The sequence below is a fragment of the Paraburkholderia jirisanensis genome, assembly GCF_054782355.1.
In genome coordinates this window covers 907191-964612 of the sequence record NZ_BAAGSQ010000026.1, presented here as the reverse complement: position 1 = coordinate 964612, position 57422 = coordinate 907191, and the positions used below count along the sequence as shown (strand labels likewise).

Genomic DNA, 57422 nt, shown 5'->3' with positions numbered 1-57422 from the left:
GTTGCACGCCGTTCGGCACCCAGTAGGCGTTCGCGTATTTGTCTCCCAGCGTGCCACGCTGCACGCCGACGCGCTTACCCTTCAGTTCCGCGGGCGTTGCGTCCTTGATCGGGCTGTTCTTCGATACCACCAGCCGGCGCGGCGTGTTGTAGTACTTATCCGTGAACAAAACCTTTTGCTTACGCTCAGCGGTAATCGCCACCGACGCGACGATCGCATCGATTTTCTCCGCTTGCAGCGCAGGAATCAGGCCATCCCAATTGATCTGCACCAGTGTGCAATTTGCGTGCATCTGTGTGCATAGCGCGTGGATCATGTCGATATCAAAGCCTACTGGCGTACCGTCGGGCTGGATCGACGAGAACGGCGGATAAGCGCCTTCATAGCCGATGCGAATGTCCTTCCACTCTTTTGCGTGGACATTGACGGCGCCTAGCGCAAAAGCCATCAGCAGCAGGAATTTTTTCATGCCTCGTTTCATGTCGGTGCTCTAAAAATATATTGTTGGAAATGACCGCTTGCTTAAATCGACCGATCGGTCCGTTCTTTTCGTGAGTAGTACACCTTACGGATGTAAGCGACGGTCTTACCAACCGTCGTCACATGCTTAGCTATCGCTCGTCATCCATTCGCGCAATGCAGGCACGGTCGCTTCGATGTGCTCCCGCACTGCCGCTTCGAGCAGCAATGGGTCACCTGTGCCGATCGCGCTGATGATGGTCATGTGGTCGTCGCGGGACGACATCTGCTTGTCGGCCAATTCGAGCCACAGCCGCATATGCGGTTCAACGACCGTATGCAGCCCGCCGATCTGCGAGACGAGGCGCCGACGCCCGCACAACTGGCAGAGGTACTCGTGAAAATTGCGGTGTGCGGTAACCCACTGCTGCATGTCCTGCTCGAGGCTCTCCATCACACCGATCAGGCGCGTCAGCTCCGCGACGTGTTCGTCCGTGATTCTTGGCATTGCCATACGGGCGGCGAGTCCTTCCAGCGCGCCGCGCATGCAGAACACCTCTTCCATTTCATCGGCATCGAGACCGCGCACCACCGCACCTCGATTGGGCCGAATTACCACCAGCCCTTCGCTGGCGAGCCGCCGAAACGCTTCGCGCACAGGCATACGGCTCGTATTGATTTCGGTGGCGATTTCTTCGGGAATCAGTCGGTCGCCGGCTTTATAGGTGCCCATACGGATCCGGTAGAGGACGTACGCATACGCCTCTTCTTCTGCGGTGGCGGGGAAACGGGTGTGCAGCGAGTGCGCGTGGCTTTCCATGATTTCAGAGCACAACGGCACGAGTTGAATGACGCGTGGGCAGCGATGCAAGGATGTGCGTGAGCGCGAGCTTGTGTCGCCTGGTGCCGATTCGAATCATGAAATTGATTTGTAAGAGTGGATATACGCATCTACGGATGCAATATACCTCGCCAAAAAGCTTGTCGAATAGTAGTAAACCCTGGAGCTGCGAAGACAGTTGACGGAATTGGACGCGAGCGGCCGGCACGCACCTATTCCAGTTTCGACGATTTGCTTGTAACGAACGATCGGTTTTTCGCCCGTAAGCTGACGGGTACGATGGGTCCGTGCCAACTACGATGGACTCGCAGCCCGTTATGTCTCGCGCTAAACCACTCAAAGATCGCCGCGCATTTCTACGCGTTACCGTCGGTGTAGCGGCAGCAGCCGCGACGCTTGCGAGCACAACGACCACGTTCGCGCAAACGGAAGCACAAAAAGGAGCGCAACCGGAGTCGCAAGGGGGAGCGCAAGCCGCAACGCGTGCATTGCGCATCGGCAATCAAAAAGGCTACCTGAATCTGCTGAAGGCGCGCGGCACGCTTGAAAAGCGTCTGGCGCCGCTTGGTGTATCGGTCAGCTGGACTGAGTTCTCTGCCGGACCCGTGCAGCTTGAGGCTCTGAACGTGGGTTCGATTGATTTTGGCGACGTCGGTGAAGCGCCGCCGATTTTTGCCCAGGCCGCCGGCGCGCCGCTCGCCTACATCGCCGCCACCGTGACGCGTCCGGAGTCCGAGGCCGTGCTCGTGCTACCTGGTTCGCCCATCCGTTCGGTATCGGATCTGAAAGGCAAAAAGATCGCGCTCAACAAAGGTAGCAACGTCCACTATTTCCTGGTTCAGTTGCTCCGTCAGCACGGCCTGCAATATGGCGACGTGCATCTCGTGTTCCTCGCCCCCGCAGATGCGCGGGCGGCTTTCGAGCGCGCATCGGTGGACGCGTGGGTCATCTGGGACCCGTTCTTCGCGGCGGCACAGCAGGCTCCAGGCGCACGCTCAATTGCGGATGCAAGCGGCGTGGTTGGTAACCGTGCTTACTATTTCTCGTCGCAAGCGTATGCACGGAACAATCCCGACGTGATCCGCATCGTGCTCGAGGAACTGAACAAGGTCGATCGCTGGGGAAGCCAGAACAAGGATCAGCTGGCGGGCGAGCTTGCGCAACTATGGGGTTTGCCGCCCGCCGTTGTCGCGCGTGCGGTGCACCGCCAAAGGTTCGGTACGGTGCCGGTTACGCGCGAGATCCTCGGCGAGCAGCAGCGGATCGCCGATACCTTCACCGAACTAGGCCTGATTCCACGGCCTATCGACGTACTGAAAGCAGCGCCACCCAATCTCGCCTGAAGCATTGGACGGCCACCGCCGCTAGATGGCCTACCTGAAGAAGCGGTTTTCAGGCCGCGGCAGCCCGAGATGTTCGCGCAGCGTGCTGCCCTCATACTCGCGCCTGAAAATACCGCGCCGCTGCAATTCCGGCACAACCTTATCGACGAAATCGTCGAGGCCAACCGGCAGATGCGGAAACATCACGTTAAAGCCATCCGAGCCCTCCTCGACGAGCCACTGCTCCATCTGGTCCGCGATCGTCGTCGGCGTGCCGACCATCTCGAGCCCGGAGTAGCCGCCGATGCGCTGCGCGAGCTGCCGGATCGTCAGTTGATCCCTGCGCGCCCAGTCGATCACCCGTTGGCGGGCGCTCTTGCTCGCATTGGTTTCAGGAATCTCGGGCAATGGGCCATCGGGATCGAAGCCTGACACATCGTGCCCGAGTGCAATCGACAATGAAGCGATGCCACTGTCGTAGTGAACCAGCGTGTCGAGAAAGGCACGCTTGTCACGCGCCTCGTCGAGCGAATCGCCAACCACCACAAACGCGCCGGGCAGAATCTTCAAATGATCGCGCGGCCGGCCAAGCTTGTCGAGCCGGCCTTTGACATCCGCGTAAAAACGCTTGCCGTCCTCTAGCGAAGACTGTGCTGTGAATACTGCATCGGCTGTTTCCGCAGCGATCTGGCGGCCGGCTTCGGACGACCCTGCCTGCACCACCACCGGCCAGCCCTGCACCGGACGTGCAACGTTCAACGGCCCGCGCACCGAGAAGTGCTCGCCCTTGTGGTCCAGCACATGCACCTTCTCCGGGTCCACGTACAGCCCGCTGGCGACGTCGCGCACAAACGCGTCGTCGGCCCAGCTATCCCACAGGCCAGTGACCACGTCGTAGAACTCCCGTGCGCGCCGGTACCGCTCGCCATGCTCGACATGTTCGTCGAGACCGAAGTTCAATGCGGCATCCGGATTCGCGGTCGTGACCAGGTTCCAGCCGGCGCGGCCGCCGCTCAGGTGATCGAGCGACGCAAATCGTCGTGCAACGTGATACGGCTCGTCGTAGGTAGTCGAAGAAGTGCCGACCAGGCCGATGCGTTCGGTCACCGCGGCGAGCGCCGCAAGCAGCGTGAAGGGTTCGAATGACGTGACGGTGTGGCTGCGCTTGAGCGCATTCACCGGCATGTTCAACACCGCGAGGTGATCCGCCATAAAGAAGGCATCGAAGCGGCCGCGCTCGAGCGTCTGAGCGAAACGCTTCAGATGCGCGAAATTGAAATTGGCATCGGGATAGGCACCGGGAACGCGCCACGCGCCGGTATGCAAACTGACCGGACGCATAAAGGCGCCGAGATGAAGCTGGCGTGAACGGGTCATAGTGTCGCGGCGCGCGAGCGCCGTCAGCGCAACGGAAGTGTCTAACCTTACGCCTCGCGCGCAAATCTCGCAGCGACCTTGCACAGTGGGGCGCGCGCAAACATCAGCCGGCTGCAACCCGACGGCAATTCAGTGGCAAATTAGCCGCAAGTCAGCTGCAATTCGTCTGCAACAACGTCGGCTCAATCGCATCTGCCAGCGTGTCGAAGGCCGGCGCGATCTCTTCGTCCGGCACGCACGCATAGCCGAGCAGCAACCCCGCCGAAGCACGCGATGCTTCAGCGTAGTACCCGGATAGCGGCCTCACTACGACGTTGCGCTCGAGCGCTGCCGCGGCAGCCACGCGGTCATCGACGTCGCCGGGCAACTGCATCACCAGATGCAGCCCCGCATCGCCGCCAACCGCAGCGAATTCATCGCCATAACGGCGCGCCGCCGCATCGAGCAATATTTGACGACGCTGTCCATAAAGCGTGCGCATCTTGCGGATATGCGAAGCGAAGTGTCCTTCCGCAATGAATTCCGCAAGCACCGCCTGCTGCAACAATTGTCCTTCGCGATAGAGCTCGGCGCTCGCGGTGGCAAAGCTTTCTGCAAGCGCGTCGGGCACCACGATATAACCCACCCGCAGCCCCGGAAACAAGGTCTTGCCGAAGCTGCCGACGTAGATCACCTGCCCCGCCGTATCGAGTCCCTGCAGCGAAGCGAGCGGCCGGCTGCCATAGCGAAATTCGCTGTCGTAGTCGTCCTCGATGATCCAGCACTGGTGCTGGCGCGCGTACTCGAGCAGCATGCGACGCCGCGCCAAGCTCATCACCATGCCTAGCGGGTATTGATGCGACGGTGTCACCAGCATCAGCTTCGGCGGCTGCGCGAGATCGGCGGCGCCCGGATTGATGCCTTCCTCGTCGACCGCGATCGGCCGCGCCTGCAGCCCGGAAACGTGCAGCACGCTGCGCACGCCCCAATAACAAGGGTCTTCGGTCCAGATCACATCACCGGGATCCGACAACAGGCGCACCGCAAGATCGATCGACTGATGAATGCCCGTTGTAATCACCACCTGTTGCGGCGTGCAGCGCACCGAACGCGATGCGCGCAGATAGTCGGCCAGCGTATGCCGCAGCAGCGCAGAGCCGCCGCCGGGCGCATACGTCAACAGGTCGTGCCGCGCCCGGCGCCAGTATTTGTTCTGCAGACGGCTCCAGACGCGCACCGGGAAACGCGTGACGTCGGGCACACCCGGCATGAACGCGCCCCACTGTCGCTTCGACACGCCAGCACTCGCCAGCAAGCGCTGCCCACGCGAAGATAACGCGCGCTGCAACGGCAAAGGCAGCGCATGGGCATGCGCCGAATCCTGCAACGCGTCGCGCGACTCCGCGGCGTGCCGCGCATTCTGCTTACGTTTGCCTTGTGCGTCACGCGGCGTTTCGTCGGCGGCTGCGTCGAAAGCACCGATGATTTCGTCAGGCGAGGTGTCCGCGACAAAGGTGCCGCGCCCGGTCGTCGACGATACGTACCCTTCCAGCACGAGCTGTTCATACACCTGCGTGACCGTATTGCGCGCCACGGCCAATTCCTCGGCCAGCAGCCGCGACGAAGGCAACCGCATACCCGCGGCAAGCTCGCGCGACAGGATCGCCTGCTGTAAAAGCCGGTGCAGTTGCCGGTACAACGGCTGGTTGCCGTGGCGGTCGAGCCGCTGCGCCAGCCAGTCGGACAACATGGTGGTCCGCACGATTGGCTCCTTCATTTTTACTAGAATGGCTCTCAGATCAAGAGCCAAAGCTGATTATAGTCACCTCATTCGAATCGCACGCACACGTCGCCAACACGTGAGCGGCCCACCCAACCGATGACGAAGGACTGAAGATGACAGCCATCAGCAATGCCAGCCTGCAGCAACGCAAGAACGCCGCGACGCCGCGCGGTGTAGGCGTAATGTGCGATTTCTATGCAGAGCGCGCGTTGAACGCCGAGTTGTGGGATGTCGAGGGGCGTCGCTTTATCGATTTCGCAGCCGGCATCGCGGTAACGAACACGGGCCACCGTCATCCGAAGATCGTCGCGGCTATCCGCGAACAACTGGACCACTTCACGCATACCGCGTATCAGATCGTGCCATACGCGTCGTATGTCGAGCTTGCAGAAAAGATCAACGCGCGAGCGCCGGGCCAGCACGCGAAAAAGACTGCGTTGTTCACGACTGGCGCCGAAGCTGTCGAAAACGCGGTCAAGATCGCGCGTGCGGCAACGGGTCGGCCTGGCGTGATCGCGTTCACCGGCGGTTTTCACGGCCGCACGATGATGGGCATGGCGCTGACCGGTAAAGTGGCGCCATACAAGGTCGGCTTTGGCCCGTTCCCGTCGGACGTGTTCCACGCACCGTTCCCGAACCCGTTGCACGGCGTGACGAGCGAGGATTCGATCAAGGCGCTCGAGCACCTGTTCAAAGCCGACATCGACCCGCAACGCGTCGCCGCGATCATCTTCGAGCCGGTACAAGGCGAAGGCGGCTTCTATCCGGCGCCTGCGGACTTCGTGCTCGGTTTGCGCGCGCTGTGCGATACGCACGGCATCCTGCTGATCGCCGATGAAGTGCAAACCGGTTTTGCACGCACCGGCAAGCTGTTCGCGATGGAACACTACGACGTCGTGCCGGATCTGATGACGATCGCCAAGAGCCTCGCGGGCGGCATGCCGCTGTCCGGCGTGGTGGGCCGCGCAGAGGTGATGGACGCAGCGGCACCGGGCGGACTGGGCGGCACGTATGCGGGCAATCCACTGGCAGTCGCCGCCGCCCACGCGGTGCTCGACATCATCGACAGCGAAGCGCTGTGCGATCGCGCGGCTGCACTTGGCGAACAGCTGAAGGCAAAGCTCGCCGGCCTGCGCACTGTCGTTCCGCAAATCGCCGATATCCGCGGCCCTGGCGCGATGATCGCCGTCGAGTTCGGCAAGCCGGGATCAGCGCACGAACCGGATGCGGCGTTCACGAAACGCGTGCAGGAGCGTGCACTGCAGCGCGGGTTGCTGCTGCTCGCATGCGGAGTCTATTCGAACGTGATCCGCTTCCTGTTCCCGCTGACGATCGAACAGAAGGTGTTCGATGAGGCACTCGCGATTCTCGAGGACGTGCTGAAGGAAACCGCCGCCACGGCGGCCTGATCATCGCGAGCAAGCCCAGGCAAGCCTGGGCAAGAGCCCGATCAACCCGCACAACACACCGACACCATGACGACAATCCAGCTGAAAGATCCTTCGCTGCTGCAAACGAAGTGTTATATCGCCGGCGAGTGGCAAGACGCCGACAGCAAACAGACGTTCGACGTCACCGACCCGGCAACCGGCAACGTGATCGCGAGCGTGCCGAAGATGGGCGAAGCCGAAACGCGCCGCGCGATCGACGCGGCGAATCGCGCGTGGCCCGCATGGCGCAAGAAGACCGGCAAGGAACGTGGCGCGATTTTGCGCAAATGGTACGACCTGATGATCGCCAACATCGACGATCTCGCACTGATCCTGACCACGGAACAAGGCAAACCGCTCGCCGAGGCGAAGGGCGAGATCCAGTACGCCGCATCGTTTATCGAGTGGTTCGGCGAAGAAGCCAAACGCACGTATGGCGACGTGATTCCGACCGTTGCCAACGACCGCCGCATCATCGTGACGAAGGAGCCGATCGGTGTTTGCGCGGCCATCACGCCGTGGAATTTCCCGGCTGCAATGATTACGCGCAAGGTCGGCCCGGCGCTCGCCGCCGGTTGCCCGATGATCGTGCGGCCAGCCGACGCCACGCCACTTTCGGCAATTGCGCTCGCCGTGCTCGCTGAACGCGCGGGTGTGCCGAAGGGCGTGTTCAGCGTCGTGACGGGCGGCTCACGCGCGATCGGGGCTGAAATGACCAGCAATCCGTTGGTACGCAAACTGTCGTTCACCGGTTCGACGCCGGTGGGCAGCATGCTGATGGCGCAATGTGCGCCGACCATCAAGAAGCTGTCGCTCGAATTGGGCGGCAACGCACCGTTCATCGTGTTCGACGATGCGGATATCGACGAAGCCGTGGCCGGTGCGATCGCGTCGAAGTATCGTAACTCCGGGCAAACCTGCGTGTGCACCAACCGTTTTTACGTGCACGAGCGTGTCTACGACGAGTTTGCGGCGAAGTTGACCAGCGCTGTCAAACAACTGCAGGTCGGGCGCGGCACCACGGAAGGCGTGACGCAAGGTCCGCTGATCAACGAAGCAGCCGTGTTGAAGGTGGAAAGCCACATTCAGGACGCGCTCGACAAAGGCGCACGCGTGCTGACCGGCGGCAAGCGCCACGCGCTTGGCCACAGCTTTTTCGAACCGACCGTGCTGGCCGATGCCAAGCCATCGATGCTGCTGGCTCGCGATGAAACGTTCGGGCCGCTCGCACCGATCTTCCGCTTCAGTTCGGATGAGGAAGTGATTGCGCTTGCGAACGACACCGAGTTCGGGCTCGCCGCGTACTTCTATAGCCGCGATATCGGCCGCGTGTGGCGCGTGGCGGAAGCGCTCGAGTATGGAATGGTGGGAATCAACACCGGGCTCATTTCCAACGAAGTCGCGCCGTTCGGCGGGGTCAAGCAATCCGGCGTGGGACGCGAAGGCTCGCACTACGGGATCGACGAATATATGGTGGTGAAGTACATGTGTGTCGGGGGGATTTGAGGTAACAACACAGTGCGATTCCCGTGATCTCACGGGAATCGCCGGGTGCTCCCCTACTTCCCCCCCAACCTCTCCCCCAACGAATAGCGCCTCATACACCGCTCCATCGCATCGAGAAACGCCTGCTCCGCGGTATTCATCTTTCGCTCGCGGTGCCACAGCAGGAAAACGTCGACATCGACCAGTCCTTCATCCGGCGGCAAACGCCACAGCCGCTGCTGCGCGATATCGTCACGCACGATATGCTCGGGCAAACAGCCGATCCCATACCCGGCGAAAATCAACCGCCGCACCTCTTCGAGACTCGGTGACGACGCTACGATCCTGCCGGTGAATCCCTTCTGGTCGCGGAACACCGTCAAGGGCGACAAGCTGTCGCCGATCTGATCGCTGGTGAACGACACGAAGTTCTCCGCCAGCAAATCGTCCATCGCCAGTTGCGACTTGCCGAAGAGCCGATGATGCCGCCCGCAGAAAATCGCATAACGCTGCCGCAGAAAGCAGCGCATATCGAGCTTCTCGTACGGCGTGCGGCATAGGCCGAGCCCGGCCGTGGCTGTCTTCTGCAGCAGCGACGAGATGATGTCCGACGAGCGCATCACTTCAATCTGCAACTCGATGCGTGGATACGCGCGATGAAAGTCCGCGAGAAACTCGTCATAGACCGGCGACTCGATGCGGCTGATCGTCAGCAAGCGGATCGTGCCGGAGATATCGTCGGCGCGGTCGTCGAGATCGGTTTCGAGCCGCGAGATATCGCCATAGATATCGCTCGCGATCCGATACACCACCTCACCCGCTTCAGTTGGCGAGAAATACGGGCCGCGCCGTTCGATCAGCTTGCGTTCCAGTGTTTCTTCGAGGCGCCGCAGCGCCTGGCTCACTGCCGGCTGCGTGACGTGCAGCCGTGCCGCCGCGCGACTCAAGCTGCGCTCCTGCATGATCACGAGGTAGGTGCGCAGCAGGTTCCAGTCGAGCCGGTCGTTCAGAAAGTTCGCGATATCCGCGCGCATCGTCAGCTCCATGCGGCAAGCAAATAGCCCAAAGATAGGCTGCGGCAAAAACCGAACTATAAGCCAGATTTATGCGTGAAATAATAACTTGAAATTTGACTAATGTTTTATGGCTGCGGATAAACGCTGCACGCGTCGCGCTTAGTGGCGCATCCGATTACAACCTGCACGCCCCCGATGTGAGGCCACCGCGCATTACCGCGCCGAACGTGCTTCAGGAGACAGCATGACGCAACCCGCCCGCCAACCCGCACGCGCCGCGACCGCCGCGTTCATCGGCACGATGATCGAGTGGTACGACTTCTATATCTACGCGACGGCTGCAGCGCTCGTCTTCGGTGAGCTGTACTTCCCGTCTAGCGATCGCTTTGTCAGCACGATGGCGTCGTTCGCGACCTTCGCGGTCGGCTTCTTTGCGCGGCCGCTAGGCGGCATTGTGTTCGGTCATCTCGGCGACCGCATTGGCCGCAAAAAAGCGCTGATGGCCACGCTGATGATGATGGGCGTCGCCACCGTATGCGTCGGCCTGCTGCCGTCGTATGCGAAAGTCGGTGTGCTTGCGCCGGTGCTGCTCGTGCTGCTGCGCGTCGTGCAGGGTATCGCGGTGGGCGGCGAATGGGGCGGCGCCGTGCTGATGGCGGGCGAACATGCGCCGCAGGGCAAGCGCACGTTCTTCGCTTCGTTTGCGCAGCTCGGCAGCCCTGCGGGATTGATCCTGTCGCTGATCGCGTTTCGTGCGGTCACGTCGATGGACAAGGCCGACTTTCTCGCTTATGGCTGGCGCCTGCCGTTTCTCGCCAGTGCGGTGTTACTGGTGATCGGCATCGTGATCCGTCTTGGCGTCAACGAGTCCCCGGAATTTACGCGCCTCAAGGAAGCGAAGCGTACCGTCAAGCTACCGGTGGCCGAAGTGCTGCGCTCCGCATCGGGTCTCGTGCTGCTGTGCATCGGTGCGAATACGATTGGGATTGCGGGCGTCTACTTCACGAACACTTTCATGATCGCGTACACGACGCAATACGTCGGCGTCACGCGCTCGCTGATTCTCGACTGCCTGTTCGCGGTCGCGATCATCCAGTTCCTGTGGCAGCCGCTTGCCGCATGGCTCGCGGAACGCGTCGGCAGCGCGCGCTTCCTGAAGTTGATGGCGCTTCTCGCGATGCTGTCGCCATACCCGATGTTCACGCTCGTGCAAGGCGGCACGGTCGTGCCGATGGTGATCGGCATCGCGATTGCGACCGTCTGCATGTCCGGCTTTTATTCGGTGATCGCCGGCTTCGTGAGCGGCGTGTTTCCGACGCGTGTGCGCTATTCAGGCATCTCGCTCGCATATCAGGTGTGCGGCGCGATCGCGGGCGGACTCACGCCGCTCATTGGGACATGGCTTGCTCATCGCTATACCGGTCAATGGTGGCCACTCGCGGCGTTTTATACGTGCCTCGCGGGCATTTCGTTGTTGTGCATCGTCGCGCTCGATGCGCGGCGCGCAGCAAGCAGCGAAGCGACCGAAACCGAAGCCGACGCGCTAGGTGCGAACTAAACCGAAACCGCACGACACTCCCGGAATCGCTATGAAAGACCTGTTGTTGCAAATCGACGGCACCCGCCTGTGGCAAAGCCTGATGGACATGGCGCAAATCGGCGCAACGCCACGCGGCGGTGTACGCCGCCTTGCACTCAGTGAAGAAGATCGACGCGGCCGCGATCTGTTCGCGCAATGGTGCCGCGCGGCGAACCTGAGCGTGAGCATCGATCAGGTCGGCAATCTGTTCGCGCGGCGCGCCGGCACAGATCCGCACGCCGCACCGGTGTTGATCGGCAGCCACCTCGACACCCAGCCGGAAGGCGGCCGCTTCGACGGCGTCTACGGCGTGCTGGCCGCATTGGAACTCGTACGCGCGCTGAACGACGCGGACATCGCGACCGAAAAGCCGATCGAGATCGTGTCGTGGACCAACGAAGAAGGCGCGCGCTTCACGCCGGCCATGCTCGGCTCAGCAGTGTTCACAGGCGAAATTCCGCTTGCCGATGCACTGGCCAAACTCGACGCGCAAAACATCACGCTTGCCGATGCGCTCACCGCCACCGGCTATCGCGGCACTCGCGCGATCGGCACACCGGTGGATGCTTATTTCGAAGCGCATATCGAACAGGGCCCGATACTCGAAGCGAATCGCACGACGATCGGCGTAGTCACAGGCGGTCAGGCGATCCGCTGGCTCGACGTCACGGTAACGGGCATGGCCGCGCATGCCGGCACGACGCCGATGCCGTACCGCAAGGACGCGCTGTTCGCCGCCGCGCAGATTGCGCTGGAACTCGAGCAAATCGCTGCGCGCTACGCACCGCGTGGCCTCGCGACGATTGGCCAGATCGGTATTCCGAACGCATCGCGCAACACGATCGCGGCGCATGTGTCGTTCACAGTCGACCTACGTCACCACGACGACAATGAAGTGGACAAGATGACTCAAGACCTGCGCGATGCCTGCGCACGCATCGCCGCCGAACGCGGCGTGCAGGCGAGTATCGACACTTATTGGCACAATCCGGCCACGCCGTTCGACCGCGACTGTGTCGCGTTGGTGCAGCATGCCGCGGATGCGCTTGGCTACACCAACGAGCGCATCGTCAGCGGTGCGGGCCACGATGCGATCCTGCTCGCGCGCCGCTGCCCGACTGCGATGGTGTTCATTCCCTGCGTCGGCGGCCTGTCGCACAACGAAGCCGAAGACGCGTTGCCCGACGACGTCACGCAAGGCGCGAACGTGCTGCTCAATGCGGTGCTCGCGCGCGCCGGCGTCGCGCCCACCGCGAGCGCGCAGCAAGCGGTCGCCCGGAGCGAACTTACAGAATGATCGGCAAGGAGCCACGATGAAAACCTACTTCCATCCCGAACAACTGCTGCATCACCCGCGCAGCTATCTGTCGCGTGGCCAGATGCGCGCGCCGCAAGAAATACCCGAACGCGCCGCGCGCCTCGTTGCGGCCGCGCACTCGCTCGACTTCGACGTGCGCGAGCCGGCCGACCGCGGCACCGCGCCGCTCGCCGCTGTACACGATATGGGCTACCTGCGCTTTCTCGAAGAAGCGCACAGCGACTGGCAGAAAATGCCCGACGACTGGGGCGATGAAGTGATGTCGAACGTCTACGTGCGCGACCCCAATCCACTGCGCGGCGTGCTTGCGCAGGCAGCGCGCTATCTGGCCGACGGCAGCTGTCCGGTCGGCGCGAACACATGGCGCTCGGCATACTGGTCTGCGCAATGCGCGTTGGCGGCCGCTGCCGACATCAACGACGGCGCGCGCGAAACGTGGGCCTTGTGCCGTCCGCCAGGTCACCACGCGCGCCGCGACGCAGCTGGCGGCTTCTGCTATCTGAACAACGCAGCAATCGCCGCGCAAGCGCTGCGCACCCGCTTTGACCGCGTCGCCATTCTCGACACCGACATGCACCACGGCCAAGGCGTTCAGGAGATTTTTTACGGGCGCGACGATGTGCTTTACGTCTCCATTCACGGCGATCCGACGAATTTCTATCCGGTGGTAGCGGGATATGAAGAAGAGACCGGTGCCGGTGCGGGCCAAGGCTTCAATGTGAATTTACCGATGCCGCATGGATCGTCGGAACAGGTGTTCTTCGCGCGCCTCGATGCGGCATTGCGTGTGCTCAGGCGTTTTCAGCCCGATGCACTGGTGCTCGCGCTCGGCTTCGACATCTATAAGGACGATCCGCAATCGAAGGTGGCCGTCACCACCGAGGGCTTCGCCAAACTCGGCGAGACAGTCGGTGCCCTGCAATTGCCATCGGTCATCGTGCAGGAAGGCGGCTATCACATCGAAACGCTGGATCTGAATGCACGTGCGTTCTTCAACGGTTTCGGCAGCCAGCGCAACAACGCATAAAGACACGTCGCGTCACCGCGTTTTGCACAAACCCCACGCGGTCGATCTTGCCCACGCCTTGCCCATAGGAGCGCAACAAGATCAAGTAAAATGATGATTGGTGGTGCGTGTCATCGATCATCAGTGAGACGGAGCGACATTGCGCAGTTCACGGTTGTGAGGCATTGTTTCCAGCCTCGCAACATAGCTGTTCCGTACTTCGGGGTTGGCTGCCCCGTGCACGATTCTTATACTGCGCGAAGTTCCGGCCGTGATGCGGCAGCATGTCTGGCAATGCCTGCTCGCAGCGTCCGCCCTATCCCAACCAGAGGCTCAGAAATGACTGTCAATCCCCTGACGCTTGGCATCGACCATGTCGGACTTACCGTGCGCGACCTGCAGCAAACGCGCGATTTCTTCGTTTCCTGCCTCGGATGGAAGCAGATTGGCGAACGCCCCGAGTATCCGGCGGCATTCGTGTCCGACGGGCATGTGATGCTGACGCTATGGGAAGTGAAAAATCACGACAGCCGTGTCGAATTCGACCGCAAGACCAATGTGGGCCTGCATCATCTGGCCTTGAAGGTGGGCAGCGAAGCAGCGTTCGACGAACTCTTCACACGTGTGTCGAAATGGCCGGGCGTGAAGGTGGAGTTTGCGCCGGAACAACTGGGCAAGGGCCCGAAGCGCCATACGATGATCTATGAACCGGGCGGCATCCGTCTCGAGTTCGATTACGACACGAGCGCGGCACAGAAGTAGTCTTTATCGCGCGCAACACCGAGAGTGGGAAGCGGCGCGCGGCGCACTAGCCCGCGCCGCCGCGCTGGAACATCAGCTACCGAAGTAGATGTTGCAGAAGCTCACCGGGCCCACACACGCATCCTTCGGTTGTGTGCTGCCGGCGCCGCGATGCAGGAACCCGAACCGATGGTGTGCCGGCGCACCCGCGCCTGTTGAACCGTCAGCCACGCCCCCCACGGCGTTAGTCGATGCGCCACTGCCCTGCGGCGCGACACGGGTTGCTGCAACCGGTGCAGCTTCGGGAGCGTCGGCCTGTGCGAACGAGACCGCGGGAATCGCAAGCGAAGCTGCAATCACGACTGCGCCGAGAAGGGATTTCATGATGACCTCCAGAGATCGTTACCTGCTGCGAACCCCCGTCCGCAGTTCATGGAAATCATTCTAGGCAGTGGTATCGTGAAGATTAAGCACTCTGCACACACAAGTCTTTTGACCACTCTTTCAGCCGCATAAGCCGCTCGACAGCGCGGCCGAGGTTTTCTTGCTATGCTCCGCAGGCTATACGGAGCGGTGCCGCGAACGTCACGGCGCCAGTTGCGGCAATGCCTGAAGCATGCCGCGTCAATCAAGCGGAGAACACGGAAATGGCAAAAGCCTATTGGGTCAGCGCCTATCGCAAGATATTCAAGCCTGACCAGCTTGCCGAATATTCGAAGCTCGCCACGCCTGCCATTCTTGACGGTGGTGGCAAGATTCTGTCGCGCGGCCCAGCCAAGGCAGCATACGACGACGGTATTGCGGAGCGCACCGTGCTGGTCGAATTCGACAGCCTCGAACAGGCCATCGCAACCTTCAACAGCCCGGCCTATGCGGCAGCGCACAAGGTGTTGGGCGACGCGGTCGAACGCGACTTCAGAATCATCGAAGGCGTCTGATGATATGTACGGCCGGCGCTGCGCACTTGCATGCACGCAGCGCCGGCCTGCGGAACGTGCCGCGGCAGCGGCTCAGAATTCCTGCACGGTCGGGCGCAGCACGATTTCATTGATATCGACGTCGCGCGGCTGCTCGATCGCATAGACGATTGCGCGCGCCACTGAATCGGCCGGAATCGCCTGCTGATAAAACTGCTTTACGCCTGCCGCACTTTCCTTATGCGAACTGCCGAACTGCAGTTCCGATTCGACTGCGCCAGGCAGAATGATCGTCGTGCGGATCGCGCCGCCTACTTCGTGGCGCAGCCCTTCCGAAATGGCGCGCACAGCAAACTTGGTGCCGCTATAAACGGTGCCGCCCGGGCTGAATACCTTGATCCCCGCCACCGACGAAATATTGATGAAGTGACCGCTCTGCTGCTTCGTGAAATGCGGCAGCGCCGCGGCAATGCCATACAGCACGCCCTTGATGTTCACGTCGATCATCGCGTCCCATTCGTCGACCTTCAGTTCGACCATCGGTGCGATCGGCATGATGCCTGCATTGTTGACCAGCACGTCGATGCGGCCGAACTTGCTGACTGCCAGATCGACCAGCGCGCTGACGTCCGCACGCCGCGTCACATCGGTCGCGAGGTATTCGACTTTCGCATCGGTTTTACGTAGCTCCTGAGCAATTGTTTCCAGCCGCTCGGTGCGGCGTGCGCCGAGCACCAGCCGCGCGCCCCGCGCGGCCAGATGGCGCGCGGCCGACTCGCCCAGCCCCGCGCTCGCGCCGGTGACGACGACCACCTTGCCTTCGACTCCGTTGTTCATCACAGATCTCCCGTTCCCGAATTGAACCGTGGTTTGCAGTGCATGCGAACTATAGGAGCGCGGACGGACCGCTTGAATGACGTGCCGTGAACAACAATTGTTCCATGATGGAAAAACCCGGCAGTCGCCGTGCCATCGTAGATGACGCTATGTATCAAGTGTTGTTAGCCCTGCTCTGTTTTTCTCGCGGGCCAATCTCCGTAATCTGCTCCCAACAGCAGAACAGGAGAACCATCATGGACATGTCAGCCCCTTTGGCCATTCCCGCTGAGCCCAGCCCGCGCATCGACTTGCAAGCGCATCCCGGCTACCGGCGCGTGTTTCAACCCGGTGCCCTCACGGTCGGCCTGATCTTGCCGCTCGAAACGCACCCGCATACGCCGCATCCGACCATGGAAGGCCACCTGCAGATGGCGCAGCGCGCCGAGCAGGCCGGCGTCGCCGCACTGTGGGTGCGCGACATTCCATTCTTCGATCCGCGCTATGGCGATTCGGGACAGATCTTCGAGCCGCTGATCTATATTGCGCAGCTCGCCGCCGCGACACGGCAACTCACGCTCGGCACCACCGGCATCGTCCTGCCGACGCGCGAACCGCTGCTGCTCGCCAAGCAGATCAACACGCTGGACCGGCTGACCAGCGCTCGCGTCGTGATCGGCATGTCGTCGGGTGACCGGCCCGCCGAGTACCCGGCGTTCGGCATCGACTTCGACAGCCGCGGCGAGCGTTTCCGCGATGCGTTCAATGTGTATCGCAACGCCAGCGAAGTGAATTTTCCGCGCGTCGCGTCGGCCCGCTTCGGCGAACTGGACGGCTCGCTGAACCTGCTGCCCAAGCCGCTGTTCGGTCGTGTGCCGACCATCGCGGTCGGTCGCTCGCAGCAGACGCTCGACTGGATCGCGACTCATATGGACGGCTATCTCGGCTTCGTCCCGACGCCCGAAGCATTGTCGACGTTTGCGCGCGAATGGAACGACACCGACCAGCGCGCGCAGCAAAAACAGCAGCAGAACGCCGTGCAGCCGCGCTTCAATCCGCTCGCATTCGGCGGATTTCTGTATCTGCACCCACGGCCTGACTATCCGTTCAAGCGCATTCAGGGCGGCTTTGCGATCGGTAGCCGCGCACTGCGCGCGTTTCTCGAGCAGGCGCGCGAAGCGGGCGTATCGCACGTGGCGTTGAATCCGCGCGTTACGCCACGCGACTACGCGGAAATTCTCGACGAACTGCAGCGCGACGTGCTGCCGTATTTCCCGCCGAACGCATAGCGGCCGCGTCATGACCTCGTCGTGGCGCGGCACGCCCGGTGCAGCGTCAGTAAACAGTGTCTTGACCGCGTACCGGCTTTTTCATACCAGCGCCGGCAAATAGAGTTGCGCTTTCGCTGACAGGCTTTTCGGCGTGAACAACTGTGGCCACATCGGTTGCCGCGGCGGCGGCCGCATGCATTGCGCGCGCCGACCGAAGGCATGCCTGAATCAGAACCAAAGACATGAACCAGAAAGGCAATCCGATGGAAAACACCATAGAACAGGCCGCCAGCCGTCCGCGGCTCGATGCATGGGCCGGTGCGCTGATCCTTGCGGTCGGCATGGGCTTCGGCCGATTCGCGTTCACCGGCATGTACCCGTTAATGGTGCGGGACGGCGTGATCGACGTCGCCAGCGGCTCACTCGCGGCGTCAGCCAACTACGCGGGCTATCTGCTCGGCGCGATTCTCGCCGCCCGCTTCCAGCACGGCCATGCGGCACGGCTCGCAGCGCTGTCGATGATCGCGACCACCGTATGCCTCGCGGCGTTGTCGTTCCACCTGGCGCCAGCGCTAATCGTCGGGATCCGCTTCATCGCAGGCGCGGTCAGCGCAATTGCATTCGTCGCCGCGTCGGTGTGGCTGTTTCACGTGATCGGCGATCATCACGGCGCGCCGGTGCTGTATGCGGGGGTTGGCATCGGCATTGTCGCTTCGGCCGAGCTGGTCGCGATCGGTGCGTCGGCGGGCTTCAACAGCATGGCGCTATGGGCAATACTGGCCGCTGTGAGCCTGCTGCTGTCGGTCACCGCATGGCAGCGCGTGCGCGAAGCGCGCGAACACATCGACGCCGAAGAGCACGCACCACCGGCGGCGGCTAATGCCACGCGCAATGTGCTGGGCGCATACCGGCTGGTCGCTATCTACGGGCTCGCGGGCTTCGGCTATATCGTCACCGCGACCTACCTGCCGTTGCTGGTGAAAGAGGCGCTGCCGCAGCTGAACCCGGTACACATCTGGGCGGCTTTCGGCCTCGGCGCGGTGCCGTCATGTTTCCTGTGGCACTGGCTGCATCACAGGCTGGGCACGCGGATGTCGCTGGCCGTGAACCTGCTGATGCAGGCAATCGGCGTCGTGCTGCCGGCGCTCGATGCGTCCGCGCTGACCTTCGTCGCCAGCGCGCTGCTGGTGGGCGGCACCTTCGTCGGTACCGTGACGATCGCGATGCCGGCCGCGAGGCGCGTGGCGCGCACGGTGCGCTTCAACATCATGGCGACGATGACCGCCGCCTACGGCGTCGGCCAGATCGTCGGGCCACTGGTGTCCGGCGCGCTGTTCGCGCGCACGCACTCGTTCGATCTGCCGCTGGCCGCGGCCGGCGCGGGTCTGGCGGTCGCGGCGCTGCTGACCTTCAGGTAACGCTCAAACCTGCACGAGATTCGGAATCGGCACGTTCGGGTTCACATCGGCGCGGTAATCGACGCCCTCTACCTCGAAGCCGAACAGCCGCACGAACTCGTGCCGGTAGCCGCGAAAATCGGTCAGTTCGTTCAGGTTGTCGCTCGTCACCTGATTCCACAGTTCCAGCACGCGCGCCTGCACGGCCGCATCGAGTTCCTTGTAGTCGGCGCGCAGACGGCCTTCATCGTCGACGCGCGGCGTGAGGCTGTACAGGCTTTCCTTGTACAACCCATAAACCTGCTCGATACAGCCTTCGTGCGTGCCCTGCTCTTTCATGATCTTGAACAGCAGCGACAAATACAGCGACATCATCGGAATCGCCGCACTGGCCTGCGTGACCACCGCCTTCAACACCGACACGCGCGCATCGCCCTTCACCGCGCCGAGCTTCGCGCGGATCGACAGCACCTTGCGGTCGAGGTCTTTCTTCGCCGCGCCGATCGAGCCGTTCCAGTAGATATCGTGAGTGATCTGTTCGCCGAGGTACGTGAACGCGGTGGTTTGCGCGTTGTCCGCCAGCACGTCCGCTTCCAGCAGCGCGTCGATCCACATTTCCCAGTCTTCGCCGCCCATCACGGCAACGGTCTGGTCGATCTCATCCTGGCTTGCGGCCTCGAGCACCGACTCCTTGACGACCTGTTTGTCGGTATCGATGCCGCGCAGGCTGACCGACTTGCCGATCGGCTTCAGCACCGAGGTGAACACCTGCCCGCTTTGCGGATGAGTACGCTTCGGCGAAGCAAGGCTGTAGACGACCAGATCGATCTTGCCGAGATCGCGCCGGATCGTCTCGATGGTCTGGCGCTTCACCTCGTCCGAGAACGCGTCGCCATTGATGCTTTTCGCGTACAGCCCCTCGCCGGCTGCGAACTTCTCGAACGCGGCCGTGTTGTACCAGCCGGCGGTGCCGGGCTTCGTGTCGCTGCCGGCGCGCTCCAGAAACACGCCGAGCGTGTCGGCGCCGCAACCGAAGGCGGCCGTAATGCGTGCCGCGAGGCCGTAGCCGGTCGATGCGCCGATGACGAGCACCTTTTTGGGGCCGTCGGCGATGCGGCCGCTGCGGGCGACATAGTCGATCTGCTGCTTCACATTGGCTTCGCAGCCCGCCGGATGAGTCGTCACACAGATGAAACCACGCACACGCGGTTCGATGATCATGAAGTCCTCTATTTGAACTGCGGAGCCAGGCCGCCTTAAAAGTTCATGCATTTTAAGGGAGGCGGCCGGTGTCGAGCCAGATTTCGGCGGAGGGCGCGCCGCGCGGCTCGATTGAGGACCGTAATACGGGCCGCGCGGCGTACGGGCACCGGCTGCGACATCCGCGCCGCGCCAGCTCGGTGACGGGCGAGAAATCGGCGCAAAGTCAGCGTGAAACGGGCTTCACGCGAACGCCTCGAGCTGTGCGAGGCACGGCGCTTGTGCATCCTTCGCCGCCAGCTTCGGCACGCCGTCGATGCGCGGCCACGCGATGCCGACTTCCGGATCGTCCCAGCGCAGGCTGCGTTCATGCTCCGGATACCAGTAGTCGGTGGTCTTGTACAGAAAGTCCGCAAACGACGTCAACACCAGAAAACCATGCGCAAAGCCCGGCGGAATCCACATTTGCCGGCGGTTTTCGGCGCTCAGCAGCGCGCCGGTCCATTTGCCGAAATCCGGCGACTGGGCCCGCACGTCGACCGCGACATCGAACACCGCGCCAGCGGTTACCCGCACCAGTTTTCCCTGCGGATGCAGGATCTGATAGTGCATGCCGCGCAGCACGTGTTGCGCGGAGCGCGAATGGTTGTCCTGCACGAACTCGACGCCCGTCTGCACGTGCTGGGCGAAATCGCGCGCATTGAAGCTTTCGACGAAAAAGCCGCGTGCATCGCCGAACACCTGCGGCTCGACCAGTTTGACCTCGGGCAGCGCCGTTGCGGTTACCTTGATTCCCATACCACCTTGTCCGTCAAAAGATGCATCAGATAGCGACCGTAGTCGTTTTTCGCGAGCGGCGCGGCCAGCTTCAGCAGTTGCTCCGCGTCGATCCAGCCTTGCCGGTAGGCAATTTCCTCGGGACACGCGACCACCAGGCCCTGGCGCTTCTGCAGCGTCGCGATGAAGGTAGCCGCATCGATCAGCGAGTCGTGCGTGCCGGTGTCGAGCCACGCATAGCCGCGCCCCATGATTTCCACGTTCAGCTTGCCGGCGCGCAGATAGTGGGAATTGACGTCGGTAATCTCGTACTCGCCGCGCGCCGAAGGCTTGATACTGGCGGCGATGTCGCAGACGTCGCTGTCGTAGAAGTACAGGCCGGTCACCGCATACGACGAACGCGGTTGCGCCGGCTTCTCTTCAATCGATATGGCGCGCAGCTGCGGGTCGAATTCGACTACGCCGTAGCGCTGCGGATCGTTCACGTGGTAGGCGAACACCGTCGCGCAATCGGTTCGGGCGTTGGCGTGCCGCAACTGCAGCGCGAGGTCGTGACCATAAAAGATGTTGTCGCCGAGCACCAGCGCGCTCGCGGCGCCGCCGAGAAATTCGCGGCCGATCACGAAAGCCTGCGCAAGCCCATCCGGCGCCGGCTGCACTGCATAGTGCAGCGACATGCCCCAGCGCGCGCCGTCGCCCAGCATTGCCTCGAAACGCGGCGTGTCCTGCGGCGTCGAAATGATCAGCACCTCGCGAATGCCCGCCAGCATCAACGTCGACAGCGGGTAATAGATCATCGGCTTGTCGTACACCGGCAGCAGCTGCTTCGAGATGGCGTGCGTGATCGGATAAAGACGCGTACCCGACCCGCCCGCGAGAATGATGCCCTTGCGTTGCATTGGCTAGCTCTGCGTGTGAAGGTTGATGGGTTCAGTTGCGCAGCGCATCGCTGACGACTTGCGCGATCGCCGCGTCGGCCTCGCCTGCGAAATCGTCGTGCACGGTGGTGCTTTGCGCGAGCGAATGCGCATCGCCGTCCAGCAGGTGGCCGCTGCGCTCGCGCGTATCCACGTCCACCTGCATCGACAACCCGACTCGCAGCGGATGCGCGGCAAGATCGGCCGGCGTAATCGAGATCACTACCGGTACGCGCTGCACGACCTTGATCCAGTTGCCCGCTGCGTTCTGCGCCGGCAGCATCGAGAAGGCACTGCCGGTTGCCGCAGAAAAGCCCTCGACGCGCCCCCGATAGATCACCTGCGAACCGTAGATATCCGATATCACGCGCACCGGCTGGCCGATCCGCATGTGGCGGATCTGCCCTTCCTTGAAGTTCGCTTCGATCCACAGGTGCTGCAACTGGATCAGCGACATCAGCGGCACGCCCGGACCGACCTGCTGGCCGACCTGCACGGAACGCTGGCCGATGGTGCCGTCGAGCGGCGCGACGATGGTCGCGCGCCGCAGGTTGCGCATGGCCAGACGGAACTGCGCGGCCGCCTCGATCACCGCCGGGTTGCTTTCGAGCGGCTGGCCGCTGCCCAGCGTACGCGACGCGTCGAGCTGCGCCCGTGCGCTCGCGTAGGCTGCCTGCGCGTCGGCGAGCGAGGTGCGCGCGCGGGCCAGTTCTTCAGGCGCGACCACCTCGACCGACGCGTCGTCGCGTGCCGCCAGCGCGCGTTGTGCTTCGGCGAGTGCCGCCTGGCGCGCCTTTACCGCGGCCGCGTCGGCATTCGCCGAGATCCGCGCGTTCGCTACCTGGCGTACCGCCTGCACGAGACGTGCTTTCGCCTGCGCGAAAGCAACGGCCGCTTCGGTGTCGTCGAGCTTGACGAGCGCTTGGCCTGCGCGCACGCGCTGGGTATCCGATACCAGTACATCGGTTACGGTGCCCTGGGTTTGCGCGGCGATCTGCACGATGTTGCCGGCTACGTAGGCGTCGTCGGTGTCTTCGTTGAAGCGGCCGCCGAGATACCAGTGGGCAAGCGCCGCCAGCGCCGCGCACGCGACAAGGCCAAAGAACACCGCGAAGCGCAGCCGGCGTGTCGCGCGTCGCGCGGCTTGTCCAGCGTGGGCAGTCTGCGCAGCGGCAGCCTCGCGCTGGGCGACGATCGGATCATGCTGAAGATGGTTGTCGGAGTGCATTCAGTCAACGCGTGTCGGGTTCATCGATTCGGTGCGGGATGGCGCGGCTGCGTCGGGGGCGACGGTGCGGCTCGACCATGCAGGCGCGGTGGGCTCGCCGAGCGGGCTGACTTGCGGGTCGGCTTGTGCGGCAGCTTGTGGGCTGGCTTGCGAGTCGCCCTGTGGGGCAGCCAGTAGGTCGGCTTGCGAGTCGCCGTGCGGGTCGTTCTGAGGGCCGCCTTGCGGGCCGGTTCGCAACACGGTTTGCTGGCCGGTTTGCAGCGCGGCTTGCGAATCAGCTTGCGCGTTGGTTTGCAACACGGCTTGCAGGTTAGCTTTCGGCCCGTCCTGCCGCTCCGCGCCACCATCAAAGCCACCACCCAGCGCACCAATCAGCCCGACGCGCAGTGCGCGCCGCCGTTCCCGCAAATCCGCGAGGCGAATCCGTTCGTCGAACAGCGCAGCATGTACACGGTTTGCGTCGCGCCCGGTCATCAGGCCGCGCCGCTGCCGCTCGCCGGCAATCGCGCTCTTGCTGGTCTGCGCATCGAGCGCTTCGGTCTGGCGCGCGATCAGCACATCGACAGACTGCAGTGAGGCCAGCTGTTGCGCGACCTGCCCAAGTGCAGCATCGACGGTCTGGTTGTACAGCGCGATCGCCACATCGGTGCGGGCCGCGTTCTCGCCGAGCTTCGCCGTCAGCCGTGTGCGATCGAAAATCGGCAGCGACACCGCAGGGCCGATCGAGCCGGTCAACGCATCGTGCGACCACAGTCCGGCCGGTGTCAGCGCGGCCAGCCCGCCGAGCGCCATCAGGTTCACGTCCGGATAGAACTGCGCGCGCGCCGCATCGAGATTCGCGGAGGCCGCCTCGACCCGCATCCGCGCTGCGACGATATCGGGCCGGCGCCCCATCAGGCCAAGCGACAGCCGCGCGGGCAACGGCGCATCGGCCAGCGGCGCCAGATGCGGGCGCACCAGCGCGAGCCCCGCTTGCGGCCCGCGGCCCGACAGCACGCCGAGCTGCAGCTGCGCGAGCTGCACACGCTCGTCGTTGATCTGGATCTGCTCGCGCAGTTGCGCGCGCTTGAGCGCCGCGTCGTTTGCGTCATAGCCGTTATCGATGCCGCGCGCGGCGCGCTCGCGCTCGACTGTGTCGCTGCGGTCGTTCACCGCGAGCTTCTGGTTCAGCAGATCGCGCACCGTGTACGCCTGATCGAGGTCGCAATACAGCGTGACCAGTGCGACCGTCAGCGTGAGCCGCGCCTGCTGCGCGTCGACCTGCGCGGCATCGCGCCGCGACATCAGGCCGAGCGTCAGCGCCGCATTGTGGCCCCACAGATCGAGCTGATAGTTGAGCCCGACGAACAAGGCCGATGGCGACACCGTCGGCTGGGCGAACAGTTGCACCGGTACCGGGCTGCCGCCGACCGACACCTCGGCCAGTTGGTCCGACTGCGGCAGACGGGCTTTCTGCACGCTCGCACCGGCCGTCCCGGTCAGGCCCGTCAGCGACGCGAACTGCTGCAATTCCGCTTGCGCGATATCGATGCGAGCGCGGGCGGCCTGCAGATCAGGGTTGTCATGCAAGGCATCGGCAACCAGCGCGTCGAGTTGCGCGTCGCCGAAGCCAGCCACCCAGTCGGGCGCGGGCCACGTGCCGTTCGGCGCGCCCGGTGTCAGCTGCGCAAGCGCGTCGGCACCCGGCGCGCGCGCGGTGAGCTTCGGCGTGAAACCGGTCGGCACGCAACCGCCAAGCGCGACAGCCAGGGCCCCGGCGAGCACGGCAAGTGGAGCGGCCCGCGTGAGTTTGCGCGCGGCCGCCGCGAATGAATGCGCGCGCATCATGTGAGGTGTGCCCGTCGGGCGGCCAGTCGCGGCCGTGCGGTTTCGAGTGGACCGAGGCGGCACAGCAGGCCGTCGACAACCCCGCTCGCGATGTCGACCAGCCGCGCGAACTTGTCCTGCTCATGCAGCAGAATGTGCGCGATCTGCGATGTGATGTGCCGGTTGGTTGCGAGCGCAACGGGAAAGCGCAGCCCGTAGGTCAGGCTCAGATGAATTGCGTTGCGGGCGCTGTAGTAGCGCTGCGGCCAGGCTCCATCGGGTAAGCCGGCGCGGCCTCGCATACTGGTGCGCTGCACCGCGCGCGCGTCTTCGGCACCGCGTGACAGCTCCAGCGCCGGCACCAGATACAGTGGCACGCTACGCGCAAACGCGCGCAGCGAATATTCGGTATCGATATGGTCCGCAAACAGCCGCTCGTCGAAGCCGCCCAGCCGCGTAAAGGCAGCCCGCGACACAACGCATCCCCACGAGCTCAGAAACGCGCAGCGCTGCAACGGCGTATCGCTGCGCACTTTCAGGCGGCGCACGGCAATGCCGTCGGTAGTGACCTCGACCTTGTACGAGTGCGTCACTTCATCGAACACGCGCGGCCCCGCAAGAAACGCGCGCGTCCCCATCCGCTCGTATAGCGCACGCATCTGCGGAAAGTATTGCTCCGGCACCTTGCACTGCTGATCGAACAGCGCAACCGCATCGCAGCCGCGCGCGAACAGCGCGACCAGCCCAAAATTGAATGCTGCCGCGCAACCGTAGCGGTTGCCCTTGTGCAGCAGCACCACGTGTGCGCGCGGCTGATGTTGCGGCCCTTGCTCACCTTGCGCACCTTGCCCGTCTTGCGCAGCTTGCACGAACCGCGCGAGACGCGGGTCCGGATGGGTTGCGTTATCCACGATCGCCAGCACGTCGCAAGCGTCGGCCAGCGCGGCGACCCGCGCAAGCTCGGCATCGGAGGGCTCAAACAGTACGATCAGTGCGCCAAGTGTCGTCATCGCGATTCGCTCAATGGCCAAAGGAAGCTGCCACGCCCCGTTTCGGGCGTGCCAGCCAGATCAACGCGGCAAGTCCCGCACACGTCACGGCGGCCAGCGCGTAGACGTCGTTGGTGGCCATCATGTAGGCCTGCTGCTGGACTACGTCATGCAATTGGCCGAGTTGCTGGCCGCCTTGCGCACCGCTGCGCTGCAACGCCTGCAGATAGCGTTCGGTGTTCGCCGACGCATGCTCGACCGACGCCGACAACACACCGTAGTGGTACAGCGCGCGGCTGTCCCACAGCGTCACGCTAAGCGCGCTGCCAAATGCGGCGGCCAGCGTGCGCAGAAAATTCGACAGGCTCGACGCGGCCGCCAGCTTGTCGTCGGGCACACGCGACAGCGTCGCGGCCGTCAGCGGAATAAAGAAGCACGGCAGCCCGATACCGCGGATCAACCCAGGCGTGGCGATCTGCGCGAAGCTCATGGTCAGCGTGAAATGCGCGTTCCACCACATCACGCCGGCAAACACCAGAAAGCCGCCGCTCACCAGCACGCGCGTATCGACGCGATGCCCATAGAGCCCGACCAGCACCGCGAACACCAGCGCCAGCACGCCGATCGGCGCGGTCGCGAGCCCCGCATGGAACGCGTCGTAGCCCATCACCGCCTGCAGCCACAACGGGAACACCACGCCGACCAGCGAAAACACCACCATGCCGAGCGAGATGATCACCACGCACGACGAAAAAGTGCGGTCTTTGAACAGCGATAGCTCGATTACCGGCGCCTCCTCGCCGGCTTCCCAGATCAGCAGCGCGATCAGCGTCAGCGTCGCGACGGTCGCGAGCGTGACGATCAGCGGCGAGCCGAACCAGCCGCGGTCGTGGCCGAGATCGAGCATCGCCTGCAGCGAGCCGACGCCGATCACCAGCAGCAGGATGCCGGGCACGTCGATGCGCGCGCCGCTGCGTTCGCCGCGCTCGCGCGGCAGCAACGTCGCGCAGACGGCGAACGAGAACAGCCCGATCGGCAGGTTGATCAGAAAGATCCATGGCCACGACAACGCGTCGATCAGCCAGCCGCCGACCATCGGGCCGAAGATCGGCGCGAGCAGCACGGTCATCCCCCACAACGCCAGCGCAGCGGTGCGGCGCTCGGGCGGAAACGAGCGCAGCAGGATGGTTTGCGAAAGCGGCACCATCGGGCCCGAGCAAAGACCCTGCAGCGCACGGCATGCAACCAGCACGTAGAAGTTGGAGGCAAGGCCGCACAGCAGCGAGGTCAGCGTAAACAGCACCACGGCAGTGATGAACAGACGCGCCGCGCCGAAGCGCCGCGCGAGCCAGCCGGTCAGCGGCACCGCAATCGCCGCGGCAAGCGAGTACGAGCTGATCACCCAGGTGCCCTGATTGTTCGAGACGCCGAGGCTGCCCGAAATGGACGGCACCGCGATGTTGGCGACCGTCGAATCGAGCACTTCGATAAAGGTGGCCAGCGATAGCGCGAAAGTCAGCAACGCGAGGCGTGCGCCGCGCGGCAGCGCGGGTGATCGGGGCGCGTCGGGCGACTCGGATGAACCAGGCGCGGCCCACTGCTGCGAACCCGCCGCGCTCACGCGCTGGCCTCGGCAGCACGGGCAGGAGAGGCGTTGGACCGCACGCCAGCCCGCTGCGCCGGCACGAAGCCTTCGATAAAACGCGCCGCGCTCGCACAACCATCCGGCGCTGCCAGCAAAAGCGCCTTACGCTGCGCGCAACTCGCGGCGATGGCAGGATCGCCGAGTGCCCGAGCCAGCGCGCGCACCAGTTTGTCGCGGCTCACCGCGCCGTCGACGCGCACGCCGCAGCCGCTTGTCACCACCCGTTGCGCGTTGTCGAACTGGTCGTGCGCAAACGGCGTCAGCACTTGCGGCACGCCGGCCGCATAGGCGAGCGCCGCCGTGCCGATACCGCCGTGATGCACCAGCGCGCGGCAGCGCGGCAGCAAGCCCGCGAGCGGCACGTAGCGGCGCCGCAGCAGCCGGTTATCGTGAATACCTTGCGCACCGGGGCCAAGCAGAATACCGCGCAGGCCGGTGGCGGCGAGCGTGTCGTTCACCACCTTGAAGTATCGATCGGGGTCCACCAGCGTCGAGCCCGGTGTGAACACCACCGGCGGTTCGCCTGCCGTGATGAACGCATCGAGCTCCGCATCGCGCGGCGCATCGGCGACGTCGTTGAAGAGCGGAAAGCCGCTTAGCATGCGTGGCGCCGGCCAGTCCGGCTGTTCGGCAGCAAACCAGCCGGGAAACAGGCATAGCACGCCATCGGTCGAATGCAGCCAGCGGCCGACGATGCGCTTTGCGCGCGGCAACCCGAGCCCGGCCCGTACGGCATTGAGCTGCGGCCCGATCAGCTTGTCGAGCACGCGGCGCTCGATCAGCGTCAGCAACGCGGACTTCAGCGCGAGCGGCAGCCAGCGCGGCACGGTCAGCCGCGGATGGCTCGGCGGCGCATGAGCGGACAGCAGCGTCGACGGCGAAATCTGCACCGACACAAACGGCGTGCGATGCAGTTCCTGCATCAGCCGCGCGGAAAAAGCCCACAGCGTACCCACCAGCACCGTGTCTTCATCGGTGCGTGCATACAGCGTATCGAAATGCGGGCGCAGCACCGGCGCCACGACTTGCCACAGCGTGCGCAACGACGTACGCGGTCGCCATAGCGCCGGATTCGCCAACGCATCGGCGTATTCCTGCGCGGTACCCACCGGCACGAACGCGAAGCCCTGGCGCCGTGCCGCGTCGGCGAACTGCGGATGGCTGCAAAACGTCACACGGTGCCCGCGCGCAGCGAGCGCAGCGCCGATGCCGAGCATGGGGTGGACATCGCCGGCCGAGCCGATTGCGGTAATGATCATGTGCGACATGGCGTCCTCGTGCTTCCTGTTCTTGTCTCTTGCCGGTTGCGGTGCTTCGCCCGGGTTCCGATGCTGTGTGCGGCAGCGCGCGTCACGACAACGCAGACAACGCGCCGCCCAGCAGCGGCGACAGGCTCTCGCCGTCCTGCACCGCTTCCGGCGAACGCGCCGCCGCGCAGAAGAAACCGAGAATCGCGTTGCGCACGTGTTCCTGCTGCTGGCGTCCTTCGAGATCGAGGAAATGACCGGCTTGCGGAATCGTCATGAATTCGGCGCCCGGCACGTAGTCGCCGAGCTTGCGTACGTCGGCGGCGGTCGTGTACACGTCGAGCTCGCCGTTGATGAAGCGGAGCGAACAACCGATGCCGCGGAATTCGTTCAGGTACTGCTCCGAGCGGATCGCGAGAATCTGGTCGACGTGGAACGCAACCTGGTCCTGCTCGGCGCGCGGCAAACGCGTCAGGTACCGGTAGTTGTAGAGCTTCATGATGCGCGGCAGGAAGCAGCCGACCGTGTCGTTCAGCAACTGCGCGGCTTTCAGGTTCTCGCCGGCGGCGATATGGTCGCGTGCACGGGTCACATAGTCGGTCATCGCATCGTTCAGGAACGGCGAGAACGATGCGATCACCGCACGCTGCACGCTGGTTCTCGCACGCGACAGCGCCAGCATCGAAGCGACGCCGCCCCACGACACCGACACCAGAAACCGCGGCGCGAACACGCGCAGCAGATGCAGCAGGATCTCGACTTCGTCGTCTTTCGACAGGATGAAATCGACCGGATTGTGTGGCCGCGACTGGCCCGCGTACGGCAGGTCGAAGCACAGTGTGTTGTAGCGCTCGCTGAGGTAGCGGATGGTCTGGCCGAACGACGCGGTGGTCGCCAACGCGCCGTTCACGAGAATGACCGTCTCGAACCGGGGATCGAATATGTGGCGCTCGGTGTAGACCTTCAGTCCGTTTGGCAGCGCGACTATCTGCTTATCGACAGACACGGTGTTTCTCCTGCATCGGCAAGGGGGTAAGCAAAACTCGATTCGGCGCTCGCGTGAACGAGCGTCACCAAAGCCGCTACCACGGACTGACCCCCACCTGCGTTGCCGCAGATGCGCCCCGTAACGGCCATCCATCGCCGGAGACCGCCTCGATGGCGGCCGTTCGGATTCCGCTCTGCGGCGAAATGCCCAACTTTTTCCGGTGCCTTGAATACGCACGATGTCTCCAGCGATCGTCGCGCCACCTTTTTGCAAGTGCGCGCTTTAATCCTCGTGCGCTCGCAGTCTAGTCTTATTCAAGAACATTTTTCAATACATTTTTATAGGTTTACCTAATCATCCGCTATTGAATGGATTTTTTAACCAGTGGGCATTTTATGATTTCTTTCAGGAATATTTCTTTGCAGAAGATTGCGATATCCGTTGCGATTGTTGGCAAGCATCAGGACAATGCGTATCCAGGCAATGTTACGCCGCACCCAACGCCAGCCGGCAATACAAGGCCACTACAACGGAGCATGAAGGCTTATCCCGACAAACCATTTGAAGTTGGTCGAGAACATTCTTTTTGAATATTCCTGGCGCATAGCAATATGTCCGATATTACGCGCCAGATCAGCGATCATTAATTCACAAATATTCACATTCTCATTTTAATTTTTGTGAATCGATTATTTATTAGCTATGCCATTTTTACCGAATTGACTAACGCGCGACAATGTCGCGCTTCGGCCTTTTTGCGATCATGGCTTCGTCTTCATGCAGTGCGTCAGCCACCCATTCCTTCAGGAACTCTATCCACGTCTTGATCTTCGCATCCAGATACTGCCGCGATGCGTAGACCGCGTAGATGTTCAGACATTGCTGCAGATGGTGCTCGGGCAGCAGCCGCACCAGCGTGCCGTTACGAAACGCCGCGCGCACCGTCAGCGTCGGCAGCGCACCGATCCCCATCCCTTCGTGAAGCGCAATCGCCAGCGCATCCGGAACATTCACCTTGAAGCGCGTATGCGGTAGCTCTACCTCGCTCTCGCCGTCGGGTCCGACCAGCGTCCAGCGTTCGGCTGGAAAGATCGGCATCGCCACCTGCAGACACATGTGGTGCGCAAGATCGCCGACCGTCTCGGGAGTGCCATGCACCTCGAGGTACGCCGGCGCTGCGCACAGCACGCTGTGTACCGTGCCGAGCCGATGCGAGATGTAGTTCGAGTCGGGCAGCGTATCGGGCGTCGCGCGCAGCGCGACGTCGTAACCTTCCTCGAGCAGATCGGGCACGCCCTGCGACAGCGTCAGATCCACCGTCACCGCCGGGTAGCGCTCCTGGTAGGCCGCCACCGCGGGCACCACATAGTTCTGGCCGATGCTCGACATCGCATGCAGCCTGAGCGTGCCGACCGGCTTCGCGTGTGCATCCGAGGCCTCTGCTTCGGCTTCCGAAACAGACGAAAGAATCGCGTGACAGCGGTTCAGATAGCGCTCGCCGGCCTCGGTCAACGCGATGCGGCGAGTCGTGCGATTCAGCAGCCGGGTGCGCAAATGCGCCTCGAGCTCGGAGATCGAGCGCGACACATAGCCAGTGGTGGCATCGAGCTGATTGGCCGCAGCGGTGAAACTGCCGGACTCGGCTACCTCGACGAAGATCTTCATGTTGCGCAACGTATCCATACGCGTGACCTTTTTTCATCGTTTCTCGGAGCGGGGCGGTACAGCGCATCAGATGAACTTTCGATGCGCCACGCAATGTGCAGACGAAAGCCTGTGAGCCGCGCCGCCGCGTTGTTTCGCACGATACCGGCAGCGCCACCAGCGGCAGTTGGCGGTGTGCGGCAAAAGCGTTGTTACGCGATGTTAATCATGCTCCCTGCACTGCCGCGGCCTCGTCGGAGCGCGACATTTGTTCTCGCCGATCAATACTGTTTGTCCACCGCGGGTGTACGCAAACTGCCGTGAGCGGCCTAGATTTAGCACCAATCGGTGGCGCTGCCCCGATCGCTATCAACCACTCAATCGTCGAGAATTCGAGGTCATCATGAGCAATACGCAGAAAGTCGCAATCGTCACGGGCGCATCGCAAGGTATCGGTGCAGAACTCGTCAAGGCATTCCGTCAGCACGGCTATCGCGTCGTCGCGACCGCACGTTCGGTCAAGCCGTCCGACGATCCGGATCTGGTCACGGTGGCCGGCGACATCGGCGATCGTGAAGTCGCCAAGCGCGTGGTGGCGGCGGCAATCGAACGCTTCGGCCGGGTCGACACGCTCGTCAACAATGCGGGCATCTTTATCGCGAAGCCGTTCACGCAATACACCGCGGAAGACTACGCCGCCGTGCTCAACGTGAACGTCAACGGCTTTTTCCACGTGACGCAGCTTGCGATCGAGCAGATGGAAAAGAACCGCACCGGCCACGTCGTGCAAATCTCGACCACGCTGGTCGATCATGCTGTTTCCGGCGTGCCGTCGGTGCTCGCGTCGCTGACCAAGGGTGGTCTGAACGCGGCGACCCGCTCGCTCGCGATCGAATACGCGAAAACCGGCATTCGCGCGAATGCGGTCGCGCCCGGTATCATCAAATCGCCGATGCACGCGCCGGAAACCCATGCAGCGCTGGACGCATTGCATCCGGTCGGCCACATGGGCGAAATGAGCGACATCGTCAATGCGGTGCTGTATCTCGACTCGGCGCCGTTCGTGACGGGCGAAATCCTGCACGTCGACGGCGGCCAGAGCGCAGGCCACTAAGTCAGGTTCGCAGGCAACACGGGGCGCCCATCGCGATGCCCCGCGTGGCCCGCCATCACGGAGAACGCCATGCCTATTGTGACCATTCAGGTAACCCGCGAAGGAAACCAGCCCGGCACCAGCGCAGTGACGCCGGAAGAAAAGGCCCGCCTGATCAAGGGTGCAAGCGAATTGCTGCGCGACGTGCTGAACAAGCCGCTGGAAGCGACCTTCGTCGTGATTCAGGAAGTCGAAACGGAAAACTGGGGCTGGGGCGGTTTGCCGGTCAACGAGTATCGCAACAAGTTGAAAGCGGCGAAGCCGGGTTGAGCGCAAGCCATTCGTTATGCAGGATTGTCGCCCGCCATCAGTGCAGACCGGTGGCGGGCGTTGTCGTTGCGCGCCAGCGTATTCACATGCTGGCTGTGTGCGCGCAAGCACATCAATCGATGCAGACCGGCGTCGACGTGAGCGCATTGACTGCATTGAGCGTACTGACGGCATTGACCGCGTGCATCACATTGACCGCACGCGCAGGCTGGCCTGACCTGAAGAACTCTGTGCAGAAATTGACGAAGGTGCGCAAGCGCGCGGGCAGCAGTTCGCGGTGTGAATAGAACAGGCAGATCTCGACACCGCTATCGGCCGTCGAGCACTCGGGCAGCACGCGCACCAGTTGTCCGTTGGCCAGATCTTCGCTGACCATCGCATCGGGTAGCGCCGCGATGCCGGTGCCCGTCAGCGCAGCGGCGCGCAATAGCACTTCGTTACCGTCCATCGACGACATCGGCAGCACGCTGACGCGGCGCCCGCCCTCACGCAATTCGATGAAGCTCGTACCCTGCTGACGCGCTTTCGGATCAAGCAGCAGAAAGTGGCGCGCGAGATCCGCCGCCTGCTGCGGCATACCGTGCTTGTCGAGATAGGCGGGCGCCGCAACCAGCACGCGCGCACAGCGCGACAGCGTGCGCCGGATCACCGCCGATTGCTCGACCAGATGCGCAGGCAGAATCGCCATGTCGCACTGGCCGTCGTAGAAATTGAGCGCGCCGTCCTGCACCGACACCATCAGGTTAACGTTCGGCGCGACCGCGTGATAACTGGCCAGAAAGCGTGCAAAGGTCGCGCCGACCAGCATCGGATGCACGACGAGGCGCAGCTTGCCGCTGTCCACTTCACGCTCCAGCGAGATGCGGCGGTTCGCTTCGTCGAGCTCTTCGAGCAGCCGGCAACAGCTCTGGTAATAGCCTTGCGCGGCTTCGGTCAGCGTGACCGAGCGCGTCGTGCGATGCAGTACGCGCGTCTGGATATTGCCTTCGAGCTTCGCGATGGCCTTCGAAATCGAGCCGGTCGTCACGCCAAGCGACTCGGCCGCCTTGCTGAAACTGCGATGTCGCGCGGCCGCTACGAAAGCTCTCAACATGTAGAGCTGGTCCATCATGTACCTCGCCTGGCAACAGAAAACCTGGAGAACAAGGTTGGGTCAACTTGCCCGCACGGTCTGCTGCTTCACGATGCGCGAGAGGGCGTTGACTGAACGCGTAGTAGTAGCTTACGCAATCTGTCGCGACGTACAGGCGCTTTATGCAGATATGGGTATCTGCGTAATAGATAGGGGGGCGTAAGGTGGGATCGGAAGCGTTCGGCAGGACGAGGCACGCGGCAGCTTGTGTGACTTTTGCGAGCGCGCTTCAGGCCACGCCTGGCTGGCGCGCTTTCGCCCAACGGTCGAGCACCGCGCAACCGAGCAGCAGCGCGCCGGTTACGAAGAACACCCAGCGCATGCCGAAGTGCACGCCGATCGCACCGCCGATCAGCGGCCCGACCACCTGCCCCGCGTATTGCGCCGATTGCAGATAGCCGAGCATCTTGCCGGATTGCCCTTCGTGCACCGCGTGCCGCACCAGTTTCGCAATCGACGGCAGCAGGCCCGCCAGCGTCATGCCCATCAGCCCGCGCAGCACGGCCAGTTGCCACCACTGCGTGACGAATGCTTGCGGAATCATTACAACGGCCGTCGCGATCAGGCAACCGATGATCACGTTCCATCCGCCGATACGGTCTGCGAGCGCACCGAGGCGCGCGGCCATCAGCATGCTGCCGAACGCCGAGCACGCCATCACGACGCCCGCGATCGTCGCGAGCCGGTCGTGCGCCACATGCAGCTGCGCGATATACACGGTGATGATCGGCTCGATCGACATGTTCGACAGCAACACCATCATCGCGGTCACCAGCAACGCGGCAAGCGGTGCGAACGCGCGCACGCGCGGAGCCGACATGTCTCGCTTCGGCTGAGGCGCGCGCTTGACCGGCTTCGTGAAATCCTCGCGCACCAGCGTAATGGTCAACAACGCGGCAATCGCGATCATCGCGCCGCCCGCGAAAAACGCGCCACGAATGCCGATCAGGTTCGGCAGCAGCCCACCTATCAGCGGCCCGACCAGGTTGCCGGCCAGCACGCCGGTGGACAGCACGCCGAGCGCCCAGCCCGAGCGCTCGGGCGGCGCCTGCGTGCCGATCATCACAATCGATGCGGACGCATAGCCGCCAATCAGACCCGCAGCAAAGCGCAGTGCAACCAGTTCATACACGTTGTGCGCAAGGCCGATGGTCGACATCACCACCGCCATGCCGATCGCCGCGCGAATCAGCATCGGCTTGCGTCCATAGCGGTCGGCCAGCTGGCCCCACAGCGGCGCCGTCACCGCGGTGCCGAGAAAGGTCACGCCGAACGCGACGCCGGACCATTGCACGATTGCCGAGGTCGACGTGACGCCGAGCTGCTGCACATATAGCGGCAGAAACGGCAGCAGCATGCTGAGGCTGACCAGCGTCGTGAACGAGCCGAACACGCAGATGATCAGATTGCGGCGCCAGTATGGCGCGTTGCGCGCGGCATACGTGGGCGTGTCCTTCTCCGCTTCGCGGGAAGCGCCGGACGACGCGTTGGCATTGACGTTGGGTGTGACGGTGGCAGCAGGGTTTTTCATGGCAATTGAGCGAATGCTTAAAGCAACTCATTGCCGCCGAGTATAGGGCGCAACGCGTGCAAATTCGCACGCCGACTATTCGCTGTGAGGAAAAGCTCTGTTGATAGGCGTAGCGAAACCCGCGCGAGCTTTGCTGCAAGGCGCTGTCGCCACAGCAAGCGTCGCCGGTACGCGGTGTAACAACAGAAATTCTTCGCGATGCGTTTATCGGCCGCGCGAGCGATGCTTGCCCGGCGTGCGCCACACGGTTATTGAATGGCGCAACGTCCAGCTACATCGATGGCGCTTCAGGCTGCCATTGTCAGCGCACCGAATTCGGAACGCGCCACGTCGATAAAGGCCTGCATTGCACTCGACACATAGCTGTCGTGGCGGCGAATGAACAAGGTCTCGACATGCGCCACTTCCGGTGCGACCGTATGCAGCGTCACCTGCCCCTGCTCCGCTGCTTTCGCCACTACGCCACGCGGCAGCAAGGTCACGCCGATGCCCGCAGCCACACATGCGATGATCGCGTCGATCGAACCGAACTCGAGCGGCGTGGTGGCGAGCGCACCCATCTCGGCGAGCAACGCCTCGAGCCGCTGCCGATACGAACAGCCGAGCCGGAACACGATGATCTTCAGATCGGGCACATCCGTGAGCGTGTCGAGCGATGTGATGGAGCGCGGCGTAACCAGCACCAGTTCTTCATGGAAGATCGTTTCGCCATGCAGATCCGGATGATCGACCGGCCCCGCGACGAACGCGCCATCGAGCCGACAGCCGGCCACGTCGGTGGTCAAACTGCAGCTGGTGCCGGTGGTCAACGATAGCCGCACGCTCGGATAGCGGCGCGCAAAAGTACTGAGAATCGGCGACAAACGCAGCGCGGCCGTGGTTTCCAGCGTGCCGAGCGTGAGCGCGCCCTTCGGCGGGCCCTCGTCCTGTGCCGCCAGGCGCGCGTCGGCGACCAGCTTCGCGATGCGCGCGGCGTACGGCAGCATGCGCTGCCCGGCCGGCGTCATGCTGACGCCACGCACATGACGCTGAAACAGCGCCACGCCGACCTCGCGCTCGAGCGAACGAATGCGCGCAGTGACGTTCGACTGCACGGTGTGCAACTCCAGCGCAGCACGGTTCATGCTGCCGTGGCGGGCAACCGCTTCGAACACCTTGAGGTCGGCAACGTCCATATTTTCGCACCTGTCTGATGGGTCGAGCCTGCCACACCCGAGAAGGCTCGCAGATAGCAGATACTGCGCAAAAACACGGGAATCCAGCAGGTATGACGCGGAACCTACGCACATAGCGACGAACACAATCGCCCGTGCGAGACTGGGCTCAATGCTACACCAAAGCGAATTTCGCCATCGCACGATGCCGCCCATTCTTTCTTAAATGAACGGTATTTGCCTTTTTCCATGACGTAACAGCATGCGCATCGTGCACGAACCTGCCGATGCGTTGAATGGTGGTGAGTGCACTCATCGTGCAACGACCTCGCGTGATGGAATGGTCTGTCGCGCTGGTATTGCACTCGCGAATCGTCGATCGACACGACCGTGCCCGCCCGATCACGACGCGAACGCTTGCAGCCCGCGGCTCGCTTCGGCCAGTTCCTGCTCGAGGCGCGCCATCAGCTCCGCCGCCGGCAACTCGCGTGCAAGCGCCGCCGCCTGCCCCGCCCATTGCGCGCCATAGCCGAATTCGCCCTGCGCCTTCGCCGCCGCATGCAGCGCCTTGCCGGCATCGTAGGTAATCGGATAAAGCGGGGTCGGCGGCGCGTCCGCTTGCCGGCCGAGCATCGTGAAACGGTTCACCATGCTGCGCGCCGGCCGCCCTGAAATCGCCGCGGTCAACGTCGTGTGATACGCCGGGTCGCCGAGAATCGCGCGCCGGTAGCCGTCGTCGATTGCGGTCTCCAGGCACGGCACGAACGCCGTGCCCAGTTGCGCTGCCTGCGCACCCAGCGCCAACGCCGCGGCAATGCCCGCGCCGTCCATGATGCCGCCCGACGCGATCACCGGCAGGTCGAACTTGCGCGCCAGCAGACGCGTCAGCGCGAACGTGCCGATGCCTTCGTCGAAGGCCGCGGTATCGAACATGCCGCGATGCCCGCCCGCTTCGATACCTTGCGCGACGATTGCATCGACCCCAGCATCGGCCACGGTTTGCGCTTCCTGCAAACTGGTTGCAGATGCAAGCAACCGGATACCGGCTGCGCGCAGCGCGCCGATGACCGATTGCGGCGGCAAGCCAAAGTGGAAACTGACGACCGCCGGCTTCTCTTCGAGAAATACGTCGAGCATCGCCTTGTCTTCGACAAAGCTCGTGTAAATCTCAGTGATCTTGTCGGGCGGCGTGGCATTGAACTTTGCGAACTGTGGCCGCAGCCAGTCGAGCCACGTTTGCTCGACCGCTGCATCGGCTTGCGCCGGCGCATGGCAAAACACATTGATGTTGAACGGCGCCCCGGTCAGCGCGCGCGTGTCGCGGATCGCCTTGCGCGCGGCTTCCGCCTTCATCGCGCCAACGCCGAGCGAACCCAGCCCGCCTGCATTCGACACGGCAGCGGCCAGCGCCGGCGTGCTGACGCCCGCCATCGGCGCCTGGATGATCGGTTTGCTGATACCCAGCAGCTTCAGCAGCGGCTGGTTTGCGGAACGACTAGTCATATCATGTCCTCTTCAAAGCAGTTGGAGACCCGGCCTGAGCTGGGGGTGCAACTTTTCCACAATGAAATCGACGAAGGTCCGTACCCGCGAAGACAGGTGCCGGCCATGCGGATACAGCAGGATAAACGGGCGCGAGCAGCCGCCGAATTGCGGCAGCAGTTCGACCAGCCTGCCGCTCGCAAGATCCTCCTCCACCGTGAAACGATAAGTCTGGAATACACCTGCGCCATTGCGCGCAAGTGTCACGCCGGCCAGTACGTCACCCGACGAACCATAGCCGCCGCGCGTCACCACGTCGATTTCTGCGCCGTCTCTTTTGAACAGCCACGGTATGTTGCGGCCGTTGCTCGGCAACTCGAACTGGATACACTCGCGTTCCTCGAGATCGTCGGGTGTGGCCGGCGCGCCGGCTCTGCGTAGATAAGCAGGCGACGCCACCACCACCAGTTCCGCGTGTTCGAGTGTGCGCGCAATCAGCCCCGAATCGCGCGGCGCGCGGCCACGAATCGCCAGATCGAAGCCTTCGTCCGCGAAGTCGATATTGCGGTTGCTCAGATGCGCTTCAACCTTTACCTCCGGAAAACGCTCGCGATACTCCGCCATCAGCGGCAGCATCCGGTGATGACCATACGGCGTCGGCATGCTGATGCGCAAGATGCCGGCGGGTGTCGCCTGCTGGCCGGTCACTTCGCGTTCCGCGTCCACCAGCTGGCCGAGCGCGGAACGGCACTGCTCAAAATACTTGCGACCCAGATCGGTCAGGCGAATCTGCCGCGTCGTGCGCACGAACAGGCGTACGCCGAGGCGTTTCTCGAGACGGGCCACCGAACGGCTCACCGCGGCCGGCGTGACGCTCGCTGCAGCCGCCGCCAGCGTGAAGCTGCCGAGTTCGGCGGCAAAGCAGAAGAGCTCGATGCTGCCGAGCAGTAAGTCGTCGAATTGTCGCTGCATGTAGTTGCTCTTGGTGTGGCTCTGTTGGAGGGATTTCGTGCGAGGCACGGCGAAACGCGGCGCCGCATGCCGCGCTTCGCACCGTGCTTCGTCTTGCAAGCCGATCGCCACCGCACAGCTCGTCACGCAGCCGCCGCGCTGAGCGCACGCGGCCCGGCAGTCCGCCCGGCGCGCAGTGCGCCTAGCAGCGCATCGAGCGCGGCGCTCTGGTTGGCGGTACGCGACACGAGGTACGTATCGGCCGACGCGATGGTCTGCGTGCGCACGTCCATCGGCACGCGCTGCAGGTTCAGGATCGAGCGCGGACAGAGTGCGAAGCACGAGCCGGCAGCGACACACGTAAGAATGCCGTGATACGAAGCCTGTTCGCTCACGTGCCACGCCTGCTGCATCGGCCCACCTTCCAGCCAGTGCTCGAGTACGCAGCGATAGGTGCAGCCAGCCGGGAACACGGCGAGCGTCGCGACCTCCAGGTCCGCTGGCGTAGTGACCGGCGGATGGTTCGGCGGCAACACCAGCACCAGCTCTTCGGTGCACACGGGCGTAGCCTGCAGGCCTTTCGCGGCCAACGCCGGAGCGGCGCAAGAATGAGCGCCCGCGTCAGTGATCGCAACGAACGCGCAATCGAGCTTGTGCCGCGCCACCTCGTCGACCAGCGAAGCCGATGTGCCGATGGTGATTTCAAGCGCGACGTCAGGCCACTTGCCGTGATAGCCCGACAGCAGCGCGGGCAGGCGCGTGGCCGCGGTGCTTTCCATGCTGCCGATTCTGAGCCGGCCTGCGAGGCTTGCAGCGCTTGCCGGGCTCAGTGCATCGCGCGCTTGTGCCGCGAGCGTCAGGATGCGCGACGCGTAGTCGAACAACTGCTCGCCGTTTTGCGTCAACGTCATGTGCTTGCCGACGCGACTGAACAGCTGCACGTGCAGCTCCGTTTCCAGCTGTCTGATGCGGCTCGTGACATTCGACTGCGCGCGCGCGAGCCGCACAGAGGCACGCATGACGCTCTGTTCCGTTGCGACCGCGCAGAAAACTTCGAGTGACGAGAAATCCATACCACCCCGAGTGCAGTGCTCCTGCAAGTATGTGTGTATGGCCGATCATCTTTTTACGGGCACGGCGGGTCAACACGGCGCCAGGCAAAACACTCTTGAGTAGCGGGAACAGGTTGACAGCACGATGACAGGGCGGCGCTGGCTTCCTGTTGGAAAACAGGGGTTTGGCGTGAATGCGGTACGCGCATTGAACAATGTGCGCCGGCAGTGCGTCGCGGGTATTTCTGCTTTTACATCGTGTAATGCGTGCTCAGCACGTGGCGCGATCATGTGCATCAAACGAAAAACGCCGCGTGTTGCCACGCGGCGTTTCGTTACTCAAGCCAAGCCCGCAAACAGTCGTTACTTCGCAGTCGGCATCGCAAACTCTGCACCCTTCTCGATGCTTTCCGGCCAACGCTGCATGATCGACTTCTGCTTCGTATAGAAACGCACGCCTTCTTCACCATATGCATGCGTATCGCCGAACAGGCTGCGCTTCCAGCCGCCGAAGCCGTGCCATGCCATCGGCACCGGAATCGGCACGTTGATACCGACCATCCCCACTTCGATGCGGCGGCCGAACTCGCGCGCCACGTGGCCGTCGCGCGTGTAGCACGCGACGCCGTTGCCGAACTCGTGCGCATTGATCAGGTCGACCGCTTCGCTGAAGTCCTTCACGCGCACGCAGGCGAGCACCGGGCCGAAGATCTCTTCCTTGTAGATGCGCATTTCCGGCGTGACGTTGTCGAACAGCGTGCCGCCCGTGAAGAAACCGTCTTCATGCCCTGCCACCTTGTGGCCACGGCCGTCCACCACCAGCTTCGCACCTTCCTCGACACCGGTCGCGATGTAGCCTTCGATGCGCTCGAGCGCCTGGCGCGTCACGATCGGGCCCATCTCCGCATCGGGTTCCATGCCGTTCTTGATCACTAGCTTGCGGGCACGCTCGGCCAGAAGCGGAATGATCTTGTCGGCCACGTCGCCCACCAGCACCGCCACCGAGATCGCCATGCAGCGCTCGCCGGCCGAACCGTAGGCTGCGCCGATCAACCCGTCGACTGCCTGCTCGAGGTCGGCGTCCGGCATCACGACCATGTGGTTCTTCGCGCCGCCGAGTGCCTGCACGCGCTTGCCGTTTTTCGCACCGGTTTCGTAGATGTAGTTCGCAATCGGCGTCGAGCCGACGAAGCTGACCGCCTTTACGTCCGGATGTTCGAGCAGCGCATCGACCACCACCTTGTCACCCTGCACGACGTTGAACACGCCATCGGGCAAGCCCGCTTCCTTCAACAGCTTGGCCATGAACAGCGCCGCCGACGGATCGCGCTCGCTCGGCTTCAGGACGAACGAGTTGCCTGCCGCGATCGCGACCGGGAACATCCAGCACGGCACCATGCACGGGAAGTTGAACGGCGTAATGCCCGCCACTACGCCGAGCGGCTGGCGCACGGTCCAGTTGTCCATGTTGGTGGACACCTGCTCGGTGTAGTCGCCCTTCAGCAGTTGCGGAATGCCGCACGAGAATTCGATCACGTCGATGCCGCGCGCCACTTCGCCCTGCGCATCCGAAAACACCTTGCCGTGTTCCGCGGTGATGATCGCGGCCAGCTCGTTGCTATGCTTGTTCATCAGTTCGAGGAAGCGCAGCATCACGCGCGCCCGGCGGATCGGCGGCGTATCGCGCCATTTCGGGAAGGCGGCTTTGCCGCTCGCTACGGCCGCCGCGACGTCCGCCACCTCGCCCAGCTGCAACTTGCGCGGTTGCGCGCCCGTGGCCGGGTTGTAGATCGGCTGCGTGCGCGTGCCGCTGCTGCGCACCGCTTCGCCGTGAATGAAATGCGTAACGTCTGCTGTATCGCTATAGGCTTGCATGTTGTCTCACCCTCTATGTTGACCACCGTGACGCAAGTGTATGAAGCATCGCCGCCGCTGCAAAGGCGTTAAGATTGAACTTATTGTTTTCATACGTGAACAATCGGGCGATGGATACGCAAAAGATCGAAGGCTTGTGGACTCACCTGCACTGGCTCACCGTGCTGGCCGAACAGGGGTCATATACGGCGGCGGCGGCGCGCCTGAACGTCAGCAAGGCCGCCATGAGCCAGCGCATCGCCGAACTCGAGCGTGCGGCCGGCGTCGCGCTGGTGCAGCGCACCACGCGCAGCGTGCGTTTCACCGAGGCCGGGCAGCGCCTCGTCGACAGCACGCGCGCGCAATACGAGCAGATCGCGGCGAGCTTTTCGACGGTACGCGAGCTGGCCGGCGTCGCGCGCGGCCTGATTCGTGCGACGGCGCCGGTTGCGCTGGTGCGCCAGCAACTGGTGCCGCGCATGCCGGGCTTTCTGCGCGCACATCCCGAAGTGAAAGTGCAGCTGGAAGTGTCGGACCGGCTCAGCTCGATTGCGTCCGAAGGCTTCGACCTCGCGATCCGGCATAGCGCGCAGGTGCCGGAAACGCATGTTGCGTGGAAGCTGTGCGATACGCATTCGGTGCTGGTCGCCACCCGTGCCTATCTGAAGCGGCGCGGCCGGCCCGCGACGCCTGCCGATCTGGCCACACATGATTGCCTGTCGTATCCGCGCGCCAGCGGTTCGGGACTGTGGACCTTCGAGCGCAACGGCGTGCGCAAGACGCAGGATGCGCCGGTCAGCGTGTCGGTGAGCGGCTCGTTCGCGGCCAACAACAGCGAAGCGCTGCGCGATGCGGCACTCGACGATCTCGGCATTGCTCTGGTGCCCGATTTCACCGCGCAGGGCGCGGTTCGCACCGGCAAGCTGGAACTGGTGCTGCCCGACTGGCGCCCGGCCGGCACGTTCGCCGAGCAGTTGTACGTGGTGCGTCCTTATACGCCGCACGTGCCGCGCGCGGTTGCGCTGTTCATCGATTATCTGCGCGAGACCTTCGCGGACGGTTTTCCGCTCGAACGGCTGTAAGCGTCGTAAGCACCGTAAGCGCCGCGAAATAAAAGGCCGGGCTCGAAAAGCACGGCCCAGCACTTGTGAATAGACACGAAAAGTATCTTTACCGCCCTGTCCTTTGATGCGTCGTGAATGTTGCCGATACTCCACGACATCGCCCCGGCGATCTCAACACAGGTAGAGGTGGCGTATGAACAAGCGCATCTTCGCGGCACTGCTGCCGGTCTTCGCTGTGTCGGCTGCCCACGCGCAGAGTTCGGTCACGTTGTATGGGCTGCTCGACGCCGGCCTGATGTACACCAACAATGTGGCCAGAGGCACCGAGCACGGCTCGCTGGTTCAGGGAACCAGCGGCGAAATCAACGGCTCGCGCTTCGGTCTGCGCGGTACCGAAGATCTCGGCGGCGGACTGAAAGCGCAGTTCGTGCTCGAAAACGGCTTCAACATACAAAACGGCAAGCTCGGCCAGGACAACCGGCTATTCGGGCGGCAAGCGTATGTGGGGCTCAGCACCGATCAGTACGGTAGCGTCACGCTAGGCCGGCAATACGATTTCCTGACCGATTTCGTCGCGCCGCTAACCGGCGTGGGGGTCCCGTTCGGCGACACCGGCTTCACGCACGTGTTCGACAACGACAACTACGAACACTCGGTGCGCTTTAACAACTCGATCAAATACTCGAGCGCCAACTATGCCGGCCTCAGATTCGGCGGCTTGTACGCATTCTCGAACAACCAGGATTTCGCATTGAATCGCGCATACAGCGCTGGCGTGGCCTATGGCAATGGTCCGCTGAATGTCGCGGTTGCGTATCTGCAGGTCAATGGCTCGAACTCGACCAGCAATACGTCGGGCGCGCTCGATCCAGCCGAATCGCAATCGAACGGTACCGGCGGCTTCCTGCTCGGCACGGACGTGCAGCGCACCGTGGGCGCGGCAGTCAACTATGCGATCGGCCCCGCGCTAGTCGGCTTCACGTACTCGCACAGCCAGTTCCAGGGTACCGCGTCGTTCGGCTCGAACAACGGCACCGCGCGTTTCGACAACTACGAACTGAATGGCAAATACACGCTGACGCATGCATTGACGCTAGGTGCGTCCTATACATACACCGATGCGCACGTGACCAAGACCTCGACCTTCGGCTCCGATCCGAAATGGAATCAGGTGAACCTGCAGGCCGTGTATTCGCTGTCCAAACGCACTGATCTGTACGCCGAAGGCATGTATCAGCATGCAATCGGGCACGGTTACGTGGCGTTCGTCAACGGTTCGGGCGGCGCTTCGTCGAGCGCTAACCAGGTGGTCGCGACGGTCGGCATGCGTGCACGGTTCTGATGAGCGCGTGCCGCGCGGCTAGCACGATTTCATCGCGCTTTCTCCGAGCGCATTGACCCGCCGGCTTGCTGGCGGGTCTTTTTTGATGTGCCGTTGACAATTGAGGCTGACAAGTGACGCTGACAAGTAAGGCCGACAAGCGCCGATGGCGAGCACGCGTTCAGAACTTGTGCCGGAAGCCCAGTACGACGATTTCCTGATTGCTGGTGCCCGCATACCCATACGAGCCGATCGACGCCTGCGCCGGCTGCGCGCCGCCCAGCCCGTCGCCGGTCTGGCCGCTCGCGTGCTGCCACGCCGCGGTGAGATAAACATCGGTGCGTTTCGACAGACTATAGTCCGCGCCCACCGACGCCTGATGATAAGTCGCCGACGTATCGCCGCCTGCCTTCATGTACGTGTAGCCGGCGCCGAGCAGCAGCGCGGTGGTCAGCTGATAGTTCGCGAAGCCTTGCCCAGTGTTGTAATGCTGGTTCGAGCCGAACGAAGACGCGCCGTCGCGGCGATATTGCGAGTTGCTGTAGCCGAGGCCGAAGGTAAACAGCCCCGCCGCGTACTGCGCCGCAACGCGCGCGATGCCGAGCGAATGCGCGGTCTGGTAGCCAAGATTGATCGGGCCGTTGAAGGTGCCGTCCGCAGTGCTGTTCCAGCCGGCTGCCGGATCGCGCAGCCCCGCGGAAGCCGGGCTGTTGTTCGCATGGAAGTAGCCTGCCGCGACACTCACGGGCCCGCGCGCATACGCCAGCGCCGCGGAATACGACTGGCCGGAGCCGGTACTGCCCGCAATGCCGCCGAGCGAATACATCGCTTCGAGCTGCAAGCCCTGCCACACCGGCGACGTGTATTTGACCGCATTGCTGACGCGAAAGCTGTTGTCGTAGTTATCGACGTCGCCGGGCGTCGCAAACGAGCTGCCGAAGTAGTTGTCCGCGGTGATCACCTGCACGAGGTCGATCAGCGGATCGTACTGGCGGCCGATCGTGACGGTGCCGAGCTTGTCCTCGGTCAGCCCGACAAAGGCCTGGCGCCCGAACAGCCGGCCGCCCTGATTCAGGCGCCCGTTGGCCGGATCGAAGCCGTTCTCCAACTGGAACAGCGCCTTGAGGCCGCCGCCGAGATCCTCGGTGCCCTTGATACCCCAGCGCGTGCCGGACAGATCGCCCGCGCTGGTATTGCCGACCGACCACAGGTGGTTGTCGCCGTTGCCGGAGGCATGATTCACATAGGTAATCGAAGTATCGATCGTGCCGTACAGCGTGACGCTGGACTGCGCGTGCGCGGCAGGGATCACGCCGGCAAGCGTGGCCGTCGATACCAACGCCAGGGAAGCTCGCTTCATTGTGGTCGCTCCATTTCGGAAAACAGACAATGAACCTTCGATAGCGCACCGCACTTTCGCACGGCTTTGGGAGTACTGCATGATAAAACCAACTGCACGAAGACTGCAGACAAGACCGGCCCGCCGCGGTGGAGCGGGCTTCGCGAGGCGACGCACCACGCGTCAGAAGCGCGCACGGCGTTCGGAAAATTGCCGAACAATGACCCAATAGACACCCGCCCCTGTCCCATCCCGGACGGTTACACACGTCCAGAAGCCGGTACGCTGGAGATCAGCGTGGCGCCACAAGAGGTCTTGTGGCCGTCGAAAGCAACCGCACGTCCATCGATCTGGACATTCTCATCGCCTTCGATAATCACGCAATCCTTGTGGCCGGATTGCGAACAGGTGCATTTGTCGCCGACACAAGCAACTGCCCGGCCCAACACCGTGGACTGATCCCTGCCGGTTATCACGCGACCACCATGACTGGTTGCGTCGCCCACTCGAATAACGCCTCTCACCAACATTCTCCCGAAAGGAAATCACCAGACCCGTGGCTCGCGCGGAGGTTGGGCATGGACATACACCTTCAAATAACGCGGCATGAGCTTTGGTAGGCGTCTACACGGCGCATCGATCCCATCACGCCATCATCACGGCGAGCGATACCGGAAAGGGTTTGCACCTCGGTGCGTAACGTTGTTCGCCTTACTTGCTTCATCAGGCGGGCTCACCATCACGATGCTGGCTGTACCGTTGTCCATCAGGTTGACCGTCGCGCTGGCGCCGCCCTCCTCATAGTTCGCGATCGTCGCGAGACAGATCTGCACCAGTGCCGAACTGACGCCCGTGTTGCCTATCCGGCGGCCAATGTCGTAGCCCTCCTTGACCCCACCGATATCAATACCTTCGGCGTTACCGTGCAACGCCTGCGTAAGCGGGATCGCCCATTCGCGGTTTAACGTCGTGTCGTAAAACACTCGGGCTGGCTTCGCGCCAGTGGGCAACGTGTCCATGGCTTCCTTCCAGCCAGCCTGGAGCGCCTTGGCCTGCTCCGTTTGTTTGAGCTGTTTGCCATCGCCACCCGTCAGTTTGATGTCCACCGGACGATGCAGATAACCAAGTAATGGGGCTTCGTCGAATTCCTCGACCTGCCAGTTTGCCCAACGCACAGGCAGAAACGGACTCGGCTTGAAATTCCCCGGCCCCTTGTTGCTGACCTGCTTCCAGAGTTCAGGCAGTTTCGTTATCCACCAGTCGGTTTTGATCGTGGTGATCCCATGGAGTGCGCCGGCCGCCTTAACTGTTTCGTCCTGAAACTGATCGGTTTTCTGCCAATAGAAGTTCCACAGCTTGACGACGTCGTATTGGGTTTTGGTTTTGTCAATATCGCCCGGCACCGGCACGGCAAATGGACGCACGAACCTGTCCACGCGATCTGTGCGGGCCACCAGCAGTCCACCCATGCTGTCAGGTACCGGCGGGATGAATGCACCCGGCGGATCTTTGGGCATACCCGGAGTATTCAGTCCCCATCGGTATTGCATCCCGTCCTGCGTCACAATCAATGCAGCCGGAACATCGGGATGTTTGTCGAAGAAGTCAAAAAGCTCCGATATTGCCGGCGCCGCGCTATCGGTATTCTGATCATCCAGCCACAGGAATTCAGTGAAGCCGAGCCCGGCATTCTGTTGCGCGTCGGCGAGTTCGAAGGCAGCCCGGTATGGGCTGTCTTTGCCCTTTGGCGGCCCGAGAATGATTACCGGCACAGGCCAGTGGTCAACCGCTTCGCCTGCGGCGTACCGGAAGGCTGCGCCCGTCGCAATTTGTGAAAAAATCTTCCTTTCATCCGGAGTCCCTCCATATCGCTTCGGATCATCCGAGAGAATCGTCGAATAGTTATCGCCTTTGGCCTCGATCTGCTTCCATACCGTGTCCTGATGCCGGCCTGTCACCGCAAGCCCAACCGCGCGAATTTCCAACGCGTATTGTCGTCCGGTCGCGGAAAGCACGCGGGCTTTCTCCGGATTGAAACTGGTTACGACTGGCGCTTCGGCAGCAACCGCCGCGGGAACGGTGATCGAGCCACCTTGATCCTGTGACGCCCGCCATATCCAGTGGCCCGCGAATACCGCGGCCAGCACGCTGGCAATGATCAGCGAGCCATTACGAATCGCACTACCCATATGAGAGCCTCTAGGCTAGCACTCCGCCTGTCTTAATAAGAGCCAAGAACTTAAGCCTAGCAGCCGTCATGGCGGCCATCCCGTAACGGCAGCGCGCCAGTGAACACGTGCTGGAATTCAGAAAATCCATGCACGAAAACGCTCAACATGTTTTTAAGAAAGCGGGCAACTCGTTCTAATTTTTTAATCGTCGGATGAAAGCGACCTAAAAGTAGCAGACTGCAATGCCACTGTCAAATTCATGTAATGAAAATCGCAATTTAGGAATTTAATTCCCCTATCTCATATCTAATGGAAAATATTTCCACACTCACTTCATTTCGATAGCCGTAAGCTTTAGCCACATCACACCAGGCAGCAACCCATCACAGATCCAATTCAGCTTATTTCAACGCGCTTTCACGATTAAAAAACATCACTATCTGCTAAAGAAAATCCCCTTAAGTCTCATGCATACCGCCTAGAATAAAGCCGCGACTCTAATCATCGCAGCCACGTTCAACCACGGATGCCCCCAATCCAAAGTTGAACCGGCAAAAGACAGATCAAAACAACACTGGAGACAAAGCATGAGTGCGACTTCACTGGCCGCGCGTGCGCGCGGCCCGTTGCTGGCCGTCGTAGGCGTGATGGCGTTATTCGGATGCGGCAACAACCACGACAATGGATCCCCGGGCTCAAACCCAACCCCAGTCGCCGCAACCCAGGGAATTTACAAGGTCGTAATCAATTCAAGCAGCGATCCAAACGGCCCAAGTCAAAACCCCACATTCGAAGGCAAATCATTCGGCGCCGTCGGCCCCTACGAGAAAATACGCGGCATTGCATTCGGCCGTCTCAATCCCGCCGACCCTCACAACTCCGGCATCGTCGACATCAATCTCGCGCCGCGCGATTCAAACGGCATGGTCGAATACTCGATGGACTTCTACATCCTGCGACCCGTCGATCTCAGCAAAGGCAATCACAAGGTCTTCTACGAGATTGAAAACCGTGGCAGCAAAATGTTCGGCGCCTTCAACGAATCTTCCGGCGGCAACAATCCCACTACCGCCGCGGACGCCGGCAACGCATTCCTGATGAACCAGGGCTATACGCTGGTGTGGACCGGCTGGGACCCGGGCGTGGCGCCCACTGGTCAGCCCGTGCAGCTCGATTCGGCCGACAACCTGTTGCGTATCAGTCTGCCGATCGCGAAAAATGCCGACGGCTCATCGATCACCGGTCCCGATTACGAATACCTCGAAACCGACAACGCGACGACGACCTCGATGACGCTGCCGTATAACGCGAACAGCACGGACACCAGCCAGGCGACGCTCACCGTCAGGCAGCATCTGACCGACACGCCGCAACCGGTCGCTTCATCCGGATGGACCTTCACGGCGCCCAATACCATCGCGCTGCTGCCGGCCGGCACACCTTTCCAGCAGAGTGCGATCTACGAATTCCAGTACACCGCCAAAGACCCGTACGTAGGGGGCCTCGGCTTCGCGTCGATTCGCGACTTCGCGTCGTTCCTGCGCGCCGGGCAACCGGATACGCTCGGCACGCCCAACCCTCTGGCGGGCGACTCGCCTTCGCGCGTCGTCAGCTGGAGTCTGTCCCAGCCCGCCCGCACGATGAACGACTTCATCTGGCTAGGCTTCAATCAGGACCTCGCCGGCAACAAGGCGTTCGACGCTGTGTTCAACTGGGTAGGGGCCGGCGATGGCGTCGACATGAACGTACGTTTCGCGCATACCCAACCGACCGAGCGCAACCGGCAGGACCATCTCTATGCCGAGGCGAACTTCCCGTTCTCGTACTCGACGCTCACCGATCCGTTCACCGGCAAGACAGATGGACGCGACATGAAATGCACTGCAACCAATACCTGCCCGCTGATCATGAACATCGATTCGGCAAACGAGTACTGGGTCAAAGCGGGCTCCCTGCTGCACACCGACCTGCAAGGCAACGACATCCCCGACCCTGTGAACGTGCGCAACTATCTGCTGTCGGGCTTGCAACATGCCAGCGGTGCAGCGGCCAACTCGCTCGGCATCTGCCAGCAATTCGGCAACTCCACCGATCCGAATCCGGCGCTACGCGCGTTGTTCGAGGATCTCGATCAGTGGGTCGACGGTACTGCGCCGCCCGCCAGCGCGGTGCCGAGCCGCAGCAACAACACCGCCGTGCTCACCAGCACGGGGGCGTTCTCGCCGCTTGGCATCGGCACGATTGCGCAGAGCACGCTCAACTGGCCGACGATCCCCGGCGTGCTGTACACGGGGCTCGTGACCGTGCGCAACCGCTTCAATTTCGGGCCGCAGTTTTCGGCGGGCATCGTCAGCATCAATCCGCCGCAAGCCACCGGCCAGGTCTATCCGTCGTTCGTCTCAAGCGTGGATTCGGACGGCAACGAAGTGGCCGGCATCCGTCTGCCGCCCGTCGCGGCACCCGTCGCGACGACCACCGGATGGAACCTGCGTAGCGCAGCCTTCGGCGGCAATGACGGCTGTGAATCGACCGGCTCGCTGATTCCGTTTGCACCGACGGCCACTGCGCGCAATGCGATCGGCGATCCGCGTCCGTCGCTGGTCGAACGCTACGGTACGCATGCCGGTTACGTCGCGGCGGTCACGACAGCGGCCGAGGCACTCGAAGCGCAACGGCTGTTGTTGCCCGCCGATGTGCAGGCGTACATTACGAATGCCCAGGCGCCGGTTACGGTGATCAGCAATCCGGTGTATGGCTCGTACACGTTCTAACGCATACTCGCGCGCGCCACGCGGTCGACGCGTGGCGCCACACAGATGCAGCCCGCATGCGACAGCAAGCGCGCCGTCAGCTTAGCCATGCATATCGCCTAAGCAAACATAATTAGGCAAAACTTCCAGAGTTTCAAACAAACGTTCAACGTCACTTTCAGCGACACTCTGACACGTTGCCGCCACTGCGCCCTGCCTCGCTGCCGGGCGCATCAACGGTCGGCAATCTCTCGCGCGCCACCGCGCATCGCGCGGCACACAGGTCGGACCTGCCGGCCGCAGCGCAACCCCGCGCCGCATGCGCGATACGCGCGACAGAACAACCATAACCTCCTCTCTCCACGGAGTAGTCGATGTCCACCACTCTGATCCTGAACGGCCAGTCCACCACCCTGGACGCCGATCCCAACATGCCGCTGCTATGGGCAATCCGCGAAGTCGCCGGCCTGCACGGCACCAAGTTCGGCTGCGGCATGGCGCAATGCGGCGCCTGCACGGTGCACCTCGAAGGCCAACCGATCCGCTCGTGCATGATGCCGCTCTCAGCCGTAGCCGGCCGTCACATCACCACGATCGAAGGCCTGCAAAGCAAACAGGCACACGCAATTCAAGAGGCCTGGGTCAAGCTGCAAGTACCGCAGTGCGGCTACTGCCAGTCCGGGCAGGTGATGTCAGCCACCGCGCTGCTCACGCAAAATCCGTCGCCAAGCGACGCCGACATCGACACCGCAATGAGCGGCAACATCTGCCGCTGTGCGACCTATACGCGTATTCGCGCTGCGATCCATAGCGCCGCCGACACGCTGAAGGCCTGAACCATGACGACAGATATCGTGGCAATCGAGCGTCCGGCGCGGCGCTCGTTTCTGAAAGGCGTCGGCACGGCCGCGGCGCTCGCACTCACCATCGGCTTCGAATGGGGCGCACCGGCGCAACGCGCGATGGCCGCCGAGGCGGCAGCGGGCAGCGGCACCGGCGCCCGCGCCGGCGACTTCGTACCGAATGCGTTCCTGCGCATCGGCGCCGACGACAGCGTGACCGTGATCGCCAAACACGTCGAAATGGGCCAGGGCGCGTACACGGGCATCGCGACGGTGGTCGCCGAAGAGCTCGATGCGGACTGGGCGCACGTGCGGGTCGAAAGCGCGCCCGCCGATGCAACGCGTTACGCGAACCTCGCATTCGGCAAGATCCAGGGCACCGGCGGCAGCTCGGCGATGGCCAATTCGTGGCCGCAGCTGCGCGATGCCGGCGCGAAGGGCCGCGCGATGCTGGTCACGGCAGCCGCACAGCAATGGCAAGTGCCGGTCGAATCGCTGCGCACCGAGCGCGGCTTCGTCTATCACGACGCAAGCGGCCGCAAGGCCAGCTACGGCTCGCTGGTCGCGAAGGCATCCACGCTGCCGGTGCCGGACCAGGTCACGCTGAAAGACCCGAAAAACTTCAAGCTGATCGGCACCCACGTGCCGCGCGTCGACGTGCCGCCGAAAACCAACGGCACCGCGCAGTTCACCATCGACGTGACGTTCCCCGGCATGCTGGTCGCGATCCTGCAGCGCCCGCCGCAGTTCGGCGGCACCGTCAAATCGTTCGACGCAACGGCTGCCAAGGCAGTGCCCGGTGTGGTCGACGTGGTGCAGGTGCCGCGCGGCGTCGCTGTGGTCGGCAAGAGCTTCTGGGCCGCCAAGCAGGGCCGCGATGCGCTGAAGGTGGAATGGGACGATACGCACGCAGAAAAGCGCAGCTCGGAAGACATCCTCGCCGAGTACCGCAAGCTTGCCGATCAACCCGGCCTGCCGGCGCGCACCGAAGGCGATGCGGACAAGGCGATTGCCGGCGCCGCGCACAAGATCTCCGCGAGCTATGAATTCCCGTACCTCGCGCATGCGCCGATGGAACCGCTCGACGCGGTCGTCAAGCTTACCGCCGAGCGTTGCGAAATCTGGACCGGCGACCAGTTCCAGACCATCGACCAGGCCAACGCCGCACGCACCGCGGGGCTCGAGCCGCAGCAGGTCAGCATCCATACGCTGTACGCGGGCGGCAGCTTTGGCCGGCGTGCGAATCCGGGCTCGGACTATATCGTCGAGGCGGTGTCGGTCGCCAAGGCGCTCGGCGCCAACGGTACGCCAGTCAAGCTGCAATGGACGCGCGAATGCGACATCCACGGCGGCCTGTATCGCCCGATCTACTTCCACAAACTCGAAGCCGGCCTGACTAAAGACGGCCAGCTGGTGGGCTGGAAGCACCGCATCGTCGGCCAGTCGATCGTCGCGGATACACCATTCTCGGGCCTCGCGAAGAACGGCATCGATTCGACTTCGGTGGAAGGCGCCGCGAATATCGCGTACGCGATTCCGAACCTGTCGGTCGAACTGTCGACCACCCGCACCGGCGTGCCGGTGTTGTGGTGGCGCGTGGTCGGCAGCTCGCACACCGCGTACGCAGTCGAAGCCTTCATCGACGAAGCGGCGCACGCGGCCGGGCAAGATCCGTACATGTTCCGGCACAACCTGCTCGCGCAACAGCCGCGCATGCGTGCGGTGCTCGATCTGGCCGCCAGCAAGGCTGGCTGGAGCAACGCGCCGCTGCCGCCGGGCAAGGGCCGTGGCATCGCTGTCGCGGAGGCGTTCCACACCCTGGTCGCGCAAGTGGCCGAGGTAACGGTCGACAAGGATGGCAAGGTCAAGGTCGACCGCGTGGTGTGCGCGGTGGACTGCGGCACGGCGATCAATCCGGATGTGATCGCCGCGCAGATCGAAGGCGGTATCGGTTATGGTCTCGGCGCCGCGCTGCATGGCACGATCACGCTGAAGGACGGGCGCGTCGAACAGAACAACTTCGATACGTACCAGGTGCTGCGGATGAACGAAATGCCGAAGGTCGAAGTGCATATCGTGCAGTCCAGCGCAGCGCCCACCGGCATCGGCGAGCCGGGTGTCGCACCGATCGGGCCGGCCGTGGCCAATGCGATTTTCGCCGCAACCGGCAAGCGGTCGTATTCGCTGCCGTTCGCGGCGGACAAGACGGCCTGACAGGCAATCGCATAGTGCTGTGCGCAGCGGATCGGGACTTAAGGCTCGATGCAAACGGTCCGCTGCGCATGCACGCAAATCGATGCAGTCGCATCGTTGACTGCGGCTACTGATTGCCGCGTGCGTGCGCGATGAAATGCTGCGCATGCACGCGGACTACGGCACCGCGTGCAATTTGAACGATTCACGCAGTTTTGCGGCTACGCGCTCGCTGAGCCGCGTGAGAACACCTGGCGCAGCAACCCCTGCGCGTTGACGATCACGAGCCCCACCAGCACCAGCGCCGCACCGATCCCGAACATCGCATCGACCTGCTCGTGCAACAGCACGACACCCAGCGCTACGCCGAACAACGGCGTCATAAACGACAACACACCCAGGCGCGCGGCAAAATAGCGGCGCAATAGCCAGAACCACGTCAGATAACTGGCGAACGACACCACCAGGGTCTGAAACGCGAGACTGCCCAACGCGAATGCGCTGCTGTGGAACTGCGTCTGGCCGGTCAGCCACGCAACCGGCAACAGCACGACAAAACCGCCGGCCAGCTGATAGAACAGCGTCTGCGTCGGCGGCGCCTCGCTCAGGCGGCTGACGCGCACCGCGACCGTCGTAAAGCCCCATGCAGCGCCGCCGCATAACGACAGAAAATCGCCCAGCAGCCAGTTCGGCGCGCTCGCCGAAGCAACGCGTGCGCCCGGCGCGAGCGTCGGCCCGACAAAGCTGATTGCGATACCGGCAAAGGCGACCGCAATGCCGGCCCATTGCAGCGCATTGAGCCGTTCATCGGGCAGGCGCACATGCAGGCCGATCGCGGCAAACATCGGTGCGGTGTACAACAGCACCGACATATGCGAAGCATTGGTCCAGCGCAGCCCTTCGGCAATAAAGAGGAATTCGAGCGCGAACAGAAAACCCACCGGCACGCCGGCGCGCCACGCGACGCCGGGCAGCCAGCGGTCGCGCACGACGACGCGATTGAACAGCCACACCAGCAGCGCAGCCACGCCGGAGCGCAGCGCGACCTGCAGCATCGGCGCGATGTCGGCCGCAGCGGCTTTGATCGCGACCTGCTGCAAACCCCATATGAAGCACAGCAACACCATGATTGCCGCTGCCGCGCCATCGACAGATTTTCTCATCCTCGACCCACCGGTGACTTTCGCAAAACGCTATTGTCATCGATTCCGCGCGGCGGGTCGAATCTGTGGTGTGCCATGCATCAAGGATGGCTCAAACGAAGCGCGCTGACACTACGTCATTGCAGCAACGCCAGCAGCCGTTTTGCCCCCGCCTCCGACGAAGCGGGGTTCTGCCCCGTCACCAGCAAACCGTCGGTCAGCGTGAAGCTTTGCCAGTCGGCGGCTTTCTCGAACAGCCCGCCAAGCCGCTTCAATTCGTCTTCGACCAGAAACGGCACTACCTTGGCCAGCTGCACGGCCTCTTCTTCCGTATTGGTGAAGCCGGTGACGTGCTTGCCTTTCACGAGCGGTTCGCCGTCGATCTTCACATGACGCAGCGCGCCCGGCGCATGACATACCATCGCCACCGGCTTGCCCGACTTGTAGAACGCCTCGATCAGCGCGGCCGAATGCTTGTCTTCGGCCAGATCCCACATCGGCCCGTGGCCACCCGGATAGAACACCGCATCGAAATTGTCGGCCTTCATATCGTTTAGTTTGACAGTACTGACAAGCACGGCCTGCGCGGCGGGGTCCGCCTTGAAGCGCCGGGTCAGATCGGTTTGCCCTTCGGGAGTATCGCTTTTCGGATCGAGCGGCGGCTGGCCGCCTTTTGGCGAAGCCACCGTGATCTGCGCGCCCGCATCGAGGAATGTGAAATACGGCGCGGCAAACTCTTCCAGCCAGAAGCCGGTTTTCCTGCCGGTGTTGCCCAGTTGGTCGTGCGACGTCACTACCATCAGTATCTTCACAGTGTTGCTCCACAGTTGGAAAACGGGCTCCAATCTCACCCGTTCCGAGTTGATCAACGCCCCAGGGTGCGCCACGTAGTGGCTACGCGCAATGCGAAAGACAAAGCAAGGCTCGACGAACTGCCGCGCGTGCGAAGCTCTGTGCGGTATTGCCGGCAGTGCAAACTGTGCGGGCTGTCGCGAAACGATCCGGCGCGGCCGGACCTGCGATTTATCATAGGCAGGCTTTTTTGCTGCCGCAAAGAATTTTGTAAAGTTCCGACAAAGCCCGCTTAGACCGTCCACAGCGCGCAGCGGCAGCCCTCTGCGCCGTTCACGCAGATGCGGCCGGCACTGTGTCAAAGCTGTTTTTCCGCTTGCGCAACCGGTGTGCGTGCACTATGTGGACACGCCGCCGGTGCGCCACGGACGAAGCCGCATCAATGAAAGGCACGTCTAAAGGGCTCGAAAAACGTGCCCGCGCGGGTGCGCTATCATGCAGGCCCGCCGCACACATCGGCAGCGCAACCCATAGCGGCGGCCCTACGCCATCGCGCTAAAACACGGATCGACGCTGCGGCCGGTCCACACGCCATCACCACACATGTTCGATTTTCACGTTTCGGCGGGGCTTCTTTATCCCCACCTGCAAGCGCTCGGTACGCTTGCGCTGCTGGGCATCGCGATCGCGCTGGTGCTGGGCGGCATGGTAAAAGGCATCACCGGTATCGGCGTGCCGCTCGTCGCGATGCCGATCCTGACGCACTTCCTGCCGGTCAAGGATGCAGTGCTGCTGCTGTCGATGCCGATCATCCTCGGCAATATTCCGCAGGCGCTGGAAGGCGGCGAAGTGCTGCAGACAGTCAGGAAGATCGCCGCGCCACTGGTGGGCACGGTGATCGGCAACGTGGTCGGCGTATCGGTGCTGATCGCGCTCGAGCCACATCATGCGCTGGCGATCTCCGGCGCGATGCTGATCGCGGCCGCGGTGCTGATGCTGGCCACACCGAAGCTGACGCTCGCGCCGCGCCTCGTCAAACCGGTGGGCTTCGGGCTCGGCTTCGGCGCCGCGTTGATGGAGAGCATCGCGTCGGTGCCGGGGCCGCTGCTCGCGATGTATCTGATCGCATCGGGCGCGACGGGCCGCGCGTTCACCAAACAGATCGCGATCATTCTGGTGGTGTCGATCGTGACGCTGGTCACGACCTTCAGCGGCGGCGCGCGTGCCAACGGCGTCGACCTGCTGATCTCGGCCGCGGCTAGCATCCCGGCCATCGCCGGCATGTGGTTGATGCGGCCGTTGCGCGACAAACTGCATCCGCTCGCGTTTCGTGTCGTGGTGCTGGTCTGCGTGCTGACCGCCGCGGCGCAGATGATCTGGAAATCAGGGGTGCTGTAACGACACACCCGCCACGCGCGGTAGCCGGACGCCGCTCACGTCCGGCCGCGTCCGATCAGAACAGATGCCGGAACGACACCAGCACCGCCGACTGGTTCGGGCTCGACGACGGTGCATCGCTGCCCACCAGCGTCGCCTGATTCAGAGGCGCTGCGACCGGGTCGCCATGCGACGCATGTTGCCAGGCTACCTGCATATAGATATCGGTGCGCTTGGTCAGGTTGTAGTCGACCATCGCGCCAATTTGCCCCCAATGCGGCCGTGAATTGCCCGCTGCGCTCTCGAAATGCGACAGCGTGTACGTGTACATCAGGCCCGCGTAAAAGTTCGACGTGAACTGATACTTGGCATTCACTTCGAAGTTGTCGAATTTCAGCGCGCTGGCTGGGTTGGCCAGATTGCCGAAATACTCGCTGCCCGTCACGTCGCGCAGATATGTGTGCGTATAGATGAAGCCGACGATCGCGGCCTGCGTCACCTGGAAGTTGATGCCCGCGCCGTAGATCTGGTTGCGCGCCGCCGAGAAGTCGGTGTCCGCCGACGACACCGCGCCGCCCGGATTGCCAGTCGCGTTGCCGTTCACCTGCAGGTAGGCGCCGACCAGCGTCAGCGGGCCGGTTTCGTATTGCGCGGCCAGACCATAGAGCCGATTG

49 protein-coding genes (2 of these 49 cut by a window edge) are annotated in these 57422 nt (G+C 63.0%); 18 read left to right on the top strand and 31 right to left on the bottom strand.

The features are described from left to right. Both ACYVNQ_RS20610 and ACYVNQ_RS20605 read right to left on the bottom strand, forming a co-directional pair. Positions 1-469: the 5' portion of an ABC transporter substrate-binding protein gene (locus ACYVNQ_RS20610; protein ID WP_460904425.1), read on the bottom strand. It extends 317 nt beyond the left edge of the window; the window shows 469 of its 786 coding nt (coding positions 1-469); it begins with the start codon at positions 467-469; its stop codon lies beyond the left edge, outside the window. 138 nt (positions 470-607) lie between these two features. After that, the gene (locus ACYVNQ_RS20605; RefSeq protein ID WP_460904424.1) at positions 608-1279 is read right to left on the bottom strand and encodes a GntR family transcriptional regulator; all 672 of its coding nucleotides are present in this window, start codon (positions 1277-1279) and stop codon (positions 608-610) included. Positions 1280-1617: 338 nt separating this feature from the next. Between ACYVNQ_RS20605 and ACYVNQ_RS20600 the strand changes: the two genes are divergently transcribed. Next, positions 1618-2643: a sulfonate ABC transporter substrate-binding protein gene (locus tag ACYVNQ_RS20600; protein ID WP_460904423.1), complete on the top strand. Its 1026-nt coding sequence runs from the start codon at positions 1618-1620 to the stop codon at positions 2641-2643. A gap of 30 nt (positions 2644-2673) precedes the next feature. On the opposite strand, the gene ACYVNQ_RS20595 is transcribed toward ACYVNQ_RS20600, so the two are convergent. After that, positions 2674-3999, bottom strand: a complete 1326-nt coding sequence (locus tag ACYVNQ_RS20595) for an LLM class flavin-dependent oxidoreductase (protein WP_460904422.1) — start codon at positions 3997-3999, stop codon at positions 2674-2676. A 151-nt stretch (positions 4000-4150) separates the two neighbouring features. Continuing rightward, on the bottom strand, positions 4151-5740 hold the full coding sequence (pdxR, locus tag ACYVNQ_RS20590; protein WP_460904421.1) for a MocR-like pyridoxine biosynthesis transcription factor PdxR: 1590 nt from the start codon (positions 5738-5740) through the stop codon (positions 4151-4153). A 134-nt stretch (positions 5741-5874) separates the two neighbouring features. Here pdxR and gabT point away from each other — a divergent pair, with 134 nt between their 5' ends. Beyond that, a complete protein-coding gene (gabT, locus tag ACYVNQ_RS20585) occupies positions 5875-7170 on the top strand; it encodes a 4-aminobutyrate--2-oxoglutarate transaminase (protein ID WP_460904420.1) in 1296 nt (431 codons plus the stop codon). 66 nt (positions 7171-7236) lie between these two features. Continuing rightward, positions 7237-8697: an NAD-dependent succinate-semialdehyde dehydrogenase gene (locus ACYVNQ_RS20580; RefSeq protein ID WP_460904419.1), complete on the top strand. Its 1461-nt coding sequence runs from the start codon at positions 7237-7239 to the stop codon at positions 8695-8697. A 53-nt stretch (positions 8698-8750) separates the two neighbouring features. On the opposite strand, the gene ACYVNQ_RS20575 is transcribed toward ACYVNQ_RS20580, so the two are convergent. Then, entirely contained in the window at positions 8751-9710 is a 960-nt protein-coding gene (locus ACYVNQ_RS20575) for a LysR family transcriptional regulator (protein WP_460904418.1), read from the bottom strand. A 226-nt stretch (positions 9711-9936) separates the two neighbouring features. Here ACYVNQ_RS20575 and ACYVNQ_RS20570 point away from each other — a divergent pair, with 226 nt between their 5' ends. The 4 genes from ACYVNQ_RS20570 (at position 9937) to ACYVNQ_RS20555 (ending at position 14357) form a co-directional block, all read left to right on the top strand. Continuing rightward, positions 9937-11250: an MFS transporter gene (locus ACYVNQ_RS20570; RefSeq protein ID WP_460904417.1), complete on the top strand. Its 1314-nt coding sequence runs from the start codon at positions 9937-9939 to the stop codon at positions 11248-11250. Between the two features lie 31 nt (positions 11251-11281). Next, complete coding sequence (locus ACYVNQ_RS20565; protein WP_460904416.1) at positions 11282-12568, top strand: Zn-dependent hydrolase; 1287 nt, start codon at positions 11282-11284, stop codon at positions 12566-12568. A gap of 16 nt (positions 12569-12584) precedes the next feature. Further along, positions 12585-13616 carry a histone deacetylase family protein gene (locus tag ACYVNQ_RS20560; RefSeq protein WP_460904415.1) on the top strand — a complete coding sequence of 344 codons (1032 nt, stop codon included), beginning with the start codon at positions 12585-12587 and terminating at the stop codon, positions 13614-13616. A 318-nt stretch (positions 13617-13934) separates the two neighbouring features. Then, complete coding sequence (locus ACYVNQ_RS20555) at positions 13935-14357, top strand: VOC family protein (RefSeq protein WP_460904414.1); 423 nt, start codon at positions 13935-13937, stop codon at positions 14355-14357. Positions 14358-14429: 72 nt separating this feature from the next. Here ACYVNQ_RS20555 and ACYVNQ_RS20550 read toward each other — a convergent pair whose 3' ends face one another. Continuing rightward, positions 14430-14720, bottom strand: coding sequence for a hypothetical protein (locus ACYVNQ_RS20550; protein ID WP_460904413.1), 291 nt, complete (start codon positions 14718-14720; stop codon positions 14430-14432). A gap of 263 nt (positions 14721-14983) precedes the next feature. Between ACYVNQ_RS20550 and ACYVNQ_RS20545 the strand changes: the two genes are divergently transcribed. Further along, the gene (locus ACYVNQ_RS20545) at positions 14984-15274 is read left to right on the top strand and encodes a DUF1330 domain-containing protein (RefSeq protein WP_460904412.1); all 291 of its coding nucleotides are present in this window, start codon (positions 14984-14986) and stop codon (positions 15272-15274) included. Between the two features lie 72 nt (positions 15275-15346). Here ACYVNQ_RS20545 and ACYVNQ_RS20540 read toward each other — a convergent pair whose 3' ends face one another. Then, a complete protein-coding gene (locus ACYVNQ_RS20540; protein ID WP_460904411.1) occupies positions 15347-16090 on the bottom strand; it encodes an SDR family oxidoreductase in 744 nt (247 codons plus the stop codon). Between the two features lie 236 nt (positions 16091-16326). Here ACYVNQ_RS20540 and ACYVNQ_RS20535 point away from each other — a divergent pair, with 236 nt between their 5' ends. Further along, positions 16327-17358 (top strand): TIGR03571 family LLM class oxidoreductase, encoded by a 1032-nt coding sequence (locus ACYVNQ_RS20535; protein ID WP_460904410.1) that lies wholly within the window; start codon positions 16327-16329, stop codon positions 17356-17358. A gap of 46 nt (positions 17359-17404) precedes the next feature. Here the strand turns inward: ACYVNQ_RS20535 and ACYVNQ_RS20530 are convergent, their stop codons facing one another. Beyond that, positions 17405-17617, bottom strand: coding sequence for a hypothetical protein (locus ACYVNQ_RS20530; RefSeq protein WP_460904409.1), 213 nt, complete (start codon positions 17615-17617; stop codon positions 17405-17407). Here ACYVNQ_RS20530 and ACYVNQ_RS20525 point away from each other — a divergent pair. Further along, entirely contained in the window at positions 17604-18758 is a 1155-nt protein-coding gene (locus ACYVNQ_RS20525; protein ID WP_460904408.1) for a YbfB/YjiJ family MFS transporter, read from the top strand. The genes ACYVNQ_RS20530 and ACYVNQ_RS20525 overlap by 14 nt on opposite strands. Positions 18759-18761: 3 nt before the next feature. Here the strand turns inward: ACYVNQ_RS20525 and fabV are convergent, their stop codons facing one another. The 10 genes from fabV to ACYVNQ_RS20475 form a co-directional block, all read right to left on the bottom strand. Next, positions 18762-19958, bottom strand: a complete 1197-nt coding sequence (fabV, locus tag ACYVNQ_RS20520) for an enoyl-ACP reductase FabV (protein ID WP_460904407.1) — start codon at positions 19956-19958, stop codon at positions 18762-18764. A 222-nt stretch (positions 19959-20180) separates the two neighbouring features. Then, positions 20181-20735, bottom strand: coding sequence for a dTDP-4-dehydrorhamnose 3,5-epimerase (gene rfbC, locus ACYVNQ_RS20515; protein WP_460904406.1), 555 nt, complete (start codon positions 20733-20735; stop codon positions 20181-20183). Further along, the gene (gene rfbA, locus ACYVNQ_RS20510) at positions 20720-21613 is read right to left on the bottom strand and encodes a glucose-1-phosphate thymidylyltransferase RfbA (RefSeq protein ID WP_460904405.1); all 894 of its coding nucleotides are present in this window, start codon (positions 21611-21613) and stop codon (positions 20720-20722) included. Before rfbA ends, rfbC begins: the two co-directional genes overlap by 16 nt. A gap of 31 nt (positions 21614-21644) precedes the next feature. Continuing rightward, positions 21645-22859: an HlyD family secretion protein gene (locus ACYVNQ_RS20505; protein WP_460904403.1), complete on the bottom strand. Its 1215-nt coding sequence runs from the start codon at positions 22857-22859 to the stop codon at positions 21645-21647. Beyond that, the gene (locus tag ACYVNQ_RS20500; protein WP_460904971.1) at positions 22860-24683 is read right to left on the bottom strand and encodes an efflux transporter outer membrane subunit; all 1824 of its coding nucleotides are present in this window, start codon (positions 24681-24683) and stop codon (positions 22860-22862) included. It abuts the gene before it with no gap. Beyond that, positions 24683-25675, bottom strand: coding sequence for a glycosyltransferase family protein (locus ACYVNQ_RS20495; RefSeq protein ID WP_460904401.1), 993 nt, complete (start codon positions 25673-25675; stop codon positions 24683-24685). The genes ACYVNQ_RS20500 and ACYVNQ_RS20495 overlap by 1 nt, the downstream gene beginning before the upstream one ends. A gap of 10 nt (positions 25676-25685) precedes the next feature. Next, complete coding sequence (locus ACYVNQ_RS20490) at positions 25686-27200, bottom strand: DHA2 family efflux MFS transporter permease subunit (RefSeq protein ID WP_460904970.1); 1515 nt, start codon at positions 27198-27200, stop codon at positions 25686-25688. Positions 27201-27271: 71 nt separating this feature from the next. Then, complete coding sequence (locus ACYVNQ_RS20485) at positions 27272-28567, bottom strand: glycosyltransferase (RefSeq protein WP_460904400.1); 1296 nt, start codon at positions 28565-28567, stop codon at positions 27272-27274. A gap of 82 nt (positions 28568-28649) precedes the next feature. After that, the gene (locus ACYVNQ_RS20480) at positions 28650-29552 is read right to left on the bottom strand and encodes an alpha/beta fold hydrolase (protein ID WP_460904399.1); all 903 of its coding nucleotides are present in this window, start codon (positions 29550-29552) and stop codon (positions 28650-28652) included. Between the two features lie 705 nt (positions 29553-30257). Next, positions 30258-31217: a LysR family transcriptional regulator gene (locus tag ACYVNQ_RS20475; protein WP_460904398.1), complete on the bottom strand. Its 960-nt coding sequence runs from the start codon at positions 31215-31217 to the stop codon at positions 30258-30260. A 364-nt stretch (positions 31218-31581) separates the two neighbouring features. Here ACYVNQ_RS20475 and ACYVNQ_RS20470 point away from each other — a divergent pair, with 364 nt between their 5' ends. Together ACYVNQ_RS20470 and ACYVNQ_RS20465 are read left to right on the top strand one after the other, a co-directional pair. Then, positions 31582-32292, top strand: a complete 711-nt coding sequence (locus tag ACYVNQ_RS20470; RefSeq protein WP_460904397.1) for an SDR family NAD(P)-dependent oxidoreductase — start codon at positions 31582-31584, stop codon at positions 32290-32292. Between the two features lie 69 nt (positions 32293-32361). Next, on the top strand, positions 32362-32601 hold the full coding sequence (locus ACYVNQ_RS20465) for a tautomerase family protein (RefSeq protein ID WP_460904396.1): 240 nt from the start codon (positions 32362-32364) through the stop codon (positions 32599-32601). Between the two features lie 112 nt (positions 32602-32713). On the opposite strand, the gene ACYVNQ_RS20460 is transcribed toward ACYVNQ_RS20465, so the two are convergent. The 7 genes from ACYVNQ_RS20460 to ACYVNQ_RS20430 form a co-directional block, all read right to left on the bottom strand. Next, positions 32714-33712 carry a LysR family transcriptional regulator gene (locus ACYVNQ_RS20460; protein ID WP_460904395.1) on the bottom strand — a complete coding sequence of 333 codons (999 nt, stop codon included), beginning with the start codon at positions 33710-33712 and terminating at the stop codon, positions 32714-32716. Between the two features lie 250 nt (positions 33713-33962). Further along, positions 33963-35264, bottom strand: a complete 1302-nt coding sequence (locus ACYVNQ_RS20455) for an MFS transporter (RefSeq protein WP_460904394.1) — start codon at positions 35262-35264, stop codon at positions 33963-33965. 287 nt (positions 35265-35551) lie between these two features. Then, positions 35552-36439: a LysR substrate-binding domain-containing protein gene (locus tag ACYVNQ_RS20450; protein ID WP_460904393.1), complete on the bottom strand. Its 888-nt coding sequence runs from the start codon at positions 36437-36439 to the stop codon at positions 35552-35554. A gap of 381 nt (positions 36440-36820) precedes the next feature. After that, on the bottom strand, positions 36821-37921 hold the full coding sequence (locus ACYVNQ_RS20445) for an NAD(P)H-dependent flavin oxidoreductase (RefSeq protein ID WP_460904392.1): 1101 nt from the start codon (positions 37919-37921) through the stop codon (positions 36821-36823). 12 nt (positions 37922-37933) lie between these two features. Further along, complete coding sequence (locus ACYVNQ_RS20440) at positions 37934-38872, bottom strand: LysR family transcriptional regulator (RefSeq protein ID WP_460904391.1); 939 nt, start codon at positions 38870-38872, stop codon at positions 37934-37936. Between the two features lie 122 nt (positions 38873-38994). After that, positions 38995-39924, bottom strand: coding sequence for a LysR substrate-binding domain-containing protein (locus ACYVNQ_RS20435; protein WP_460904389.1), 930 nt, complete (start codon positions 39922-39924; stop codon positions 38995-38997). Between the two features lie 342 nt (positions 39925-40266). Further along, positions 40267-41778, bottom strand: a complete 1512-nt coding sequence (locus tag ACYVNQ_RS20430) for a CoA-acylating methylmalonate-semialdehyde dehydrogenase (RefSeq protein ID WP_460904388.1) — start codon at positions 41776-41778, stop codon at positions 40267-40269. A gap of 110 nt (positions 41779-41888) precedes the next feature. On the opposite strand from ACYVNQ_RS20430, the gene ACYVNQ_RS20425 reads away from it, so the two are divergent. Beyond that, positions 41889-42839 carry a LysR family transcriptional regulator gene (locus ACYVNQ_RS20425; protein ID WP_460904387.1) on the top strand — a complete coding sequence of 317 codons (951 nt, stop codon included), beginning with the start codon at positions 41889-41891 and terminating at the stop codon, positions 42837-42839. A 175-nt stretch (positions 42840-43014) separates the two neighbouring features. Continuing rightward, on the top strand, positions 43015-44163 hold the full coding sequence (locus ACYVNQ_RS20420; protein WP_460904386.1) for a porin: 1149 nt from the start codon (positions 43015-43017) through the stop codon (positions 44161-44163). A gap of 160 nt (positions 44164-44323) precedes the next feature. Here ACYVNQ_RS20420 and ACYVNQ_RS20415 read toward each other — a convergent pair whose 3' ends face one another. The 3 genes from ACYVNQ_RS20415 to ACYVNQ_RS20405 all read right to left on the bottom strand — a co-directional run bounded on the left by ACYVNQ_RS20415 (position 44324) and on the right by ACYVNQ_RS20405 (position 47670). Continuing rightward, entirely contained in the window at positions 44324-45502 is a 1179-nt protein-coding gene (locus ACYVNQ_RS20415; protein WP_460904385.1) for a porin, read from the bottom strand. A 239-nt stretch (positions 45503-45741) separates the two neighbouring features. Beyond that, complete coding sequence (locus ACYVNQ_RS20410; RefSeq protein ID WP_460904384.1) at positions 45742-46005, bottom strand: PAAR domain-containing protein; 264 nt, start codon at positions 46003-46005, stop codon at positions 45742-45744. A gap of 132 nt (positions 46006-46137) precedes the next feature. Further along, positions 46138-47670, bottom strand: a complete 1533-nt coding sequence (locus ACYVNQ_RS20405) for a type VI lipase adapter Tla3 domain-containing protein (RefSeq protein ID WP_460904383.1) — start codon at positions 47668-47670, stop codon at positions 46138-46140. A gap of 569 nt (positions 47671-48239) precedes the next feature. On the opposite strand from ACYVNQ_RS20405, the gene ACYVNQ_RS20400 reads away from it, so the two are divergent. The 3 genes from ACYVNQ_RS20400 to ACYVNQ_RS20390 all read left to right on the top strand — a co-directional run bounded on the left by ACYVNQ_RS20400 (position 48240) and on the right by ACYVNQ_RS20390 (position 53458). Next, positions 48240-50423: an alpha/beta hydrolase domain-containing protein gene (locus tag ACYVNQ_RS20400; RefSeq protein ID WP_460904382.1), complete on the top strand. Its 2184-nt coding sequence runs from the start codon at positions 48240-48242 to the stop codon at positions 50421-50423. Positions 50424-50776: 353 nt separating this feature from the next. Further along, positions 50777-51238 carry a (2Fe-2S)-binding protein gene (locus tag ACYVNQ_RS20395; protein WP_460904381.1) on the top strand — a complete coding sequence of 154 codons (462 nt, stop codon included), beginning with the start codon at positions 50777-50779 and terminating at the stop codon, positions 51236-51238. Between the two features lie 3 nt (positions 51239-51241). Further along, positions 51242-53458, top strand: coding sequence for a xanthine dehydrogenase family protein molybdopterin-binding subunit (locus ACYVNQ_RS20390; RefSeq protein WP_460904380.1), 2217 nt, complete (start codon positions 51242-51244; stop codon positions 53456-53458). Positions 53459-53658: 200 nt separating this feature from the next. Here ACYVNQ_RS20390 and ACYVNQ_RS20385 read toward each other — a convergent pair whose 3' ends face one another. Both ACYVNQ_RS20385 and ACYVNQ_RS20380 read right to left on the bottom strand, forming a co-directional pair. After that, positions 53659-54600, bottom strand: a complete 942-nt coding sequence (locus tag ACYVNQ_RS20385; RefSeq protein ID WP_460904379.1) for a DMT family transporter — start codon at positions 54598-54600, stop codon at positions 53659-53661. A gap of 116 nt (positions 54601-54716) precedes the next feature. Then, positions 54717-55391, bottom strand: a complete 675-nt coding sequence (locus tag ACYVNQ_RS20380) for a type 1 glutamine amidotransferase domain-containing protein (protein ID WP_460904377.1) — start codon at positions 55389-55391, stop codon at positions 54717-54719. 583 nt (positions 55392-55974) lie between these two features. Here ACYVNQ_RS20380 and ACYVNQ_RS20375 point away from each other — a divergent pair. Beyond that, positions 55975-56769: a TSUP family transporter gene (locus ACYVNQ_RS20375; RefSeq protein ID WP_460904376.1), complete on the top strand. Its 795-nt coding sequence runs from the start codon at positions 55975-55977 to the stop codon at positions 56767-56769. 55 nt (positions 56770-56824) lie between these two features. Here the strand turns inward: ACYVNQ_RS20375 and ACYVNQ_RS20370 are convergent, their stop codons facing one another. After that, positions 56825-57422 carry the 3' portion of a porin gene (locus tag ACYVNQ_RS20370; RefSeq protein WP_460904375.1) on the bottom strand. The gene runs 566 nt beyond the window's last position, so only the last 598 of its 1164 coding nucleotides appear in the window; its start codon lies off the right edge, out of view; it ends in the stop codon at positions 56825-56827.

Excerpts from the sequence above, each read along its gene's own strand:
- ACYVNQ_RS20605 (WP_460904424.1), bottom strand. The coding sequence starts at position 1,279 with ATGGAAAGCCACGCGCACTCGCTGCACACCCGTTTCCCCGCCACCGCA.
- ACYVNQ_RS20600 (WP_460904423.1), top strand. The coding sequence starts at position 1,618 with ATGTCTCGCGCTAAACCACTCAAAGATCGCCGCGCATTTCTACGCGTT.
- ACYVNQ_RS20595 (WP_460904422.1), bottom strand. The coding sequence starts at position 3,999 with ATGACCCGTTCACGCCAGCTTCATCTCGGCGCCTTTATGCGTCCGGTC.
- gabT (WP_460904420.1), top strand. The coding sequence starts at position 5,875 with ATGACAGCCATCAGCAATGCCAGCCTGCAGCAACGCAAGAACGCCGCG.
- ACYVNQ_RS20580 (WP_460904419.1), top strand. The coding sequence starts at position 7,237 with ATGACGACAATCCAGCTGAAAGATCCTTCGCTGCTGCAAACGAAGTGT.
- ACYVNQ_RS20575 (WP_460904418.1), bottom strand. The coding sequence starts at position 9,710 with ATGCGCGCGGATATCGCGAACTTTCTGAACGACCGGCTCGACTGGAAC.
- ACYVNQ_RS20570 (WP_460904417.1), top strand. The coding sequence starts at position 9,937 with ATGACGCAACCCGCCCGCCAACCCGCACGCGCCGCGACCGCCGCGTTC.
- ACYVNQ_RS20565 (WP_460904416.1), top strand. The coding sequence starts at position 11,282 with ATGAAAGACCTGTTGTTGCAAATCGACGGCACCCGCCTGTGGCAAAGC.
- ACYVNQ_RS20560 (WP_460904415.1), top strand. The coding sequence starts at position 12,585 with ATGAAAACCTACTTCCATCCCGAACAACTGCTGCATCACCCGCGCAGC.
- ACYVNQ_RS20555 (WP_460904414.1), top strand. The coding sequence starts at position 13,935 with ATGACTGTCAATCCCCTGACGCTTGGCATCGACCATGTCGGACTTACC.
- ACYVNQ_RS20550 (WP_460904413.1), bottom strand. The coding sequence starts at position 14,720 with ATGAAATCCCTTCTCGGCGCAGTCGTGATTGCAGCTTCGCTTGCGATT.
- ACYVNQ_RS20545 (WP_460904412.1), top strand. The coding sequence starts at position 14,984 with ATGGCAAAAGCCTATTGGGTCAGCGCCTATCGCAAGATATTCAAGCCT.
- ACYVNQ_RS20540 (WP_460904411.1), bottom strand. The coding sequence starts at position 16,090 with ATGAACAACGGAGTCGAAGGCAAGGTGGTCGTCGTCACCGGCGCGAGC.
- ACYVNQ_RS20535 (WP_460904410.1), top strand. The coding sequence starts at position 16,327 with ATGGACATGTCAGCCCCTTTGGCCATTCCCGCTGAGCCCAGCCCGCGC.
- ACYVNQ_RS20525 (WP_460904408.1), top strand. The coding sequence starts at position 17,604 with ATGGAAAACACCATAGAACAGGCCGCCAGCCGTCCGCGGCTCGATGCA.
- ACYVNQ_RS20530 (WP_460904409.1), bottom strand. The coding sequence starts at position 17,617 with ATGGTGTTTTCCATCGGATTGCCTTTCTGGTTCATGTCTTTGGTTCTG.
- fabV (WP_460904407.1), bottom strand. The coding sequence starts at position 19,958 with ATGATCATCGAACCGCGTGTGCGTGGTTTCATCTGTGTGACGACTCAT.
- rfbC (WP_460904406.1), bottom strand. The coding sequence starts at position 20,735 with ATGGGAATCAAGGTAACCGCAACGGCGCTGCCCGAGGTCAAACTGGTC.
- rfbA (WP_460904405.1), bottom strand. The coding sequence starts at position 21,613 with ATGCAACGCAAGGGCATCATTCTCGCGGGCGGGTCGGGTACGCGTCTT.
- ACYVNQ_RS20505 (WP_460904403.1), bottom strand. The coding sequence starts at position 22,859 with ATGCACTCCGACAACCATCTTCAGCATGATCCGATCGTCGCCCAGCGC.
- ACYVNQ_RS20500 (WP_460904971.1), bottom strand. The coding sequence starts at position 24,683 with ATGCGCGCGCATTCATTCGCGGCGGCCGCGCGCAAACTCACGCGGGCC.
- ACYVNQ_RS20495 (WP_460904401.1), bottom strand. The coding sequence starts at position 25,675 with ATGACGACACTTGGCGCACTGATCGTACTGTTTGAGCCCTCCGATGCC.
- ACYVNQ_RS20485 (WP_460904400.1), bottom strand. The coding sequence starts at position 28,567 with ATGTCGCACATGATCATTACCGCAATCGGCTCGGCCGGCGATGTCCAC.
- ACYVNQ_RS20475 (WP_460904398.1), bottom strand. The coding sequence starts at position 31,217 with ATGGATACGTTGCGCAACATGAAGATCTTCGTCGAGGTAGCCGAGTCC.
- ACYVNQ_RS20470 (WP_460904397.1), top strand. The coding sequence starts at position 31,582 with ATGAGCAATACGCAGAAAGTCGCAATCGTCACGGGCGCATCGCAAGGT.
- ACYVNQ_RS20465 (WP_460904396.1), top strand. The coding sequence starts at position 32,362 with ATGCCTATTGTGACCATTCAGGTAACCCGCGAAGGAAACCAGCCCGGC.
- ACYVNQ_RS20460 (WP_460904395.1), bottom strand. The coding sequence starts at position 33,712 with ATGATGGACCAGCTCTACATGTTGAGAGCTTTCGTAGCGGCCGCGCGA.
- ACYVNQ_RS20455 (WP_460904394.1), bottom strand. The coding sequence starts at position 35,264 with ATGAAAAACCCTGCTGCCACCGTCACACCCAACGTCAATGCCAACGCG.
- ACYVNQ_RS20450 (WP_460904393.1), bottom strand. The coding sequence starts at position 36,439 with ATGGACGTTGCCGACCTCAAGGTGTTCGAAGCGGTTGCCCGCCACGGC.
- ACYVNQ_RS20445 (WP_460904392.1), bottom strand. The coding sequence starts at position 37,921 with ATGACTAGTCGTTCCGCAAACCAGCCGCTGCTGAAGCTGCTGGGTATC.
- ACYVNQ_RS20440 (WP_460904391.1), bottom strand. The coding sequence starts at position 38,872 with ATGCAGCGACAATTCGACGACTTACTGCTCGGCAGCATCGAGCTCTTC.
- ACYVNQ_RS20435 (WP_460904389.1), bottom strand. The coding sequence starts at position 39,924 with ATGGATTTCTCGTCACTCGAAGTTTTCTGCGCGGTCGCAACGGAACAG.
- ACYVNQ_RS20430 (WP_460904388.1), bottom strand. The coding sequence starts at position 41,778 with ATGCAAGCCTATAGCGATACAGCAGACGTTACGCATTTCATTCACGGC.
- ACYVNQ_RS20425 (WP_460904387.1), top strand. The coding sequence starts at position 41,889 with ATGGATACGCAAAAGATCGAAGGCTTGTGGACTCACCTGCACTGGCTC.
- ACYVNQ_RS20420 (WP_460904386.1), top strand. The coding sequence starts at position 43,015 with ATGAACAAGCGCATCTTCGCGGCACTGCTGCCGGTCTTCGCTGTGTCG.
- ACYVNQ_RS20415 (WP_460904385.1), bottom strand. The coding sequence starts at position 45,502 with ATGAAGCGAGCTTCCCTGGCGTTGGTATCGACGGCCACGCTTGCCGGC.
- ACYVNQ_RS20405 (WP_460904383.1), bottom strand. The coding sequence starts at position 47,670 with ATGGGTAGTGCGATTCGTAATGGCTCGCTGATCATTGCCAGCGTGCTG.
- ACYVNQ_RS20400 (WP_460904382.1), top strand. The coding sequence starts at position 48,240 with ATGAGTGCGACTTCACTGGCCGCGCGTGCGCGCGGCCCGTTGCTGGCC.
- ACYVNQ_RS20395 (WP_460904381.1), top strand. The coding sequence starts at position 50,777 with ATGTCCACCACTCTGATCCTGAACGGCCAGTCCACCACCCTGGACGCC.
- ACYVNQ_RS20390 (WP_460904380.1), top strand. The coding sequence starts at position 51,242 with ATGACGACAGATATCGTGGCAATCGAGCGTCCGGCGCGGCGCTCGTTT.
- ACYVNQ_RS20385 (WP_460904379.1), bottom strand. The coding sequence starts at position 54,600 with ATGAGAAAATCTGTCGATGGCGCGGCAGCGGCAATCATGGTGTTGCTG.
- ACYVNQ_RS20375 (WP_460904376.1), top strand. The coding sequence starts at position 55,975 with ATGTTCGATTTTCACGTTTCGGCGGGGCTTCTTTATCCCCACCTGCAA.